General features: G+C 41.7%; 60 protein-coding genes (2 of these 60 only partly in view). 35 read left to right on the forward strand and 25 right to left on the reverse strand.

The genetic code is table 11. The features are described from left to right. The 3 genes in view from N475_RS01520 to N475_RS01530 are tightly spaced (at most 12 nt apart) and all read left to right on the forward strand, a layout consistent with a single transcriptional unit that may run on beyond the window. Positions 1-2320 carry the 3' portion of an intermembrane phospholipid transport YdbH family protein gene (locus N475_RS01520; RefSeq protein ID WP_063364567.1) on the forward strand. It extends 233 nt beyond the left edge of the window, so the window shows 2320 of its 2553 coding nt (coding positions 234-2553); the start codon falls outside the window, past its left edge; the stop codon is at positions 2318-2320. A gap of 12 nt (positions 2321-2332) precedes the next feature. Continuing rightward, entirely contained in the window at positions 2333-2512 is a 180-nt protein-coding gene (locus N475_RS01525) for a YnbE family lipoprotein (RefSeq protein WP_063359409.1), read from the forward strand. An 11-nt stretch (positions 2513-2523) separates the two neighbouring features. Continuing rightward, positions 2524-2844 (forward strand): YdbL family probable chaperone protein, encoded by a 321-nt coding sequence (locus N475_RS01530; RefSeq protein WP_063364568.1) that lies wholly within the window; start codon positions 2524-2526, stop codon positions 2842-2844. A 51-nt stretch (positions 2845-2895) separates the two neighbouring features. Here the strand turns inward: N475_RS01530 and N475_RS01535 are convergent, their stop codons facing one another. Continuing rightward, the gene (locus tag N475_RS01535) at positions 2896-3441 is read right to left on the reverse strand and encodes a DUF1415 domain-containing protein (RefSeq protein ID WP_063359407.1); all 546 of its coding nucleotides are present in this window, start codon (positions 3439-3441) and stop codon (positions 2896-2898) included. Then, positions 3442-4704, reverse strand: coding sequence for a lipid IV(A) 3-deoxy-D-manno-octulosonic acid transferase (waaA, locus tag N475_RS01540; RefSeq protein ID WP_063364569.1), 1263 nt, complete (start codon positions 4702-4704; stop codon positions 3442-3444). 145 nt (positions 4705-4849) lie between these two features. Between waaA and N475_RS01545 the strand changes: the two genes are divergently transcribed. From N475_RS01545 to hldE, 3 genes are all read left to right on the forward strand, one after another. Then, positions 4850-6286, forward strand: coding sequence for a capsule assembly Wzi family protein (locus tag N475_RS01545; protein ID WP_227008380.1), 1437 nt, complete (start codon positions 4850-4852; stop codon positions 6284-6286). 63 nt (positions 6287-6349) lie between these two features. Next, a complete protein-coding gene (locus tag N475_RS01550; protein ID WP_063359405.1) occupies positions 6350-6943 on the forward strand; it encodes a D-sedoheptulose-7-phosphate isomerase in 594 nt (197 codons plus the stop codon). Continuing rightward, positions 6940-8388 (forward strand): bifunctional D-glycero-beta-D-manno-heptose-7-phosphate kinase/D-glycero-beta-D-manno-heptose 1-phosphate adenylyltransferase HldE, encoded by a 1449-nt coding sequence (hldE, locus tag N475_RS01555; RefSeq protein ID WP_063359404.1) that lies wholly within the window; start codon positions 6940-6942, stop codon positions 8386-8388. Before N475_RS01550 ends, hldE begins: the two co-directional genes overlap by 4 nt. Here the strand turns inward: hldE and N475_RS01560 are convergent. Further along, a complete protein-coding gene (locus N475_RS01560; RefSeq protein ID WP_063359403.1) occupies positions 8385-9113 on the reverse strand; it encodes a 3-deoxy-D-manno-octulosonic acid kinase in 729 nt (242 codons plus the stop codon). The two genes, hldE and N475_RS01560, sit on opposite strands and share 4 nt — an antisense overlap. 129 nt (positions 9114-9242) lie before the next feature. Here N475_RS01560 and N475_RS01565 point away from each other — a divergent pair, with 129 nt between their 5' ends. From N475_RS01565 to glpG, 6 genes are all read left to right on the forward strand, one after another. Further along, positions 9243-10286 carry a glycosyltransferase family 9 protein gene (locus N475_RS01565; RefSeq protein ID WP_063359402.1) on the forward strand — a complete coding sequence of 348 codons (1044 nt, stop codon included), beginning with the start codon at positions 9243-9245 and terminating at the stop codon, positions 10284-10286. Continuing rightward, entirely contained in the window at positions 10283-10840 is a 558-nt protein-coding gene (gmhB, locus tag N475_RS01570) for a D-glycero-beta-D-manno-heptose 1,7-bisphosphate 7-phosphatase (protein ID WP_063359401.1), read from the forward strand. Before N475_RS01565 ends, gmhB begins: the two co-directional genes overlap by 4 nt. Before the next feature lie 308 nt (positions 10841-11148). Further along, complete coding sequence (locus tag N475_RS01575) at positions 11149-12345, forward strand: glycine C-acetyltransferase (RefSeq protein WP_063359400.1); 1197 nt, start codon at positions 11149-11151, stop codon at positions 12343-12345. A 46-nt stretch (positions 12346-12391) separates the two neighbouring features. Then, a complete protein-coding gene (gene tdh / locus N475_RS01580; protein ID WP_063359399.1) occupies positions 12392-13420 on the forward strand; it encodes an L-threonine 3-dehydrogenase in 1029 nt (342 codons plus the stop codon). A 91-nt stretch (positions 13421-13511) separates the two neighbouring features. Further along, entirely contained in the window at positions 13512-13829 is a 318-nt protein-coding gene (glpE, locus tag N475_RS01585) for a thiosulfate sulfurtransferase GlpE (RefSeq protein ID WP_063359398.1), read from the forward strand. Next, positions 13826-14647: a rhomboid family intramembrane serine protease GlpG gene (glpG, locus tag N475_RS01590; protein ID WP_063359397.1), complete on the forward strand. Its 822-nt coding sequence runs from the start codon at positions 13826-13828 to the stop codon at positions 14645-14647. Before glpE ends, glpG begins: the two co-directional genes overlap by 4 nt. Here the strand turns inward: glpG and N475_RS01595 are convergent. Further along, positions 14628-15023, reverse strand: coding sequence for a flagellar basal body-associated protein FliL (locus N475_RS01595; RefSeq protein WP_063359396.1), 396 nt, complete (start codon positions 15021-15023; stop codon positions 14628-14630). The two genes, glpG and N475_RS01595, sit on opposite strands and share 20 nt — an antisense overlap. Positions 15024-15176: 153 nt before the next feature. Between N475_RS01595 and N475_RS01600 the strand changes: the two genes are divergently transcribed. Together N475_RS01600 and ubiA are read left to right on the forward strand one after the other, a co-directional pair. Continuing rightward, positions 15177-15710: a chorismate--pyruvate lyase family protein gene (locus tag N475_RS01600; RefSeq protein ID WP_063359395.1), complete on the forward strand. Its 534-nt coding sequence runs from the start codon at positions 15177-15179 to the stop codon at positions 15708-15710. Then, complete coding sequence (gene ubiA / locus N475_RS01605) at positions 15711-16574, forward strand: 4-hydroxybenzoate octaprenyltransferase (RefSeq protein WP_063359394.1); 864 nt, start codon at positions 15711-15713, stop codon at positions 16572-16574. It begins immediately after the preceding gene. A 58-nt stretch (positions 16575-16632) separates the two neighbouring features. On the opposite strand, the gene N475_RS01610 is transcribed toward ubiA, so the two are convergent. From N475_RS01610 to N475_RS01620, 3 genes are all read right to left on the reverse strand, one after another. After that, the gene (locus N475_RS01610) at positions 16633-17541 is read right to left on the reverse strand and encodes a LysR family transcriptional regulator (RefSeq protein ID WP_063359393.1); all 909 of its coding nucleotides are present in this window, start codon (positions 17539-17541) and stop codon (positions 16633-16635) included. Positions 17542-17651: 110 nt separating this feature from the next. Continuing rightward, on the reverse strand, positions 17652-19178 hold the full coding sequence (locus N475_RS01615) for a DUF3369 domain-containing protein (RefSeq protein ID WP_063359392.1): 1527 nt from the start codon (positions 19176-19178) through the stop codon (positions 17652-17654). Between the two features lie 57 nt (positions 19179-19235). Then, complete coding sequence (locus N475_RS01620) at positions 19236-19634, reverse strand: DUF2721 domain-containing protein (RefSeq protein WP_063359391.1); 399 nt, start codon at positions 19632-19634, stop codon at positions 19236-19238. Between the two features lie 35 nt (positions 19635-19669). Between N475_RS01620 and N475_RS01625 the strand changes: the two genes are divergently transcribed. From N475_RS01625 to tsaD, 3 genes are read left to right on the forward strand one after another with little or no spacing between them, the layout of a single operon-like run. Beyond that, positions 19670-20029: a putative signal transducing protein gene (locus tag N475_RS01625; protein ID WP_227008381.1), complete on the forward strand. Its 360-nt coding sequence runs from the start codon at positions 19670-19672 to the stop codon at positions 20027-20029. Next, on the forward strand, positions 20013-20612 hold the full coding sequence (locus N475_RS01630) for a YjaG family protein (RefSeq protein ID WP_063359390.1): 600 nt from the start codon (positions 20013-20015) through the stop codon (positions 20610-20612). The genes N475_RS01625 and N475_RS01630 overlap by 17 nt, the downstream gene beginning before the upstream one ends. 32 nt (positions 20613-20644) lie before the next feature. Next, positions 20645-21661, forward strand: coding sequence for a tRNA (adenosine(37)-N6)-threonylcarbamoyltransferase complex transferase subunit TsaD (tsaD, locus tag N475_RS01635; protein ID WP_063364570.1), 1017 nt, complete (start codon positions 20645-20647; stop codon positions 21659-21661). Here tsaD and plsY read toward each other — a convergent pair. After that, the gene (gene plsY, locus N475_RS01640) at positions 21658-22257 is read right to left on the reverse strand and encodes a glycerol-3-phosphate 1-O-acyltransferase PlsY (protein WP_142046958.1); all 600 of its coding nucleotides are present in this window, start codon (positions 22255-22257) and stop codon (positions 21658-21660) included. The two genes, tsaD and plsY, sit on opposite strands and share 4 nt — an antisense overlap. Before the next feature lie 104 nt (positions 22258-22361). Between plsY and folB the strand changes: the two genes are divergently transcribed. Genes folB through N475_RS01655 form a run of 3 tightly spaced genes read left to right on the forward strand, consistent with a single transcriptional unit; the run spans position 22362 to position 24004 of the window. Further along, entirely contained in the window at positions 22362-22715 is a 354-nt protein-coding gene (gene folB / locus N475_RS01645; protein ID WP_063359387.1) for a dihydroneopterin aldolase, read from the forward strand. Further along, the gene (gene folK, locus N475_RS01650) at positions 22715-23194 is read left to right on the forward strand and encodes a 2-amino-4-hydroxy-6-hydroxymethyldihydropteridine diphosphokinase (RefSeq protein ID WP_063359386.1); all 480 of its coding nucleotides are present in this window, start codon (positions 22715-22717) and stop codon (positions 23192-23194) included. Before folB ends, folK begins: the two co-directional genes overlap by 1 nt. Positions 23195-23200: 6 nt before the next feature. After that, positions 23201-24004, forward strand: coding sequence for an undecaprenyl-diphosphate phosphatase (locus N475_RS01655; RefSeq protein WP_063359385.1), 804 nt, complete (start codon positions 23201-23203; stop codon positions 24002-24004). A gap of 45 nt (positions 24005-24049) precedes the next feature. Here the strand turns inward: N475_RS01655 and N475_RS01660 are convergent, their stop codons facing one another. Next, a complete protein-coding gene (locus N475_RS01660; protein WP_063359384.1) occupies positions 24050-24586 on the reverse strand; it encodes a GNAT family N-acetyltransferase in 537 nt (178 codons plus the stop codon). Positions 24587-24654: 68 nt separating this feature from the next. On the opposite strand from N475_RS01660, the gene N475_RS01665 reads away from it, so the two are divergent. The 5 genes from N475_RS01665 to N475_RS01685 all read left to right on the forward strand — a co-directional run bounded on the left by N475_RS01665 (position 24655) and on the right by N475_RS01685 (position 30657). Next, positions 24655-25326, forward strand: a complete 672-nt coding sequence (locus N475_RS01665) for a tRNA-uridine aminocarboxypropyltransferase (RefSeq protein WP_063359383.1) — start codon at positions 24655-24657, stop codon at positions 25324-25326. A gap of 712 nt (positions 25327-26038) precedes the next feature. Next, positions 26039-27043, forward strand: a complete 1005-nt coding sequence (locus N475_RS01670; RefSeq protein ID WP_063359382.1) for a Fe(3+) ABC transporter substrate-binding protein — start codon at positions 26039-26041, stop codon at positions 27041-27043. Then, entirely contained in the window at positions 27043-28674 is a 1632-nt protein-coding gene (locus tag N475_RS01675) for an ABC transporter permease (RefSeq protein ID WP_063359381.1), read from the forward strand. Before N475_RS01670 ends, N475_RS01675 begins: the two co-directional genes overlap by 1 nt. Beyond that, positions 28674-29705, forward strand: a complete 1032-nt coding sequence (locus N475_RS01680; RefSeq protein WP_063359380.1) for an ABC transporter ATP-binding protein — start codon at positions 28674-28676, stop codon at positions 29703-29705. Before N475_RS01675 ends, N475_RS01680 begins: the two co-directional genes overlap by 1 nt. Before the next feature lie 25 nt (positions 29706-29730). Continuing rightward, positions 29731-30657, forward strand: a complete 927-nt coding sequence (locus N475_RS01685) for a Dyp-type peroxidase (protein ID WP_063364571.1) — start codon at positions 29731-29733, stop codon at positions 30655-30657. Positions 30658-30660: 3 nt separating this feature from the next. On the opposite strand, the gene argR is transcribed toward N475_RS01685, so the two are convergent. Next, positions 30661-31128, reverse strand: coding sequence for a transcriptional regulator ArgR (gene argR, locus N475_RS01690; protein ID WP_063359378.1), 468 nt, complete (start codon positions 31126-31128; stop codon positions 30661-30663). 242 nt (positions 31129-31370) lie between these two features. On the opposite strand from argR, the gene mdh reads away from it, so the two are divergent. Then, on the forward strand, positions 31371-32306 hold the full coding sequence (mdh, locus tag N475_RS01695; protein ID WP_063359377.1) for a malate dehydrogenase: 936 nt from the start codon (positions 31371-31373) through the stop codon (positions 32304-32306). A 129-nt stretch (positions 32307-32435) separates the two neighbouring features. Here mdh and serA read toward each other — a convergent pair whose 3' ends face one another. The 5 genes from serA to N475_RS01720 form a co-directional block, all read right to left on the reverse strand. Next, positions 32436-33665 (reverse strand): phosphoglycerate dehydrogenase, encoded by a 1230-nt coding sequence (gene serA / locus N475_RS01700; protein ID WP_063359376.1) that lies wholly within the window; start codon positions 33663-33665, stop codon positions 32436-32438. A gap of 12 nt (positions 33666-33677) precedes the next feature. After that, positions 33678-34331, reverse strand: a complete 654-nt coding sequence (rpiA, locus tag N475_RS01705) for a ribose-5-phosphate isomerase RpiA (RefSeq protein ID WP_063359375.1) — start codon at positions 34329-34331, stop codon at positions 33678-33680. A gap of 97 nt (positions 34332-34428) precedes the next feature. Continuing rightward, positions 34429-35073, reverse strand: coding sequence for a 5-formyltetrahydrofolate cyclo-ligase (locus tag N475_RS01710; protein WP_063364572.1), 645 nt, complete (start codon positions 35071-35073; stop codon positions 34429-34431). Then, the gene (locus N475_RS01715) at positions 35073-35606 is read right to left on the reverse strand and encodes a hypothetical protein (RefSeq protein WP_063359373.1); all 534 of its coding nucleotides are present in this window, start codon (positions 35604-35606) and stop codon (positions 35073-35075) included. The genes N475_RS01710 and N475_RS01715 overlap by 1 nt, the downstream gene beginning before the upstream one ends. A gap of 269 nt (positions 35607-35875) precedes the next feature. Further along, positions 35876-37399, reverse strand: coding sequence for a S10 family peptidase (locus N475_RS01720; protein WP_063359372.1), 1524 nt, complete (start codon positions 37397-37399; stop codon positions 35876-35878). 247 nt (positions 37400-37646) lie between these two features. On the opposite strand from N475_RS01720, the gene N475_RS01725 reads away from it, so the two are divergent. The 4 genes from N475_RS01725 to mrcB all read left to right on the forward strand — a co-directional run bounded on the left by N475_RS01725 (position 37647) and on the right by mrcB (position 43065). Beyond that, positions 37647-38915 (forward strand): response regulator, encoded by a 1269-nt coding sequence (locus tag N475_RS01725; RefSeq protein ID WP_063364573.1) that lies wholly within the window; start codon positions 37647-37649, stop codon positions 38913-38915. A gap of 131 nt (positions 38916-39046) precedes the next feature. Next, positions 39047-39385, forward strand: a complete 339-nt coding sequence (locus tag N475_RS01730) for a P-II family nitrogen regulator (protein ID WP_063359370.1) — start codon at positions 39047-39049, stop codon at positions 39383-39385. A gap of 11 nt (positions 39386-39396) precedes the next feature. Next, on the forward strand, positions 39397-40626 hold the full coding sequence (locus N475_RS01735) for an ammonium transporter (RefSeq protein ID WP_063359369.1): 1230 nt from the start codon (positions 39397-39399) through the stop codon (positions 40624-40626). Positions 40627-40734: 108 nt separating this feature from the next. Continuing rightward, entirely contained in the window at positions 40735-43065 is a 2331-nt protein-coding gene (gene mrcB, locus N475_RS01740; RefSeq protein WP_063364574.1) for a penicillin-binding protein 1B, read from the forward strand. Here the strand turns inward: mrcB and N475_RS01745 are convergent. The 5 genes from N475_RS01745 to N475_RS01765 form a co-directional block, all read right to left on the reverse strand. Continuing rightward, positions 43062-44903, reverse strand: coding sequence for a methyl-accepting chemotaxis protein (locus N475_RS01745; protein ID WP_063364575.1), 1842 nt, complete (start codon positions 44901-44903; stop codon positions 43062-43064). The two genes, mrcB and N475_RS01745, sit on opposite strands and share 4 nt — an antisense overlap. A gap of 146 nt (positions 44904-45049) precedes the next feature. Next, complete coding sequence (hemL, locus tag N475_RS01750) at positions 45050-46336, reverse strand: glutamate-1-semialdehyde 2,1-aminomutase (protein WP_063359459.1); 1287 nt, start codon at positions 46334-46336, stop codon at positions 45050-45052. A 16-nt stretch (positions 46337-46352) separates the two neighbouring features. After that, positions 46353-47369 carry an aspartate carbamoyltransferase gene (locus N475_RS01755; protein WP_063359366.1) on the reverse strand — a complete coding sequence of 339 codons (1017 nt, stop codon included), beginning with the start codon at positions 47367-47369 and terminating at the stop codon, positions 46353-46355. 151 nt (positions 47370-47520) lie between these two features. Then, positions 47521-47955: a CopD family protein gene (locus N475_RS01760; protein ID WP_063359365.1), complete on the reverse strand. Its 435-nt coding sequence runs from the start codon at positions 47953-47955 to the stop codon at positions 47521-47523. A 19-nt stretch (positions 47956-47974) separates the two neighbouring features. Next, positions 47975-49657, reverse strand: a complete 1683-nt coding sequence (locus tag N475_RS01765; protein WP_063359364.1) for a chloride channel protein — start codon at positions 49655-49657, stop codon at positions 47975-47977. Positions 49658-49867: 210 nt separating this feature from the next. Between N475_RS01765 and erpA the strand changes: the two genes are divergently transcribed. After that, positions 49868-50206: an iron-sulfur cluster insertion protein ErpA gene (gene erpA / locus N475_RS01770; RefSeq protein ID WP_063359363.1), complete on the forward strand. Its 339-nt coding sequence runs from the start codon at positions 49868-49870 to the stop codon at positions 50204-50206. Positions 50207-50251: 45 nt separating this feature from the next. Here erpA and N475_RS25815 read toward each other — a convergent pair whose 3' ends face one another. After that, positions 50252-50428: a hypothetical protein gene (locus N475_RS25815; protein ID WP_169809457.1), complete on the reverse strand. Its 177-nt coding sequence runs from the start codon at positions 50426-50428 to the stop codon at positions 50252-50254. 356 nt (positions 50429-50784) lie between these two features. Here N475_RS25815 and N475_RS01775 point away from each other — a divergent pair, with 356 nt between their 5' ends. Next, positions 50785-51030: a helix-turn-helix domain-containing protein gene (locus N475_RS01775; protein WP_023399554.1), complete on the forward strand. Its 246-nt coding sequence runs from the start codon at positions 50785-50787 to the stop codon at positions 51028-51030. Positions 51031-51070: 40 nt separating this feature from the next. Here N475_RS01775 and N475_RS01780 read toward each other — a convergent pair whose 3' ends face one another. The 4 genes from N475_RS01780 to N475_RS01795 all read right to left on the reverse strand — a co-directional run bounded on the left by N475_RS01780 (position 51071) and on the right by N475_RS01795 (position 54820). Further along, a complete protein-coding gene (locus N475_RS01780; protein WP_063364576.1) occupies positions 51071-52450 on the reverse strand; it encodes an AmpG family muropeptide MFS transporter in 1380 nt (459 codons plus the stop codon). A gap of 8 nt (positions 52451-52458) precedes the next feature. Further along, on the reverse strand, positions 52459-53037 hold the full coding sequence (locus N475_RS01785; RefSeq protein WP_142051979.1) for a peptidylprolyl isomerase: 579 nt from the start codon (positions 53035-53037) through the stop codon (positions 52459-52461). Positions 53038-53098: 61 nt separating this feature from the next. Continuing rightward, positions 53099-53662, reverse strand: a complete 564-nt coding sequence (locus tag N475_RS01790; RefSeq protein ID WP_063359360.1) for a YajG family lipoprotein — start codon at positions 53660-53662, stop codon at positions 53099-53101. Between the two features lie 3 nt (positions 53663-53665). Beyond that, positions 53666-54820, reverse strand: a complete 1155-nt coding sequence (locus N475_RS01795) for a methyltransferase (protein WP_063359458.1) — start codon at positions 54818-54820, stop codon at positions 53666-53668. A gap of 39 nt (positions 54821-54859) precedes the next feature. Between N475_RS01795 and N475_RS01800 the strand changes: the two genes are divergently transcribed. From N475_RS01800 to fabV, 3 genes are all read left to right on the forward strand, one after another. Next, positions 54860-55441 carry an alpha-ketoglutarate-dependent dioxygenase AlkB family protein gene (locus N475_RS01800; RefSeq protein ID WP_063359359.1) on the forward strand — a complete coding sequence of 194 codons (582 nt, stop codon included), beginning with the start codon at positions 54860-54862 and terminating at the stop codon, positions 55439-55441. Positions 55442-55506: 65 nt separating this feature from the next. Beyond that, a complete protein-coding gene (locus N475_RS01805) occupies positions 55507-55821 on the forward strand; it encodes a BolA family protein (RefSeq protein WP_063359358.1) in 315 nt (104 codons plus the stop codon). Between the two features lie 140 nt (positions 55822-55961). Then, on the forward strand, positions 55962-56611 hold the 5' portion of the coding sequence (gene fabV / locus N475_RS01810; RefSeq protein ID WP_063359357.1) for an enoyl-ACP reductase FabV. Its footprint extends 541 nt past the window's final position; 650 of the gene's 1191 nt are visible here — the first part of the coding sequence; it begins with the start codon at positions 55962-55964; the stop codon falls past the right edge of the window.

Below are 56611 nucleotides of genomic sequence, written 5' to 3' on the forward strand. Positions count from 1 at the left end.
AATTGATATTAGTGCGTTGGCAGTTGAGCACAAGAAGATTCAAAAAAATATCGACAATAGTGAGTCGCAAAAGCTTAAATTACCAATAAATGAGCGTCGTCCACTGGTTAACATCAATCAATTGCGTGTAAGTTCTCATCTTTTAAAAAAGCCCCTAAATACTTCTGTCACCGAGATGAGGTTAAATCAGTTTGCATTAAGTGGCGATGTTATTGCCAAGCTTGAGTTATTCGCCGACAACTTGACTGTAGATTTTGACTTAACGAGCAATGTTCTGGCGCCTTATTTACCAGAGCCAATTAAAGCGCTATCGGGAAAGCTTCATTTATCTACAGATGGTATGAGTATTAATTATGATGCATATCTTAACTTCAGAGCCAATTACCAACAGGAAGCACGATGTGAAATAGAACTATTAGGCCGTGGAAACGTCACTGGCGATTGGGACTTAAACCAAGCTAAAGGCGATGTAAATGTGGCATCTTTACCCTTGGATATAAACCTGTCACATTGCAAAAGTTTTATAGGTCTTCAACAAGATTTGGCTGAGGTAAAACTGGGTGAAACCTGGTCAGTATTGAGCACACAAAATTTTCATATCAATAAGTCAGAAATTACCCTACCGAGTTTGAGGATAGCAGACTCCAGCAGTCAAACAGATATTCAGTTAGACACTTTGCAAGTGAATCTTGGCAATCAAACGGCTCAAGGAAGGCTAGAGTTGAATCATCATGGGCTAGGGGGCGGATTAATAGGTTTACAAGCTGCGTTTCGCTATGAAGCACCGGAGCTTGAATTCTCAGGTGACTGGATAGCCAGTAATCAACAGTTAAATTTGCCGAATAACATCGAATTCAGTGATGTGGTGAATCAGGGAGCATTTAAACTATCAGGGGAACAATCGCAATTATTGTTACTTGAATTGAGCTCTCAGCTGACAGTTGGTAAAGCGATTATTCACAATGTGCAGCTAGAAAATGCCGAGTTAAATATGAAAGCCGAATCGACAATCGATTCAACAAGAAACAGTGCAAATGAGCTTTGGCCAATCATTGTTGATAAATTTGACATGCAATTAGCAGCCGAGCGTTATCAACTGCAAACTTTATCGGGTAAGCATATCTTGCTTCGAGGGGAAGCAAAGCTGGATGCGCTTGGAGCGCTAACTGCTAAAACTGAGTTAGATCTGGGATCATTTAAGCACCATGAGGTAAGAGGCAAAGACATTAACCAGACAATGAGTCTATCTGGGCAAGTGACTAAAAAGGGTGTGACTGCGCAAGTTGATGGTGAAATGCATCTAGGATTAATTGCAAACCCTGCATTGTCTTTTAGGGATATCGTTTTGACAACATCGGGCACCATGCAAGACGCTGTAAAACTCCAGCATATTGCTCATATTGATGATTTTGAAATGAAAATTGCACATACGCTGGATGGTGAAATTAACCAAGTGGCTGTTGATGTACCAGAACAAAGCTTTTTGGCTTTGCAGCCTATTGTGAGGCAGCTATCGCCTCAAATACAATTGAGTGAAGGCATTATATCGGCTAAAGCAATAGGCGACTTAGCGACTCAGCACTACCAATTTACGTTAGATCTAGCAGATGCTGGAGTTTTGTATGACTCTCACTATCTCCATGGTATCAATTTTCCAATACAGGGAGAGTATGAGGAAGGCCGGTTGGCTCTAGCTGAGACAACGCTCAATGTAACCGAAATTCGCTCTGGCGCAGTTCTGACGGGATTGTCAGCTCAGCTTGTAACAAAGCAAGATTCACTGTCTTTGCAAGGTATACACGCCAATATTTTTGATGGTGAAATATCGGCCGAGGAATTGAATTTATCATCTGATGATCAGAGTATTTTAATTGAAGCACATAATTGGGATCTTGCGCTCATCTCTGAAGCGGGGAAAAGTGCCGGTGTTGAGCTTAGAGGCCGTATATCGGGTCAACTGCCTGTGCGCATCGAGCGAGGCGAAATAGAAATTACTAACGGCAAACTGCGAAATATTGATGTGGGCTTTTTAAGTATTGAAAACAATGAGTCTGTTGAGGCACTAAAATCTCATCAAGACAGTATAGATACTGCGTTTAGCTTGCTTGAAAATTTAGACATCGAAAAGCTATCCAGTGATGTTGCATTGTCGCCAGATGGGTGGCTAGATTTAGCTGTCGAAATTGCTGGTGTAAATGAGCAAGCAAAGCAACCCATAAACTTTAATTACACCCATAGCGAAAATATCTTTCAGTTGTTTAGGGCATTGCGTTTAAGTGATGAAATAACCAATGAAGTAGAGAAAGCGCTAAATAAATAGGAGCAAGAAAGCATGAAATGGATGCTAACCTTGATGTTGGTTGTATTGACGTCAGCATGCACGCATAAAGTGCAGGTAGAGACGAAAGAACCAATCACCATCAATTTAAATGTGAAAGTGGATCACGAGATCCGTGTAAAAGTAGACAAAGAGCTAGATGACTTATTTAGCGAAGACAGTGAATTATTCTAGGGAGCCAGAACATGAAAGCTAAAATGATTTTGACAACAATTGCTGCGGCATGCTTGAGCTTTTCAGTGATGGCAATGTCAATTAACGATGCAAAAACACAAGGTTTGGTAGGAGAAAATGCTGCTGGTTACCTTGGTGTGATCAAAGGCACTGCTGAAGTAAAGAAGCTGGTTGCTGAGATTAATAAAAAACGCAAAGCCAAATATCAACAATTAGCCAAGAAAAACAAGATTAGCTTGGCGCAAGTTGAAAAATTGGCTGCGGAAAAGACTTATAAAAAGACCTCTTCTGGCCACTACATTCAAGTTAATGGAAAGTGGGTAAAAAAATAGGGGAAGTGTAGCGCCAGTATGGCGCTTCATCTGCCTGTAAAATCAGTTTAGTTACTGATGAGGAGTACATTGCGACAATAGTTTTTGCCAAAAAGCTTCGCCTTTTCGTCTGGCTAGCCGGATATTATTGTCGGGAATAGACTCCGGGTCATCGTACTGCTCTAAAGCTAAAGCCATACTCTCTTCTCGGATAAGATGAAGGGTAGGAAAAGGAGCGCGATTGGTATAGTTGGCTGGGTCGTCCTCATCACTGTCAGCAAAGACATAATCAGGGTGAAAGTTGGCAATTTGGTATTTTCCTTCAAACCCTTGTGCGCAGAGCATCGCATTGGCAAGGTCGACTAAGTCAAGAAAATCATCAAAGTGTGCAAACCCGTCAGAAAATATGAGTAATGTTGTTTCCCGTTCAGGTGAAGCATCCAGTGCAAAGCACTCATTCAGCATATCCATTACAGCATCTTCATGAGATGTGGCTGAGCTCACCTGATAATGAATTGTTTGCTGCTCTACCTCTTTTCGTGCAAAAGGACAAAAGTTAAATTTGACAATGACTTTGCTGACCCAGTTCTGCATTGAGTTTACGATTTGCTCCGACATCTACTGCTCCAATAGTGAATCTATGACTTTTAGCGTGCGATCTATGGCCCCTTGATTTTTTGCCAAACAGGCATACGCACTTTCCCCCAGCTGTTGGGCAGCAGCAGGGTTACTAAAATACTGTGAAACCAGTTCTGCAAGGTGGCTTTGATCTTGGCAAATTTTTGCGCCTGCCATTGCCGTGAGTTCTGGATAAATATGTGAAAAGTTGTATGTACTTGGTCCACTGATAACACCCACAGCACTGGCCGCAGCCTCAAGAGGGTTGTGACCGCCTCGTTCAATTAAGCTCCCGCCAACAAACGCGATTTGAGCACTGCCGTACAAAAACTTGAGCTCGCCTAGCGTATCTGCCAATAGCACCTGAGAGTCTGGTGTGTAAACTTCGCTTCGACGACTATATTTTAACGAAGTATGCGCAAGATAGTCCGCAACGGGCTGAAATTGCTCTGGATGGCGTGGTGCAATTATTAGCAATGCATTGGGATGCGTTTTTAATATTGTTTTATGCGCAGCAATAACTTGTTCGTGTTCTTTGGGGTGTGTTGAGCCAGCAATCCAAATTGGCCGCTCGCCAATTTGTGAACGCAAAGCTGCAAGTTTATTTTTTTCACTGTCAGCAATTTGAATATCAAACTTAATAGAGCCAGTCGATTGCACGCGGCTTGCCTCAAGACCCAATGCTATAAAACGCGCTCCATCTTCTTCATTATGACTTGCAAGCTCATCGATATGTTTCATTAAGTTATGACTGAGAGCTGAAAATCGCTTGTAGCCCTCAAAAGATTTCTGTGACAAACGCGCATTGATCACAGTGACAGGGCAATGATGTTGCTTGGCATAGTAAAATAAGTTTGGCCATAGCTCGGTTTCCAACACGATTAATAGTTTGGGTTGAACGGTGTTGATAAATTTACGAACGGCAAAGGCTAGGTCTAGTGGTAAGTAGCAGACATTAACTGTGTCGCCAAACTGTTTGTGAACTTCAGCTCTGCCTGTGGGCGTGTTGCATGTGATCAAAAATCGCTCATTGGGGTAGTTTTCCTGCAGGCGCTTGATCAAAGGGGATGCCGCGAGCACCTCACCAACTGAAGCACAATGAATAACAAATCCATTGGGAGAGATTGCATCTGGAACTTGGCCAAATCTTTCAGCAAAATGAGCTCGATAACCTGCGTTTTTTTTCCCTCTGATTTGATATAGATAGAAGGCAATAAGTGGGCTGAGCAGTAACAATAATAATGAGTAAAAGAGTCTGGTCATGGTGAGTAGCGACTATTAAAAGGGTATTTTAACCCGCTTACGAAATAATGAAAATCACTATAACAATTTTACACATAACCGAGCGTGCTCAAAAGCAGTAAATTTGCTAATATGCTCGCCCTGTTGTGATTTCGAATGAATTAAAATGTTGTCTATTTCTAAAAGCATATGTTTTGCTGTTTCTCTTCTTGGGCTGAGCTCAACAATGGCCTTCGCAATGCCAACCGCCTACTTACCTATAGGCAAAGATAAGATACTTGAGTATCAAATTGAAAAAATGTTCACGCTGACTGCGATTACGCCAATGAGTAAGCCTTACCGTATCACCGAAATCAATCAGCATATTGTGAAACTTGGCAAGATTGACCCGGCATTGCAAGCAAGCATTCGTGCTCGTATTGCCCCCTACTTAGAACGAGATGCAATTACTCGACGTGGTGTCAAGCTACGCATCGATTCAGGGGATGAACAAAGGCTTGCCAATGACAGAGGTAATTACTCTAGTGAATACGCGGAATTATCACTTGATGGTATTTACCGTGGTAGCGATAACTCATTAATGCAGTTAGGTGCTGAGTATCGTGTGGAAACTGGAAAGCTTATTCAATACAACACCTTTTACGCACTAGGTGGAGAGAATTTGCAATTAAATCTAGGCTACAAGGAGCATTGGTTCTCGCCATTTAAGCATTCTGCTCAAGTATATTCTACCAATGCAAAAGCCCCTCTATCCGTTTCAGTTGGTTTGAATACACCTTTGCAAAATTGGTGGAATTTTGACTTTGAATTATTTTATGCAGAATTGGAACAAGTAGATAAAGGAATACATTATCAGGGCAAACTGCACGATGGCACGCCAAAACTTGCTGGTACGCACATTAGCATAGAGCCGTTAAAAAACTGGAAGCTGGGTATCAATCGAGTGATGCAGTTTGGTGGTGGTCCGCGCAAAGTTGACTTTAAAGATGTTTTTAAAGCTTATTTTGACCCTGCAGGCAGTGATAATAGTGGATTGACAGGTGGCACTGACAATGAATTGGGTGACCAGTGGGCAACAGTCACTACATCGTTTAAGACAAATTGGGTAACGCCAGTGGAGTGGTATATTGAGCATGGTGGAGAAGATACCCGTGAGCACAAGAATTACTTATTCGGCAATTCAGTAACGAGCTTTGGTGCGTATGTTCCAAGGTTAACTAAAGATATATCACTAAGATATGAATACTCGGATATCAGCGAGCTTTGGTACACACATCATATATATCCGCGTAAAGGCAATAGCATAGATGACTTTGTATTGGGTCACTTTGCAAGCAATCATCGCAATTTTAATCATGGTGTTGCGACGACCAGTCAAGTTTTAGAAGTAAACTATTTCGAAAGCTTAGATTCAATGTGGAGTATCAAATTAACCAGTGTTGAAAACCAGCCGAACGAAAATTTTGAATACAAAAAAATGAATGAAGTTAAGCTGTCAAACACTAGAAAAATTAGTAGTTACCAAGTAGAAACTAGCCTCACAGCGGGCAAAGATGTTTATGGCGAGAATTACACTTGGCTTTCAGTCAATGTATACTGGTAAAACACGGGTAATTATAAAAAGTTAGGTCCAGTATTTGGACTGGTTACAATATTAAGGATCACTATGTCTGTTAATGACCAAATAGCAAACAGCTACTTAGACAGCTTAAATCGCCATATGGCGCTGTTCTCTAAAATGGCGGACTATCACGATGAGTCTGTAGAGCTTCTTAGACAATGTCAAAAAACACTACAAGCTGGTGGAAAGGTAATTTGGTTCGGTAATGGTGGTAGTGCAGCAGATGCACAACATCTCGCTGCAGAGTTTGTCGTGCGTTATAAGTTAGAACGTGGTCCGTTGGCATCGATTGCTTTGACGACAGACACATCTATCTTAACGGCACACAGTAACGACTATCACTTTAATACAGTTTTCGAAAGACAAGTACAGGCACTTTGTAAGCCTGAAGATCTGGTTATTGGCCTAACAACGTCAGGCACCAGTGAAAATATAAACTTGGCGCTCGCTGCAGCCAATGAAATTGGTGCCTATACAGTTGCGTTAACTGGCCGAACAGGTGGTGTAGTTAAAGATATTGCTAAGTTACCTATCATTATTAATTTTGATGAAACCGCGAGAATTCAGGAAGCCCATATGTTTATAGGACATTGGCTTTGTGAAGCTGTGGATTTGTTGATTGCGGAGCAAAATAAATGAATCTGAGTGCCTTACAAAACCTTCACAGTGCAAATGTCTTAGTTGTAGGCGACGTGATGCTAGATCGATACTGGCACGGAGATACCGGCCGGATTTCACCAGAAGCCCCAGTGCCTGTGGTGAAGGTCAGCAGCTTGGAAGATAAAGCTGGTGGTGCAGCAAATGTTGCCAAAAACATCGCGCACTTAGATGGAAAAGTAGGGCTATTGGGTCTGATAGGGAAAGACGATAACGGAGAGAAATTAGTTAATATCCTTCAAGCTGAAAGTATTGATTCTCAATTGGTTACCGTGGACTCATTACCAACCATTGCCAAGATGCGCGTGATCAGTCGTCATCAGCAAGTAGTACGGCTTGACCTAGAAGAGCCATTTGAAAAAGAGCACAGTAGATTGTTAACAAAACAATTAGAGGCCGTAATAGACAATTACGACTTTATTTTGTTTTCTGATTACAACAAAGGTGCATTGGCTGATATTCAAGCAATGATTAAAATTGCTAAAGAAGCAGGCAAAACCGTATTAGTCGATCCTAAGATGAGTGATTTATCATTCTACAAAGGTGCAGACTTCATCACGCCAAATTTGAATGAGTTTAAGCTGGCAGGTGGTAATGCCACAACAGAGGAAGCTTTAACTGACAGCGCTCGTAAGCTGATTTTGGAATCAGGGGTCAAAGCGATGCTGCTCACTCGATCAGAGCAGGGGATGTCTCTAATTACTGAAACGGAAAAGTATGATTTCCCAGCGCAAGTTCTTGAGGTCAGTGATGTAACTGGTGCTGGCGATACCGTTATTGCAACTCTAACGACCATGCTTGGTGCGGGAATGAGTGCTAAGGATGCTGTCGAAATGGCCAATTTGGCTGCAGGTATTGTGGTTGGAAAGCTGGGGGCAGCAACGGTTTCACCTGAAGAGTTAAGCGCCAAACTGGGTCAATATTTGAGAGCGACGGGGGAGCACTACCAAACACCATTCGAAGATGTTTTGCAACATATCGAGTTTGCTAAACAAAATGGTGAAAAAATAGTGTTTACGAACGGCTGCTTTGATATTTTGCATGCTGGTCATGTACGTTATCTTGCGCAAGCAAAAGCGATGGGTGATAGACTCGTTGTCGGTTTGAACAATGATGATTCTATTGCACGTTTAAAAGGCGAGGATAGGCCAATTAATCCATTGAATGAGCGGGCGATGGTTTTGTCAGCATTGGCATCTGTGGATTGGGTAATTCCGTTTGGTAAAGTTGAAGAAAATGACACACCAGCAAACCTTATTGCGTCAATTAGCCCAGATATATTGGTGAAAGGCGGCGATTATAAAGTAGAAGAGATCGCCGGCGCTGATCATGTTTTGAGTCATGGTGGACAAGTAGAAGTGTTGTCATTCCTAGATGGCTGCTCCACTTCTAACGTCATCAAGAAAGCGCGTTTAACCAAAAGTTAGTTTGTACTTACGTTATTTTGGTAGGCATCCACTAAAGTTTGCCAATCTTCTTCTGTAAAAAAGAATGTCGGCCATTTGCCGGCTTCTTTTTTGAATGACCTTTTTAACCTATCTAAATTAGATTGCTGCCACTCTTTTTCAGGAGGGCGTATGTTACCTTTATCAAAGTCAATCAAATAGACCTTTCCTGCCTGATCAAACAATATGTTGTTTATATTCAAGTCGTCGTGATAAACGCCTTTGCGATGAAACTGAGCAATGGCAATGCCCACAGAGGTTAGCTCATGAATTGAAAGCGCTTGCTGTTGCAGCTTCTCACATAAGCTTTTAGCGCCAGTAATTGCCTCTGTCATGATATCGGCACGGTAAATACCAAATCTCACTTCGACATTGGCTGCAATAGGCTTTGGTACAGGCAAGTTAAGGGCGTCTAGCGCCGATAAAAGCTTAAACTCTTGAAAGACACGTGTATTCTCAAGACCAGTGTAAAGGTATTGATCGGACAGTAACTTACCAATCAAACCACCTCGCCAGTAATGTTTGAGTACAGCGACTTGATCGCCATGGTACTTTACAAACCAAGCAGCTGCACGACCTTGTTTACTGGTAACAATGGCATTTTGATCGCGCCAATACTGAACGTTAAACCACTTGTGGTGAATATCTAACTGAGAGTTTTCAGGCAACAATAAGTACTGATTATTTGTTTTTTCTACCTTGAGCATGTTTTACAGAGCAAAGGACAATATGCGGCAAGTTTAGCGACTTTTTGACAAGAGTAAAATGCACAAGTGTTGCAAATCAGAGCGATTAATTTAAGATCGGGCGTTCATAAAATTACTTGGTAGGGCTGCGTGTCTAATTCTCTCTCTTCTATTTGTATTTTAAGGTTGTCTGCAATTGGTGACGTATGCCATGCCGTGTCAGCTGTACAAGCGATTCAAAGGGCTCACCCTCAAGCTAAGATTACCTGGGTGATAGGCAAAGTAGAAGCTATGTTACTGGCCGATTTGCCTGGCGTTGAATTTGTTATTTTTGATAAAAAACGCGGTAAAGCGGCGTTTAAAGATCTTAAATCGCATTTTAAGGGTCGTAAATTTGATGTGTTGCTTCATATGCAAGTCGCATTTAGAGCAAATATTGCCGCTTTACAGATTCCAGCAAAGGTAAAGATTGGTTTTGATAAAGGACGTTCGAAAGAGCTTCATTCTCTATTTGTGAATCAACGCATCTTGCCTCAAGAGGCTCCTCATGTTTTAGAAGGCTTTCACAATTTCGCCCGTGCCATAGGCGCTGACGCTGAACAAGTGAGTTGGGAAATGCCTTATACTGAAGAGCACGAGTCCCAAGCCCAAGCGCTACTTAAGGGAATGAGTAAGATCTTTGTTATTTCTTCGGCTGCAAGTAAAAAAGAGCGCAACTGGTTACCAGAACGCTATGCTGCTTTAGCTGACTACGCAGCATCACAAGGGTTCAATGTGGTTATCACTGGCGGACCGACTGATATGGAGCGCGAGCTTAGCGGTGCCATTATTAGTCATGCAAATTGTGAAATCACTAACTTAGTAGGAAAAACTCAGTTAAAGACACTGTTGTGTGTGTTAAAACAAGCCAAGCTCGTATTGGCTCCTGATACAGGGCCTGCCCATATGGCGGTAACTGTGGGCACGCCAGTGATAGGTTTGTATGCACACTCCAACCCAAAGCGTACAGGACCGTATTTGTACCAACAGTATGTTGTTGAGGTGTATCATAAAAACTTGCTTGCTCAAAAGGGTAAAACAGCCGCAGAGCTGCCTTGGGGCACTCGCGTTAAAGGGGAAAACCTTATGGCCCAAATTGATGTTGACTCGGTTAAGTCTATGTTTGATACGGTAGTAGAACAAGAGCAGTTATGAAGCACAAAGCACTTTTTTTAGATAGAGATGGCGTAATAAACCACGATCATGCCTATGTGCATACCATTGATGAGTTTGAATTTATCGAGGGTGTGTTTGAAGCATGTCAGCAATTTAGTAGGCGAGGGTACAAAATTATTGTGGTGACAAACCAGTCAGGTATTGGAAGAGGTTACTATGATGAGCAACAATTCAGCCTTTTAAGTAAATGGATGTGCGAGCAATTTGCAACGCATCACGTAGAGATTGATGGCGTGTATTTTTGTCCTCATCACCCCAAAAAGGCTTTACCTAAGTACTTGCGAGCATGTGATTGCCGTAAGCCCGAGCCTGGTATGTTACTTCAAGCGATCAAAGACCATGACATTGATCCGGCGCAAAGCATCATGGTTGGTGACAAAGTATCTGATTTAGGCGCAGCAAAAGCGGCTGGGGTGACAACAAAAATATTGGTGAGATCAGGGCAGACATTTGATGAGGCCAGTACTGCTGAAGCTGACTTTGTATGCGATGCATTGTCCGATGTGCCCAATATTGTGTTTAAAAGCGCATAAATATTTACAGTTGGGTAAAACAAGATAATCACAATTCGTGCATTTAGCTGACGAACCTTTTAAAATATACTCAAGTTATGTAACGCATTCATACAAAAACTGAGCTTTGAGCTTGGGTATGACTTTTCATTTGGTGTGTATCCTATATTTGTAGATTTACTCTAAACTCTGACGTCTAACGAATGATGGAAAAACAAGAGTGGTTAACCTAATGGGTTAGCGACTATGTGATTCGTTATTCAGACAGTGTGTTTAGTACTTAGGCAAAGTAATGTATACACACTCCGTGCAACCAATGGAGACTCTACATGAGAGCAGCGGCATTTTACAGCCAACTTCAACAACAAATAGAAGAAGTAAAAGCTGAAGGTTTATATAAAAAAGAACGTATTATCACTTCACAGCAACAAGCTGAAATTGCGGTTTCAACAGGTGAAAGTGTAATCAATTTTTGTGCAAACAATTATTTAGGCTTAGCAAACCACCCAGAGCTGATTGAAGCTGCAAAACAGGGGCTTTCTGATCACGGTTTTGGCGTTGCCTCGGTACGTTTCATTTGTGGTACGCAAGATATTCACAAGACGTTGGAAGAAAAAATCAGCGCATTCCTAAAAACTGAAGATACGATTTTATACTCTTCATGCTTTGATGCGAATGCAGGCTTATTCGAAACAATTTTAGGCCCAGAAGATGCGATTATTTCAGATTCATTGAATCATGCCTCAATTATTGATGGGGTTCGTCTATGTAAAGCGAAACGCTTCCGTTACGCGAACAACGACATGGCAGATCTAGAGCAGCAGTTAATTGCAGCGACTGAAGCAGGTGCAAAGACTAAGCTGATTGCGACTGATGGCGTGTTTTCAATGGATGGTGTGATCTGTAACCTTAAAGCTGTGTGTGATCTTGCAGATAAGTATGACGCTTTGGTAATGGTTGACGATTCTCACGCTGTAGGTTTTGTTGGTGAGAATGGTGCTGGTACCCCAGAGTACTGTGGTGTTATGGACCGTGTTGACATCATTACTGGTACTTTGGGTAAAGCGTTAGGTGGTGCATCTGGTGGTTACACATCTGGTAAAAAAGAAATCGTTGAGTGGTTACGTCAACGTTCACGTCCATACTTATTCTCTAACTCATTAGCACCATCAATCGTTACGGCCTCTATTCGTGTATTAGATATGCTAAAAGACGGCAAAGAGCTGCGTGAAAAACTATGGGAGAATGCAGCGCATTTCCGTACAGAGATGGAAGCAGCAGGCTTTACATGTGCAGGTAAAGATCATGCAATTATTCCTGTAATGCTTGGCGATGCGAAAGTTGCGGCAGAGATGTCAGATAGACTACTTGCAGAAGGTATTTATGTAATTGGTTTCTCGTACCCTGTCGTTCCAAAGGGTCAAGCACGTATCCGTACACAAATCTCAGCTGCACATACTAAAGAGCAGTTAGATAAGGCTATCGCTGCATTTATCCGCATTGGTAAAGATTTAGGTGTGATTTAATAGCTAGGTGCCTTTTTTGGCACCTACTTTCTAACGAGTGAATATTATGAAAGCATTATCCAAGTTGAAAGCTGAAGAAGGGATCTGGATGACAGATGTGCCAAAACCAGAAATGGGGCACAATGACTTACTAATCAAGATCCGTAAAACAGCTATCTGTGGTACGGATGTCCATATTTACAAATGGGATGAGTGGTCGCAAAATACAATTCCTACGCCAATGGTTGTTGGCCATGAGTATGTCGGTGAAATTGTTGATATGGGACAAGAGGTGCGAGGATTCAGTGTTGGAGACCGCGTATCTGGTGAAGGTCATATTACGTGTGGGCACTGCCGTAACTGTCGCGCAGGACGCGTTCATTTATGTCGCAACACCGTAGGTGTTGGTGTCAATAGAGAAGGTTCATTCGCCGAGTACCTTGTTATCCCTGCATATAATGCATTTAAGATTCCTGATAATATTTCTGATGAATTAGCCTCTATTTTTGACCCATTTGGTAATGCAGTTCACACAGCACTATCATTCGATTTAGTTGGTGAAGACGTATTGATTACTGGTGCAGGACCAATTGGTATTATGGCTGCTGCAGTGGCTAAGCACGTTGGTGCCCGTCACGTTGTAATCACAGACGTTAATGAGTATCGCCTTGAATTAGCAAGAAAAATGGGCGCTACCAAGGCTGTAAATGTTGCTACAGAAAAGCTAGAAGATGTTATGCAAGAATTAGGCATGACCGAAGGTTTTGATGTTGGTTTAGAAATGTCTGGTGTGCCAGTTGCTTTCAATAGCATGCTCAATAACATGAACCATGGTGGCAAGATTGCTATGTTGGGTATTCCACCGAGCGATATGGCTGTCGATTGGAATCAAGTTATTTTCAAAGGCCTTGTTATCAAAGGTATTTATGGACGAGAAATGTTTGAAACTTGGTACAAGATGGCAAGCCTTATTCAATCTGGCTTAAACCTTGACCCTATCATTACGCATGAATTCCATGTGGATGATTTCCAAAAAGGTTTTGATACAATGATCTCTGGCCAATCGGGCAAAGTGATTTTAAACTGGACTGAATAAGCCAATTAAATATATTACACTCGTTGAGTGTTGTTGCGGTTAGCTAGGAGATGGTTGGCCGCAATTATAAAAGCTTTTTAAAGAGAGTAAGATGTCTTTTAAACATATCACTATTGAGCAAACCCATGAGATGATGTCTCGAGAAGATGTCGTGATTGCAGATATCCGAGATCCAAATTCTTTTGCAACGGGTCACATTCCTGGTTCTGAACATCTCTCAAATGAAAATCTTGCCCGATTTATGCAAGAAAAAGAGTTTGAGCAACCGATCATCATAGTGTGTTATCACGGAATTAGTTCTCAAAGTGCTGCAAATTATTTGGTCGAGCAGGGCTTTGAAGATGTTTACAGTATGGATGGTGGATTTACCCAATGGGAGCAGTCCCAACCAGACAGTATTGAAAGATGAAAATCTTAGGCTCCTTTTCTGACCCTCGGGCGGTTCAAGGAGTCGTTGACTACCTAAAGACTCACGGTATTCATAGCAAAGTGCACAGTCAAGATGGTCGTATTGTCACTGTGTGGGTTGAAGAGCAAGACTATCTGCAAGCCTCACCACATTGGCAGGAGTTCTTAGCGGACCCATATAACGATAAATACAGCCAAGCATCATGGCGAATCGGTTCGACCCACAACCCCAAAAAAGGTGAGCGTGCTAATCTTAGTCTATTTTCGCGCATTATCTGTCTCAATTGGTTTTTACAGTTAGTTGCTGTAATCTGTATTTTTCAGTTTGTTAGTTTCTTTATTTTTGATGCCAATAGTATTTTTAATGCGCTTAAATTTGATGTAAACAAACCCATTACTTGGTTCACACCAGCTGTTGTTCACTTTGGTGTAATTCATCTATTGTTTAATCTTAGCTGGTGGCTTTATCTTGGTAATCAAATTGTCACAAAAGCTGGGCTTTATGCGTTGTTGGCGGTGTTTTTATCGAGTGCGCTGATCAGCAATTGGGCACAGTTTTTAATGGTTGATGCTGAGTTTGGGGGCTTGAGCGGTGTTGTCTATGCTCAGTTAGGATTTTACTGGATATATTCAGTATTAAACCCTCATCAAACACCTATACTGTTAAAGCTCTGCATCGGGTTTATGTTGATTTGGATGGTACTAGGGTTTGCCGATGTGCTCTTCATTAGTATGGCCAATTGGGCACATCTATTTGGTTTATTGTCAGGGATAAGCGTAGCTTTCATTTACGCCCAAATCAGTGGTAAAGGTACTTAGTAAAAAGTACTTCTCTGATGATTTCCTGCCCAGTTTCTTCTTTTAGCAATGTCTTTAATTTGGCTGCACATCGTTGTCTGATCTCTTCTCGTCCAGTCAAAGACTTGATGGTTTCTTCCGGTTCCTTACTCAGGATCTGTACGATTGCATCTCGAAGCAGCGGAGTATGATGTTCCACAACGGCAATATTAGAAATATCGTCTAGCATGAGGTCGATAGTGACCCTAACATATCCTAACTTCTTATTAGATTGGCCGATATAATTGGTGATGATATCGGGTTCGAAACCGTAATAGCCTACAGTGGACTCAGCTTTTAGCTTAAAACTTAAGGTACTTACCAATAGTGCTATTAACAATAAATGAAAACGAACCATAATCGCCTAAAAAAGTAACCAAATATCAATAATAAGCTTAGTTTATACTTAAATCTAAAACATGAACAGCAGGCAATAAGATAATCACAAACTTTTTTGCGTTGCCAAGCTTTGGTATCATGACGGCGATTTAGTCCTTATTGAATAATTGAATTGCAAAAAAATCCTATTTCCCTAGATTATCAGTGGTGTGGCGTCAACCAACTGAAAGAAAGAGCACCGTTATGGCTGCACAATAGATTAGTTGAGCAGGGCTCTCTGACCGCATTACTCAAAAGCCAGTGTGAACATTTCAAAGTACAAGTGTTAGAAGAGAAGTTGATAACGCCACCAGAGAATATAGCAAAGTTACTAGGCACAGGCGTGAATAAGAGCTTATGTCGGGAAGTACTGTTGTTGTGCGATGATGCACCGCACGTTTACGCTCAGAGCTGGATTACAGATGAAGCTAATGAACTCGGCCTCAGTAATGTAGGAAATAAGCCCTTGGGAGAGAGGCTGTTTCAAGAGTCAGATTGGAGCCGCGGAGAGTTAGAAGTTTGCCATATCCAATGCGCAAAGAGCCAAGAGCAGCTTTCAGAGCTATTTTGTTCACCTTCAGAGCCTTTTTTTGCAAGGCGCAGTATATTCACTAATCAAAATGCTAAAGTTTTAGTATGCGAAATATTCAACAATGGAATTGAATAAATGAAAAGTGCAGTTTTGCAGCTATCGAATTACCCAGAGTACAAACAGCTTATGCGTTTGGATAAACCCATAGGTACATTTCTACTTTTATGGCCAACAATGTGGAGCTTGTGGTTAGCTTCAGAGGGCTCCCCTAGTTTGTTGCATATATTCGTATTTGCAATGGGGACTTTTCTTATGCGCAGTGCTGGCTGTGTAATTAATGATTTTGCAGATCGCAAAGTGGATGGAGCGGTAAAACGCACGGCTTTGCGACCATTAGCTAGGGGCGCAGTGTCATCAAAAGAAGCATTATGTTTGTTTTTTGTGTTGGTTTTACTCTCTTTTGGGCTGGTGCTTTTACTAAACTGGCAAACAATTTTGCTGTCTGTTGGTGGGGTGATTTTAGCCGCCATGTACCCTTTTATGAAGCGATATACACATTTACCACAAGTCGTATTGGGAGCTGCATTTAGTTGGGGTATACCTATGTCATTTATGGCAGAATCTGGTGAAGTACCGATGATTGCATGGTATCTATTTGTCGCAAACTTATTGTGGACCGTTGCTTACGATACAATGTATGCCATGGTAGATAGGGATGATGATCTAAAAATTGGGATCAAATCAACCGCGATTTTATTTGGAAAGTGGGACAGGCATATTATTGCATTATTAAACCTTGGCTTTATGGCAATAATGGCTTCTGTGGCCTTGATGTATAGTCTGGGAATATGGTTTTGGGTGGCGTTTGGCATTGCAGCTATGGTTTTACTGTACCTACAAAAAGAGATAGCTTCTCGGGACAGAGATACATGCTTTAAATCATTCTTAAATAACAACTATGTCGGTTTAGTATTGTTTGTTGGAATACTTTTGGGGTAACACTTGCCCACATCTAAGTTAATTTGATGTGGGCTTTGTGCGTCAAGTAGAAGAGAAATTAAGAATGCACTGGCGCACTATTCATTTGTAATTGACCCGCTGTTTTTTCAATGAGCTTAAGTAAGCTACTCACATGGGTATTACCACTGATCTGATGGTTTGTATTAATAACTAACTGCTCATGACTATCGTCTTTATTAGTTTTTAATAGTGCCAATTCAGGGTCTTGTGCAATTGTTTTAGAATGCTCAATGCTCGCAATTGCAAAACTTTGACTGCACTTCAAGCCATCTATAACTTGTGTGATATTACCTATTTTAACGCTAGTCGATTTATTAAGACCTTCTACAGCCTCATTTAGCATACTTTGTACTTGCTTTGATTGAGAAAAACAGCCGTACATTGGATACTGTGATAATTCCGCTCTACGAATGCAGTCTTGTGAGGCAAGAGGGTGCATCTTAGAAACGAATAAAATAAGCTGATCAGGTAAATGAATATCGCTGACTAAGCTGGTCGCAGAAGACAGGTAGACACTGATGTCAACTTCACCCAATTGAACCTTCCTGGTCAATTCATGCTCATCAAGAAGCTGCATCTCAATTTTAACATTTGGGTAGTCAGCCAAAAACTTACCACATGACATAGGAACAATTTCACTGGCTTTGGCAGTATACCCAACAACTAGCTTCTGTTGATCTCTACCAAATAAGCTCTGCTTAATTGTATTTTTGGTTACATCAAGCTCACTCAAAGTAGCCTTACAATAATTTAAAAACAGCTCTCCCTGTTCAGTTAATTTCACTGATCGTGTCGAGCGCTTTACGAGCTCACACCCAATTTCATCTTCCAGAGTTTGTATACTTCTGGTCAACGCAGAAGTACTGATCTGGGTTTGTTCGGCAGCTTGTCTAAAATGACGAAGGTTGCCAAGAGCAACAAATTGCTCAAGTTGTTCAAATCTCATTTGAAATTCCTTTTATTTCAACAAAAATGCAATCATAACGTTGATTTCCTAATACTAATACAGTTTAAGGAAACATCCAAGTGAATTTTTTACATTTCGCTTACAAAATTTTAGTCGGGATGGTTATCCCTGATTAAAATGAATTGTTCCAGATTATTTATAAACAAATCAACTAATTTGGGATCAAATTGCTTGGATTTTTGAGATTTAATCTCAGAAATGACTTTTTCCATTGGCCAAGCTGTCTTGTAGCATCTTTTACTTCCGAGAGCGTCGAAAACATCCGCTAACGCAGTAATTCTGCCGACTATATCGATATTTTCACCGCTGAGCCCTTGAGGGTATCCGCTTCCATCCCACTTTTCATGATGTTGATGGGCAATTGTTGCGCCACATTGTAAAATTTCATTCGTAGAATTTTTCAATATCTCGTACCCCAATTGAGCATGCGTCTGCATTAATTCCCATTCGTCACTAGTAAGTTTACCGGGTTTGTTTAGGATCACGTCGGGTATACCTATTTTTCCAATATCGTGCAATGGAGAAGCCATTTTTATTATTTCGGCTTTGTAGCTATTAATGCCGTATAGCTCAGCAAGTAATTTGCTGTACATCGCAACCCGCTTTACATGTGAGCCAGTTTCTTTCGAACGTTTTTCGACAGCTTCACCCAAAATATAGGAGAGTTCTCGCTGAGATTCTTTTACTGTTTCTCTGAGTTTTAAATTATCATGAGCGAGCGCAATATTGTTTGCAAAGAATTCTAACAGTTGGCAATCAGTGCTGCGCAAGGAACTTTTTTTGCTGACATAGAGCATGGTTTCCAGCCCACCTTTCGAGGTGAAATAGCCGACATATTCATTGCAAGACTTGCAAGAAGTTTTTCTGTTGTGTGTTTCAATAAATAAGTTCTTGACATTATTGGGGATTTTCTCAGAGCTGGGTTCAACGCCTTCCCCTGATGCTGCTAGTAATTTGAATTGTGAGCCTGAGTCAGTTTGCCTATTAGTAGCTGCAGCACAATATATCTCTGAGTCGGACAATCCGAGTACTTGTGCAACGTGGTCAAGGATGGTTGAGGCAAAATCATGGACATTGTCACATTCTAAGAAACTAGATGATGCTGCGATAATACGTTCCAGTCCCTTTTTATGTAACTCGATAGTTTGTAAATCCCGGTGCGAGCGCAGAGCGGAGTAGAGCAGCGTTTTGAGCTTAACCGCAGTAAGCTCAGTTTTGTTTTTGTAATCATTGATATCATAATCACGTATAACTGACTCTTCAGGTGCCTCTCCCGGTTGCCCTGTTCTTAGAATAAGCCGAATATCGTGATTGGCAATATCGTTTCGGATAAATTTTATGAGGTCCAATCCGGCATGGTTGTTTTCCATCACAACATCAATTAAACCAACTGATATTGAGTTATCACTTTCGAGGATTTCCATTGCTTGCTGTGCTGAGTAAGCATGATGAAATCGCAGTGACTTTTCTTCAAATCTAAAGTCTGAAAGTACTAACTTTGTTACTTGGTGGATGTCCTCTTCATCGTCAACGACGAGAACATCCCAGAAGGCGTCATCTTTAGGAATTTGCGCTTCTTCTCTTAGTTGTTCATTTGAAAAAAGAAAACCACTCACAAACGGCCCGCCTGTTACTGTTGTTATTGTCAGTATAGTCAGGCCAATGAGAGATGCTTACTCTTGCATCGGCTTTTTTTCAATATTGTTGAGTTCAATTTCTATCGCGTCACATGAAATATGGATTTCATATAGAGAGAGAATTAAGGAGGCTATTAAGCAACATAAGCTGGCACCGAATAAAATAATGCCTAGTAGATTGACTTCAATAAACAGTGCAAACATGGATAGCGTACAAAGTAAAAACGAAAACACACCCCAAGCTTGCATGAGCCTGATGAGTTTGATGCGCTTTTTCAAATTATTAATTTGTTGAACTACTAGCGAACGTAAAGTATCACCTTCTCTGGCGTTAAGTTCTCGAATCAGCTGGGCGAGCACTAAGAATCGATTGGTATAGGCAAGCAACAGTAAAGAGATGGCGGGAAAAAGTAGTCCCGGAGTTGTGAGAGTCATAGAGCTCTTCCAATTTACACACTACAATATTGTTTATGATAGCAAAATTAGATTTGGACGCTATGGAAAACGAATGGGATACTTGGTGTTGCTTGTTCAGTACAGATAATGTCATTGAGGCACACTTGGTTAATGGTTTGCTTAAGCAAGCTAGAATCATGACTAAACTTCAGGGTGAAGCGCTAAGTTCGTCACTTGGTGAACTCCCTTTTGCGAATAGCGCAATAAAGATCCTAGTACCCGCGATAAAGTTGCCCCTTGGTGAAGAAATATTGGTAAACTATCACCAGTCAAAATCAAATGAAGATTGGCAATGCCAAAACTGTAATGAGCACAATGGGGCTGCATTTCAAAGTTGTTGGCATTGTGGAAGTGAATATGAGCAAAGCAAATAACTTTCAGCGAATTAGAGAACTTAATTACTTACAAAAAGCAGCGCTGGCTGCTGCTATCTTAGAGCGCATGACTCCGAACTATGGGCTTTTCAGTGAAGCGACTGGATTTGGCGATGAGCAGGTTTTCAGAAATGCGTTGAATTTATGTTGGGAAAAACTACTTTTGCCAAAGAGCAAAATTAGTCTAGAAAAGCAAATTGAAAAAATTGAGCCAAATGTTCCTGAACTGGCTGATTTTGATATGTTTGGAACATATCCAGCAATTGATGTTTCGACAGCTCTGCTCGGGTTTATTCAAGGTTTAATGACCAAAGATGATGTTGAATTTGTAAATGTCGCCAAAATTTCTCAGGCTACCGTTGCTAGATACATCGAGTTTCTATTGATTTCGGAAGACGTGACGCCTGACAACAAGTTGGTTAGAGAACATCCTCTGATGCAATACGAAATAGAAGTGTTGGCAGAGTTAATTGATTTTGTCGAAGGTATGGGCAGAATCACTTCTGACTCAATCAAACAACTTAAAGCACAGGCCGTCAGTGACGGGCAAACTAATATTGGCTTGGCAATTGAGTCAGCTTAGTCGTAAATAAAGTAGAGTAGTGGAGAACAAGGTTGCGTATTTTAGGTATTGAATCTTCCTGTGATGAAACCGGTATTGCTATTTATGATGATGAACAAGGGCTCTTGGCTCATCAACTGTACAGCCAAGTAAAAGTACACGCTGATTATGGCGGTGTTGTGCCAGAATTAGCCTCTCGAGATCACGTTAGAAAAACGATTCCATTGATTGAAGCGGCATTTAAACAAGCTGGTTGTGGCCCTGAGTCTTTAGATGGTATTGGATATACTGCGGGACCAGGATTGGTTGGTGCGCTATTGGTGGGTACATCTATCGGTCGTTCACTTGCATTTGGGTGGAATATTCCTGCTGTTGCAGTGCACCATATGGAAGGTCATCTATTAGCACCTATGTTGGAAGAGGATAAACCTGAGTTTCCTTTTGTGGCGTTGCTAGTGTCTGGTGGACACACCATGATGGTCAAAGTAGCAGGTATTGGTGAGTATGAAATCCTTGGTGAGTCAGTAGATGATGCAGCAGGCGAAGCATTTGATAAAACAGCTAAACTACTGGGCTTGGATTACCCAGGAGGGCCATTATTAGCTAAACTGGCGATGCAAGGCACGCCGCAAAGGTTTGTATTCCCAAGACCAATGACAGATAGGCCAGGATTAGATTTTAGTTTTAGCGGACTTAAAACAGCAGCTGCAAACACCATTAAGAATGAAGGTACTGATGAGCAAACTAAGGCTGATATCGCCCACGCTTTTCAAACCGCAGTGATTGATACTTTAGCAATTAAGTGTAAGCGTGCGTTAAAGCAAACGGGTATTAAGCGTTTAGTGATTGCAGGTGGTGTAAGCGCAAATGTTGAACTGAGAGGTAAATTAGAGCGGATGATGCAAGGGATGCAAGGCCGTGTTTATTACCCAAGAACAGAGTTCTGTACAGATAATGGCGCAATGATTGCATTTGCAGGTATGCAACGCCTTAAAGCGGGTCAGGTCGCGCCATTAGATATGAAAACCCAACCGCGTTGGCCACTTGACAGCTTGCCGCCAGTATCTTAATTGGCGTTATCTTCTTTTTTCTTCCCAACTCTAGGCTCTTTGCCCTGCATGAGTCTAGAGATGTTTGCTCTGTGCCTAAAGATGATTAAAACCGTTAAAAAGCCAACTGGCAATGTATATTGAGGTTTTATCAGCCAAGTGTACAAAGGCGCTGCCGCAACAGTAACAATTGCTGCTAGAGAGGAGAAACGAAAGGCCCACAAAATAAGTAGCCACGTTAAAATTAACAACCCTGCCAGAGATAACCCAATAGGCAGCAGAGCACCAAATGCTGTGGCAACTGCTTTTCCGCCATTAAAATGAAAAAAGATTGGATATATGTGCCCAAGGCAGGCGGAAACTGCGACTGCACCTAGCCAAACTGGTTCTATATTGAGAAAGTAAGCTCCCCAAACTGGAATAGTGCCTTTTAACACGTCGAAGATTAGGACTAATGCTGCAGGAAGTTTTCCGCCTAGTCTAAGTACGTTTGTTGCGCCGGGGTTATTGGAACCCGAAAAGCGAGGATCTGGCAATGAAAATACCCTAGAGATTAAAATCGCCGAGGAAATTGATCCAAATAAATAAGCACAAACACACATTAAAATGACTAACACAAGCTTCCTTATTTTTTCTTGCTTTAATTTGGGCTATGATCGCGATTCTTTTTACACGGCTAAATTTATAGAGCCGACCTGTTTTAGTCATGCTAGGAGTATACATGGACAAGGTCTATATCTCGCAATTGCACGTCGAGACCATAATAGGAGTTTACGACTTTGAGAAAGAAAGTAAACAAAGCCTTTATTTTGATATTGAAATGTCTACAGATATTACCCAAGCTGCTAAGACGGATGACATCAATTTAACTGTTGATTATGCCAACGTCAGTGAGCGTGTAATTGCGCTCTCCACATCGATACAAGTTGAATTACTTGAGACGTTATTGGAGCGTTTGGCAGAAATGATTCTCAACGAGTTTGCCGTCAGCGACGTGAAAATAAAAGTCAGCAAACCCGCGGCAGTGTCTCAGGCGCAAACGGTGGGTATTGAGATCTTTCGGACAAAAAACTAATGGCAGAAATTTACATCAGTATAGGCTCTAATATAGAAAGAGAGCGACATTTTCAAAATGGTTTGAGAGCGTTAATTGAGCGCTTTCCTGATTATAGACATTCTAACGTGTACGAAAGTGAGCCAGTTGGATTTAGCGGTAGAAATTTTTTTAATTCAGTCTTTGCGGCCACCACGTCACTAAATGTGGAACAAGTTTGTCAGATACTAAAACAAATTGAACATGATAATGGCCGTACGAGAGGGGATAAAAAGTTCAGCCCTAGAACTCTAGACTTAGATCTTCTTATGTATGACGACCTGATTTGTGAATTGCCCGCACAATTGCCTAGAGATGAAATCACCAAAAATGCATTTGTTTTATTACCCCTGTCTGAGGTGGCAGCGCAGGTAAAGCACCCTGTGGTTGGCGAGACAATACAAACTATTTGGCAAAATTATCATAACCCCTCTCAAAAACTATGGAAAGTGGAGCTGTAAAGTAAAATGAGCATTATTGAAATAATTGTACTTGCCTTAATTCAGGGGCTGACTGAGTTCTTACCCATATCTAGTTCTGCTCACTTGATCCTTCCTTCGCAAGTATTGGGTTGGCAAGATCAAGGGTTGGCATTTGATGTCGCAGTTCATGTTGGCACATTATTCGCGGTGGTAATTTACTTTCGTAAAGAAGTATCGGAGATCCTAACCGCTTGGTTTAAATCTTTTGGCAGCCAAGGAACAACAGAAGACAGTAAGCTAGGTTGGTTTATCCTATTAGCAACACTACCATCTCTTATTATCGGTTATTTTGCGAAAGATTTTGTAGAAGAGTTTTCTCGTAATGCTTGGATTATTGCTGGAACGACAATCGGTTTTGGTTTGTTGTTGTGGTATGCAGACAAAACTGCAAAGCAAGTTAAGACAATTTATCAAGTGAACTGGCTAATGGCATTGTGTATTGGTTTATCTCAAGTTATTGCAATGATTCTACCTGGTACTTCACGTTCAGGCATTACCATGACGGTGGGCTTAATGATGGGGCTGAATAAACAAAGTGCAGCTAGATTTTCCTTTTTGATGTCTATTCCCGTTATTGCCGCGGCAGGTAGTTATTTAACTTACAAATTGTTATCAGAAGGTACAGAGTTCAATGCCATGGATATTGTAACAGGTGCAGTGCTCTCATTTTTTGCAGCCTATGCGTGTATTCACTTTTTCTTAAAAGTAATAGAAAAAATGGGCATGTTACCATTTGTTATTTATCGCTTAGCGCTTGGCGGGTTCTTGGTTATATTCCTTTCAATGTAACTAAAACAGGCTGCTAGAGTAACTATGCTCTAGCAGCTGGCATTTCTATAATTGCTTTTCATATACAACAACTTGAGCATCACCCAAAGGATCTCGGTGTAACTTTGTTTCTTTGTATAGCAGACCGACTTTTTCCATAATTTTAATTGAACCTAAATTATCATGTAATGCTACGGCCGTGAGAGTATTGCACACTTGGTTACTTATCAGTGCTTCGCAAACTTGTTGCGCTGCCTCGGATGCAAAGCCTTTCCCCCAATGAGACTGCATAAATCGCCAACCAATTTCTAAGTTATTGTCATCCCTTTGCTCAGTAAAAAAGTCCATAGGTCGCACTAAAACCCAACCAATAAAGACTTTTTGTGGTTCTAAAAAACACCCCCACAGCCCCCAACCTTTTTCTGCGTAGGTGAATTGTTTGAGTCTGGGTATAAAAATATTATCAATATCTGCTTGTGAGTTTGGTTTACCGCCATTTATATAGCGCATAACTTCAGGGTCTTGATCCAATGCAAATAGTAAATTTCGGTCTTCAGGTGTTAGCAAGCGGTAAGTTAATCTAGAAGAAGCACTGATTTTCATAGTATTCCTTTTATCCTTTTATTGTGAGACTTGGTACAATACCCCGTCGTTTATTTTCGGAGGTTATTTTGAGCAACTCTGTATTGGCTCTTCGTGCACAACAAATTGCTGAATCTAAAAGAGAGTTTAAAGCTAGAGGGTCTAAACTCACCCGTTGTGAGACCTGCTTGCTGGCAGAGTCACTTTGTATCTGTGACGGAGTGAAGCAAGCAAGCTGTGACAGTGCAGTTTGTCTACTAATGTACCACAATGAAAGCTTTAAGCCATCTAACACTGGGCGTCTAATCGCGGATATTGTTCCTGACAATTACGCTTTTAGATGGGATAGAACAGAGCCAGATGACGCATTGCTATCATTGCTGTCAAATGAAGCATATCAGCCTATTATTGTTTTTCCTGAAGACAATGTTGAGCCACAGCGAGTAATTAAAAGTGTTTCCCGAGAATTTGGTAAGCGACCGTTATATATCTTTTTAGATGGCACTTGGCGTGAAGCAAAGAAAATGTTCAGAAAGAGTCCATATTTAGACACATTGCCAGTCCTTTCTATCTCTCCGCAAAGCTTGTCCAATTATAAACTGAGAGTAGCTCCTCACGAGCATCAATTAGGGACTGCCGAAGTAGCCTGTGTCGTCTTAGCTGAAAATGGCGAGCCGCAAGCCGCTGAATATCTTACGCAGCACTTTATTGATTTTCGAGATGCCTATTTAAAAGGTAAAAGAAGTAAGCTAAACGGTTGAGTCAATGCCAACGAAGATAGCGCGACTCTTTCGAGCCGCGCTTGACGGAATCTTCTAAATAGCATCCTGCTATGTTGATTTGATCAACTCCTTACACATTTCCATACAGCCCGCTTGGTGTTTTGGTTCTGCGCGCTCTTATGCTTCCTGCATGTTTCCACTTGGGTCTTCCAAAACCCCGTCCATTATCGCTTCAGCCATTCCATATGCTGATATCCATTGCGTTATTCCTTAATTGGGCAATCCGTAACCCTTCCTAAATCCCTAACATCCTAACTTCCTGTATTTCAACTTCCTTACTTTAATGCTCGCTTCCTGCAAACACATCATAATCCAAGTTCCATACTCCATGTGGGGATCCAGTTCCTTGCTTTGCCAATCACATCCTTTTTCCCTGCTTTGCCTCTCCCCTAGAGACAAATTAAGTATATGCCTAGACATAAACTTTGAACATTAAGTTGCGGTTCACCGAAAACAGACTATGTTCTATATTTGCAATAAAAATTATTAAATAACAAAGAGTTCCTTTAAATAAGGCGATTAAATTAGTGCTATCTTCATAGATATCCACTAGCAGAGTGAGAGATATCTCACATAAAAATTGTCTTAAAGCGACAATAATGCCTATGACACCTAAATTAGTGGGCTGTAATTTATCTATAATCGCGTTAGAATTACTTGATAATAATAATTGTTTGGATTTGGAGCACTCATGAAACGAGCTATTGTCACGTTACTGACCGCTGTGACTTGTTTACCCGCATTTGCAGCAGACGAAGTAAATATCTATTCTTTCCGCCAACCATTTTTGATTCAGCCAATTCTGGATGACTTTACGAAGCAAACCGGTATAAAAACTAAGGTGGTTTTTGCAAAAAAAGGGCTGATAGAGCGCGTAAAAAGAGAAGGTAAACACTCTCGTGCAGATTTGGTTCTTACGTCTAATTTCAGTGCGATGATCCAATTAGAAGACTTAGGTCTTACGCAAAAAATCGACAGCAAAACTGTCGAAGCAAATATTCCAGAATCATTTCGAGATCCTGAAGGCCAATGGGTTGCTCTGACTAAGCGCGTTCGTAATGTGTACTCATCAAAATCTCGTTTAGGCAAACTTGACTCATTAAGCTACGAAGAGTTAGCTGATCCTAAGTTTAAAGGTAAGATCTGTACTCGTTCGGGTAAACACCCGTACAACCTAGGGTTAGTGGCATCAATGATTGCACATCATGGTGAAGCTGAAACAAAAGAATGGTTGGTTGGTGTTAAAAATAACTTAGCACGTAAACCACAAGGTAATGATCGTGCTCAAGTAAAAGCAGTGAAAGAAGGCCTATGTGATGTGGCGTTAGGCAACAGTTACTACTTTGGCAAGATGATGACTGATGCAAAACAAAAATCATGGGCTGACTCTGTTTATATTAACTTCCCAAATCAGAAGAACCGTGGTTCACACTTAAATGTATCAGGTGTGGTACTAACAAAGTACGCAAAAAATAAAGAAAATGCCTTGAAACTCATAGAGTTTATGTCGGACAATAAGGCACAGAATATGTATGCATCGACGAATATGGAGTACCCTGTTAAGCCGGGCGTCGAATTATCTAAAATGGTAGCTTCTTGGGGAGCGTTTAAGGAAGACAGCTTGCCACTTGCTGAGATAAGTAAATACCGTCCGTTAGCGTTAAAGCTAATTGATGAGGTAAAATTTGACCTTTAATGCAATTAAAAACTAATCTGTCGAACTGGCAGCTAACAGCGTGGGTGATAGGCATATGCCTGTCGACCCCGCTCGCATTTCTTATTTTCGAGTCTCTACAAGGAGAGTCTGAAGTATTCTCCCACCTCTGGAATACTGTACTTTGGGATTACATTAGTAACACGGTTTGGCTCATTGCAGGGGTATTAGTCTTAAGTGCATTAATTGCACTACCTTTGGGTTGGCTCACAGCCTATTGCCACTTTCCTGGAAAGCGAGTATTCGAATGGGCGTTGATGCTCCCACTGGCCATGCCCACCTATATTATCGCGTACGTATACACAGACCTATTGGATTATGCTGGGCCTGTACAGATCAAGTTGCGAGAGTGGTTCAATTGGACCAGCCCAGATGATTACTGGTTTTTTGATATTCGCACGTTGCCTGGGGCAATCGTGATGATAGCGCTCGTATTATATCCCTATCTATATTTAATTTTTAAAACTGCATTACGCGAACAGTCATTTAAACTAGTTCAAGCTAGCCAGTTAATGGGCCTATCACCATTTCAAAGCTTTTTGAAAGTAAGTTTGCCATTGTCTCGAGGTGCGATAGTCGCGGCCCTAGCATTGATAAGCATGGAAACAATGGCGGACTTTGCAACTGTGCACTATTTTGCTGTTAGTACATTGACTACCGCAGTTTATGATACATGGCTGGGATATTATTCTCTGACCGCAGCAGCAAAAATTTCAGGCATTATGCTGCTATTTTTATTCGTAGCGCTTACTTTGGAAAAGATGAGCCGAAAAAGCAAAGTAGTGCACGAGCGTCAAAGTTCAGTAAATGATACTTGCCTATATGAGTTGAACGGCAAATCTGGTTGGATAGCTACACTGTTTTGTAGCTTGATATTGGTTGTGGCGTTTTTTGTGCCAGTAGGCATCTTATTCAGTTATGCAATCGATTATTTTGATCAAGCATGGAATGATGAGTTTTTTACTTATGCTTGGCAGAGTTTAAAAATCAGCTTTTATGTGAGTTTTATCGCTATTTTGTTCAGCATATTGGTGGTGTTTTATCAGCGGATCGGTGAACAAAAGTCAAAAAGCTTACCGGGCAAAGTTTCCAGCATGGGCTATGCCTTGCCAGGCACAGTTTTGGCGATTGCGGTATTACTGCCATTGACTCTGTTTGACGACTACTTAAACCGCTGGTTTAGTGGGACGGGTTTTGAACCCGGTTTATTGCTGAGTGGGACTATATTTGCGATGGTTTTTGCCTATGTTGTGCGGTTTTATGCGATAGCACACGGCGCGGTTGAAGCTAGCTTTGTGAGAATTAGCCCAAGTATTGATATGGCCAGTGCGTCATTGGGCAAAAACAAATTTCAAACCCTCAGTAGGGTGCATATACCATTGCTCAAGCGGGGTATTTTGACCGCGGGCTTGCTGGTATTCATTGAGTGTATGAAAGAGCTTCCTGCAGCGTTATTGCTTCGACCATTTAATTTTGAAACGCTGGCGACGCACGTTTTCCAGTTCGTGAGCGACGAACAGTTAGAGCTCGCTTCTATTTCGGCTTTATTCATCGTGTTGGTTGGGTTAATCCCACTGTATTTAGTAAATCGCTCAATGGAGCAACAAAAGTAATGTACAGCTTATCTATCGAATCTTTGCAGTATAGTTATGACGGTCAAGCCGTAATCGATGACCTTGACTTACACGTTAAAGAGAATGAGATTGTTTGCCTGCTAGGATCGAGTGGGTGCGGTAAAACAACGACATTGAAAGCAATTGCAGGGCTGCTAAAGCCACAGAGTGGCACTATTCATATTGGGTCTAAGTGTGTAAATGGGACTGATACATTCATACCTCCTCAAAACAGAAATGTTGGTATGATGTTTCAAGACTATGCATTGTTCCCTCATTTAACAGTGTTCCAAAATGTAGCTTTTGGTCTAAGTAAGTTGAGCCGAGCCGACAAGCAAAAGCGCGTAGATGAGATGCTGGAGCTTGTGCATTTAAGTGAATTTGGCAATCGCTACCCCCATGAGTTATCAGGTGGTCAGCAGCAACGCGTGGCTATTGCGAGAGCACTGGCGTATAAACCAAATCTTTTACTCCTTGATGAGCCTTTTTCAAATATTGATGCGCAAGTTCGTTTTCAGTTGATAAGCGATATCCGCAGTATTATCAAGGATCAAAAAGTATCTGCGATTTTTGTTAGCCATTCAAAAGATGAGGCTTTTGCTTTTTCGGATCGCTTAGCAATTATGCACCAAGGTAAAATAGCGCAGTTGGGGTGTCCAACTGAGTTGTTTCAAACACCAAAAAACAAAGTGGTTGCAGAGTTTCTTGGGCAAGGTATCTATCTTGATGCCAAACCGTCAGGCAATGATAGTTTTCAAACTAAATTTGGTCTGGTTAACTCACTCACAAAGCAGCCTTTACCCAGTGAGCATGGCAAGATTTTTGTCAGACCTAGTAATATTGAGTTGTTCAATGCTGATTCGGGTGAAATTAAAGTAAACCAAGAACGTTTTGTAGGTACAGAGTATCTTTATGCGGTAGAGCTACAGGGACAACAGCTTGAAATTGCAAAGCCAGCAGACAATCCTCTGGATTTGTCTAAACCTATCTCTTTAAAAATTAAGCCTCATGCGGTAAATTTCTTTTCTTAAGAATCGATAATATTAGGGAAAGGCGATGGCTCAGCCGCAATCTGGAGTTTGTGCAGAAGCAAATTTGCACGGTTTACACTTGTTCTTCAATGTACTTGAAGGCCAAGATGAGGCTGTTCGGGTGGCTCTTGCGCAAGTGGGTCGACTCCAAGATGAACTGAGTGATCGTTTTTCTGAATCAATGCTAAGCAGCTTTGTGGCTATTGGCGCGCAATACTGGCCACACATTTATCCTGAGTTTATACCGCCAGAATTGAAAAGCTTTCCACATATTAAGTCTTCAGATCACCTTATTCATAGTCAGCCTTTTGATTTGTTGTATGTTATTCGTTCGGACAGGGAAGATGTTAATCATCTCTTTGCACAAAGTGTTATTCACATGCTTTCTGGGAGCGTAGAATTAGTGGCCCATGTACGTGGCTTTCGCTTTTTGGATGGGAGGAACTTTAACGGGTTTATATATGGCAGTGAAACGCCCCATGGAAGGTTCAAGCGTCAGGTGGCACTGGTTGATAACCCTGATGGACTAGATCATCAAGGTAGCTACATTCATATTCAGCGAGTTAAGTTTGACTTATCACGTTGGCAGCAGCTTCCTATTGAGGAACAAGAAGCACTAATGGGCCGCACTCGCCTAGATAATAATTTAATAGAACCCAAAGTCGCATTTAGCCATGCAAGCAGGGTTGAGCTAAAGGGGGCCAATGGAATGGTTTTATTGCTCGATCAAAGTATGCCTTTTGGTGATGTATTTGAGCAAGGTAGCATTAATTTGAACTGTTCAGCTCATGGAAATGCTTTTGAGACGGTTTTGATGAGTCGCTTTGGGCTGTTATCAGGTCAAGATTGTTATGACCCTCTTTTGGACTATTCAGAGGCGGATATGGGCGCAGCATTCTTTGCGCCATCTTTACAGTTTTTAAGTAAGATGGCGCAGTCAATGGAAAGTTAGTACCTACACATTGTCAAAAAGCGTTTTTACTTTTTCCAGTGTTGCGTCTATTTCAGAAATTTGCGCTGGCGCAATAAAAATTGTGTCATCACCGGCAATTGTACCAAGTACGCCATCAGCACTACCTAATGAGTCTAGCAGTCGAGCAATCAGCTGTGCAGCGCCTGGGCTGGTACGAATAATGATCATCATTTCATTGTGCATAATATCAATGACTAGTTGGCGCAGTGGGCTTTTGGCGGTCGGAACTCCCATTTCGGCAGGAAGACAATACACCATTTCCTGCTTGGCGTTACGCGTACGTACAGCACCAAACTTGCTTAGCATGCGCGAAACTTTACTTTGGCTAATATTATCAAAGCCTTGGTCCTTGAGTGCATCAACGATTTCGCCTTGAGAACCAAAATTTTCTTCTCTTAATAAGGCTTTGAAGGCTCTTACTAAAGCCTCTTGTTTCTCTTGCACTTGCATATACATCTCTTCTTTCTAGTTTGGTAATTCAATTCTACACAAATCGAGACCTTTACCCAAATTTTCACGACAGAGTAATTTTCATGTCCTAACGTAAAGTCATTTTGCTTAACAGTTTCCCGTTGTTTACAACTATAGTCGAAAAAATCTCGAAAATAACGCGGATAAATTTGTCTTTACCCGCGCTTTTCATTATCTTTACAGCACACAAAATTCCTACCTTCAATATATGGAGAATTATAATGAAAGTTGCTGTATTAGGTGCCGCTGGTGGTATCGGTCAAGCGTTATCACTTTTGCTTAAAAACGGTCTACCTGCCGGCTCTGAGCTAGCACTATATGATGTTGCACCTGTTGTTCCTGGTGTTGCAGTTGATCTTTCTCACATCCCAACTGCTGTTAAAGTAGCAGGCTACGGTAAAGACGATTTAGATCCTGCTCTAGCTGGTGCTGACATCGTATTGATCCCTGCTGGTATGCCACGTAAGCCTGGTATGGACCGTGCAGATCTGTTCAATGTAAATGCGAGCATTGTTAGAACTCTAGCTGAAGGTATCGTTAAAAACTGCCCTAAAGCGTTTGTTGGTGTTATCACAAACCCTGTAAACGGCACTGTTCCAATCGTACGTGAAGTATTCAAAAAAGCTGGTACTTACGACGCTGCGCGTGTTTTCGGTGTAACAACTCTTGATGTTATCCGTGCTGAAACTTTCATTGCTGAACTAAAAGGTCTTGATGTTTCAGAAGTTAAAGTTCCAGTTATTGGTGGCCACTCTGGTACAACAATTCTTCCACTACTTTCACAAGTAGCGGGCGTTGAGTTCTCCGACGAAGAAGTAGCTTCATTGACTAAGCGTATTCAAAATGCTGGTACTGAAGTTGTTGAAGCGAAAGCGGGTGGCGGATCAGCGACGCTTTCTATGGGTGCTGCGGCAGCTCGTTTCTGCTTCTCACTAGTGAAAGGTCTTCAAGGTGAAGAAAACGTACTAGAGTACGCTTATGTTGAAGGTAACACAGGTGATGCAGAGTTCTTTGCACAGCCAATTCGTTTAGGCAAAAACGGCGTTGAAGAGCTACTACCATACGGTGAGCTAAGCGCGTTTGAGCAAAAAGCAAAAGACGATATGCTTGCGACACTTGAAAAAGACATCAAAGAAGGTGTTGATTTCATGGCATAATGCCAGTATGAAATACACAAATAAAAAAGCAGCTAGTTAGCTGCTTTTTTGTTGTCTAAACGTTACTAGACACTGCATTAAAAAGCCGACTATATGTCGGCTTTTTGCTATGTGTGAATATACAAAGCGTTAATGTAGGATTCTCGCCCTGATTGTACCTTCAACAGCACTTAATTCTTTTAAAGCAACTTCGGAATGGTCACTATCAACATCAATAACTACATAGCCGATACAGTCATCTGTTTGTAAGTACTGTGCAGCGATATTAATACCATGCTGTGCAAACGCTTGGTTAATCTGTGTCAAAACACCAGGCCTGTTTTCGTGTACGTGAAGCAGGCGGCTGCGATTAGATAATTCAGGAAGTGACACTTCCGGAAAGTTTACAGCTGTGACAGTTGAACCATTGTCTGAATATTTAGTGAGTTTACCCGCTACTTCGATGCCGATGTTTTCTTGCGCTTCTTGTGTTGAGCCACCTACATGCGGAGTCAGAATAACATTATCAAACTCTCTTAGTGGAGATACAAACTCTTCATCATTTGACTTTGGCTCGATGGGGAAAACATCAATTGCAGCACCTGCTAGCTTTTCATGTTGGAGAGCTTCTGCAAGTGCGTCGATATCTACCACGGTACCTCGAGATGCATTTATTAAGATTGCACCTTGTTTCATAACCTCAATTTCAGCCATACCAATTAAGTTTTTAGTTTGGGGGGTTTCTGGCACATGAAGACTAATCACATCTGCACGCTGTAATAGTTGAGTAAGATTTTGCACTTGTTGCGCATTACCCAAGGTTAGTTTGTCTTCAATATCGTAAAATTCTACTTTCATGCCAATATTTTCAGCCATGATACCGAGCTGTGTGCCAATGTGTCCGTAACCAATGATACCCAGCGTCTTGCCTCGAGCTTCGTAAGAGCCAACCGCAGATTTATACCACTCACCTCTATGTGCCATAGCATTGCGCTTGGGGATCCCTCTGAACAGCAATAATATTTCACCAAGCACCAGCTCTGCTACTGAACGAGTATTTGAGAAAGGCGCGTTAAATACGGCAATGCCTCTACGTTTGGCTGCATCTAAGTCAACTTGGTTAGTACCAATACAAAAACAGCCAACAGCAACCAGTTTTTCAGCTGCATTGAGCACGTTTTCTGATAGATGAGTACGTGAACGGATCCCGATGAAATGAACCTGGCGGATCCGTTCGATTAATTCACTTTCAGGTAACGATGTCTTGAGGTACTCAATATTGCTATACCCGTTGCGTTTTAGCGTTTCAACGGCGCTTTGGTGTACGCCCTCTAACAATAAAATTCTAATTTTATCTTTTGACAAAGATACCTTACTCATGACTCATTCCTGTTACCTAGTTTGTGGACCTTGCGGAGTCCCAGTAATAACAGTGTTGGCACCGCGATGAGCGAAAAGCCCGTTAGTAACAACACCTACGATTTGATTTATTTGTTCTTCAAGTGCTTCTGGGTCCGTAATATTAAGCCCATGCACATCTAAAATGACGTTGCCATTGTCCGTAATAACGCCTTGTCTATAAACTGGGTCACCGCCCAGCTTTAGTAACTCTCGTGCAACGTAGCTACGTGCCATTGGGATTACTTCCACTGGAAGCGGGAACGAGCCTAGCGTCTCAACATGCTTGCTTTCATCAACAATACAGACAAACTTTTCAGCTACAGCCGCGACAATTTTCTCACGTGTTAATGCTGCTCCACCGCCTTTAATCATATGTCCTTGAGCGTTAATCTCATCGGCACCGTCAACATAGACATCTAGCTGAGCAACATCATTTAATTCATATACTTCAATACCAAGCGTTTTAAGCTTTTCAGTTGAAGCTTCTGAGCTTGATACTGCGCCTTTGATCTCATCTTTAATGCTACCCAGTGCATCTATAAAATGATTTACGGTTGAGCCGGTACCAACTCCCACAATGGTATTCTCTTTGACATGCTCAAGTGCGGCCCAAGCTGCTGCTTTTTTCATTTCATCTTGTGTCATAACGTAATCACTTTTTTGTATTTAATTAAGTTGGGATTATACGCTTAAACACTTAAATTGCATGTCAATATAGGTTGTCGGAAGTACTATTTTTCACTCAAATATCAGAGTTAGCCTCATTGCCTTGCCACCGATATAGGTTTGTTGGCGTTAAAATTGCCGGCAATGGAACATCCCATGCTTCGATAGGCAGCTGACTGACTTTTTGACAGTCATGTGCGAGTCCGATTAATTGTGGCTTAGACCATCCATTTGCATAATAACTAGCCAATGTTCTATCGTAGTAGCCACCACCCATACCCAGTCGATTTCCTTTGCCATCAAATGCAACCAAAGGCATCAATAAAATGTCGAGTTGAGAAACGGGGCAAATTTCACTGCAATTCAATTCAGGTTCTAAGATAGCATAGCGATTCTCTCTCATGGTTGAGTTTTCTTCATACTTCTGAAAGAGTAAATGAGTGCCGCTAAAAGGGTGTATTACAGGTAGGAATACATCGTGATTTTTTCTCCAAAGTGATTGAATTAAAAGGTTTGTTCTAACTTCTCCATCATTGGGTAAATAGATGCCGATTGCAGTCTTTTTGGGTAGGTTTATTTTTTGAGTAAAATTCATGCACAAGTCGGATTCAGCTTGTGATTGAAAATTTTCATCTAGCTCTTTCCTGCGTTTTCGGACCTCAACGCGAATTTCTTTTCTAATATGAGCTTTATTTGAGTTGGAACATGAATTTTTTTCCATTAGAACTGAACCATCTCGGGGAAAGCGAGGCTAAAGCCTAAGACTATTAGCAACACAATTAAGATTGAAAGTAATGTGTATAAGAGTTTTTTTGATTTGGGCTTGGTCTCAGTATCTAAGTCCAACTCATCGAACAAGTCGTCACTTTGCCATTGATCCTGTTCTTTATCATCGTCGTTTTTTTGCTGGCCATCAATTCGTTGCTCAAGCTCTTCAAGCTTTTCTTCGATGCGAATTAGACTGCTAGTAATGTAATCTAAAGCTTCAAAGACACGCTCATTGGCGGCATTGTTGGGTTGGCTGACAGACGTTTGCACTTCTAGAACTTTGCTTTGGAAGCCATAAATAGCAAGCAACTTTACCTGCTTTAGGCATTTGCTTTTATCAGTGCTACCAAAGAGCGGCTTACCTTGGGTAAAAGATTCTACTTTCTGTTTTGATACCCCTAATTTTGCAGCAAGTCTTTCAATGGCATTTTGACTGTCAGTGTCCGCATCAAAGCCAACGAAGGCCACACGATATTGATCACTCATATTGATCCCTTGTTTGTTCTAATATGTTGAGTATACCCAAAAAATCAGTACAAGCGTTGAATAAATCCAGATGCAATTTATCCAGTGATTCAAGAACAATTTATTTTCGTTCAATTGACTGGCTGAGCCTCAAACCCAAATTTCATAGCGAATGTTGGTGCCGCAACTGCCGGTTCATATCAATGTCTATTAGAGACAAATAAAGAAACACTGAAAATAATAAAGCCAGACTGAGGTTGCCTGGCTCTATTTGGTTGGAACTGAGTTGATTAGTACTTAGCTGAAGTATTAGGTGCAGGTAAAGCCGCTTTAATAAAATCTCTCAAGTCATTATTAGAAAGTTTGAGGTCCTCATGGCGAAGATACATCATATGACCCGAGCGGTATCCCTTAAAACTAAGTCGCTCTTTCATTTTCCCACTTGGGTCTAAATGCCATAAATTGTATTTTCCATCAAAGTAGTTGGTAGCACCGTCATAATAGCCCGACTGTACCATGACATGTAGATAGGGGTTTTGCGCCATTGCCAGACGCAGTTGCTCGCCTACATTATTATTAGTTCTATCCCAAGGTCGAACAGGACCAAACATGTTGTATTTTAGGTCTGTTTTATAGTCGAGCTCTTGTCGAAAATAATGATTGATAGCTGGTGTAAACGAGTGAAGCCATGACGTGAGTTCAGGCCAATAATCTGGTCTCTCGCCCGCTGCGCGTTTATCAATACCAAGATAACGAGAGTCTAATCTGCCCAAAGTAAGCTCTTGATCACGCAACAGCTCTTTCCAAAAAGCGGATGTTGGAATATCTAAATTGTTTTGCGCAACAAATTTCTCAGACAAGCCGCTGTATCTAGCTACTTTTTTTATCACAGATAGTTTTTCGGCTTCACTGATCATGGCGCCTTTAGCCAGCGCTGGCAAGTATCTGTCAAGCGTGTATTGTTCTACCTCTTCAAGTACCTCAAGTAAATCCTTAGTTTGTAGATCTGGGTGTAACGCTTTGTGATACCAAGCTGTAGCGGCATAGTACGGGAGTCTATTTGCGACATCCACCGGGCCTTCGCGTTTAATACCAATATTAGTCGGAGACACAAGTACGACACCATTGAGGTACATCCATTGGTTATTTTGAAGCTCATGGGCAAGACCTGCAACGCGGGTAGTTCCATAGCTTTCTCCAATCAAAAATTTGGGAGACAGTGAACGGCCATTTCTATTGATAAAGGTGTTAAGCCATGATGCCAAGTATTTTATGTCTGCATTTACACCAAAAAATTGCTCTTGCTGACTTTTTTTACTGGGCATCTTTCCATCTTGATTTGGTAATACGCGTGAATATCCAGTATTGACTGGATTGACGAACACGATATCAGTGGTATCAAGTACAGAATATGGATTGTCTTTTAAGCCGTATGGTTGGCGTGGGTAACCCTCGTCGTCTATTTTAAGTACACGAGGCCCTGTGTATGCGATATGCATCCAAACAGACGCAGAGCCTGGGCCCCCATTAAAAGATATTAGTAGTGGTCTCTTTGCCACATCCTTCACTTTGTCTTTTTTATAATAAGTATAATGAAGCGCAGCTGTGGGGTTACCCTCATTGTCCCATAAAGGTTGCATACCTGTGGTGACGGTATAGTTTAAACGCTCGCCGTTTATCGTTGCTTTGTGTTTGGTGACGACAGAGCTGTCAATATCGAAACTCTGTTTCTCTGGTTTTAAACTGTTAGCAGTACTCGATACACTGATGCAAATGAGTAGTAAACCTGATAATATTTTGGGTACAGCCGTCATGCGATTCCTTAATATTCTTTTTAAGCGTTTATTTAAGGCTTTTCTGTTGCGTTTTTCAAAGTTAATGAGACTAAACCGCAATATTTGCAGTTCATTACAATTTGTTCACGATTTAAGGCCACTGCTTGTTTTTTTTGTCATAAAATTCGCGTATATTTCATCCTTATGTCTGTAGTATGAAAGTATTTAGCTCTGTTAAATTCTTGTTTAGCTGCTTCTCCAGTTGTAGTCATTAGAGATTTTTTCCATGCAAAGAGTATTAATTGTCGAGGATAGTAAGGTCGTTCAGCAGATCTTACGTCATTTGGCAGCACAACACTTAAACGTAGAATTAGATTTTGCCTGGTCTCTCAAGGAAAGTAAGGCGCTACTTAAAAGCAACCGTTACACTTTAGCCTTGGTGGATCTCACCTTACCCGATGCCATGGATGCTGAAGTTGTTCAACTTACCTTAAGCCAAAATGTACCAACGGTGGTACTTACGTCCAAAATTGATGAATACAGTCGTCAGCAAATGCTTGAAATGGGCGTTGTTGATTATGTAATAAAAGACAATCGAGATTCCTATTTATACGCAATTAAATTGGTATCAAGGTTACTTCGCAATCAGGGTTGTAAAGCTCTGATTGCTGACGACTCTATGATAAGCCGTGCGGTTATGCGCCAAATGTTAGAAAAGCAGTTGTTTACTGTTTTTGAAGCACAGGATGGTGAGCAAGCACTTACTATGCTTAAGTCTGATCATGAAATAAAACTGTTGCTTACAGATTACGCAATGCCGACGATGGATGGCTTTGAACTGGTTAAAGCTGTACGTAATTTTAGAGGTCGCGATGATTTGGTCATTGTTGGTTTGTCAGGAGCCGGCACGCATGGATTATCAGCAAAGTTTATTAAATATGGCGCTAACGACTTTTTGATGAAGCCTTTTATGAACGAAGAGTTTCATTGTCGTGTTATGCAAACAATGGAACAGCTGAATTTGATTGCTGAGATTAAAGATTATGCCCATCGAGATTACTTAACGGGGCTTTATAATCGTCGATATTTCTGTCAGCACATGGACAAATCACTCAAGAACGGGCCAATTTCAAGTTGCTTAGCATTACTTGACTTAGATTTGTTTAAAGAAATTAATGATAAATACGGGCATTTGGGTGGAGACAGTGTGCTAACTCAGGTGGCTGAACTACTGAACCAATCTTTTGGTGACTGCTTGGTGTCACGAGTGGGTGGTGAAGAGTTTGCGGTACTTTTACCTGGCGAAAGTATTGATGAAGCACGCGCTATTTTCGACAATTTTAGAAGCCGATTTGCTGACAACATCTTTTATATTGAAGGCGAAGCGCTAAATTGTACTTTAAGTATCGGTATTGCAAAGTGCGAATATGCGACGTTAAGTGAAGTAATGCGTCACGCAGACCAAGCATTGTATCGCGCTAAAGCTCAGGGTCGTAACTGTGCAATGGCAGCCTGCACCAAATCACATCAAGTTACAGAAAAGTGCACCACATAAGTGCACTTTCTCTTCACTATTAAATCCTAAATTCCTTACCTCACTGAAAAATATAACTTTATTATTTTGGCACAAACGTTGGATTGATCCCTTCATCATCAACAGGAATAAGACTCCTTTGGAGGCCAACAATGAAAATGATAAGCGCAATTATCAAACCATTTAAACTGGACGAAGTTAGAGAAGCACTTGGTGATCTGGGTATAGAGGGTATGACCGTGGTCGATGTCAAAGGCTTTGGCAGACAAAGAGGGCATACAGAGCTATATCGAGGAGCTGAGTATCAAGTTGACTTCATTCCCAAAATCAAACTGGAAATAGCCACTCACAGTGAAAACTGTCAGCGTGTGGTTGATACGTTAGCAAAAGCTGCCAATACAGGAAAAATAGGTGATGGCAAAATATTTGTGTACGACCTAGAACAGATCGTTCGGATCCGCACAGGTGAACTAGACGAAGAAGCTATTTAAGGGGACCGACGATGGACAATGCAATAATAGAACTACAATTCTCGCTCAATACTTTCTACTTTTTGATTTCTGGTGTTTTAGTGATGTGGATGGCCGCGGGTTTCGCTATGTTGGAAGCTGGCTTGGTGAGATCAAAAAATACCACAGAAATTTTAACAAAAAATATCGCGTTATACGCCATTGCATGCACGATGTATTTACTTATCGGTTATAACATCATGTATGTGGGAAACAGTGAGGGTGGCTTCGTACCAAGTTTTGGCGCGCTTATAGGTGAAGCAGCAGCAGATGCCGACCATGCGCTAGAGTCTGATTTTTTCTTCCAAGTTGTTTTTGTTGCTACTGCGATGTCTATTGTTTCAGGAGCAGTTGCTGAGCGTATGAAACTATGGGCTTTTTTACTATTCACCGTCGTTTTGACTGGGGTGATTTATCCAATTGAGGGTTATTGGACTTGGGGCGCAGGGTTTTTGTCAGAACTGGGGTTTGTGGACTTTGCTGGCTCAGCAATTGTTCATGGGGCCGGTGCCGCAGCGGCGCTCGCAGGTGTACTACTATTAGGTGCAAGGAAAGGAAAGTACGGTAAACATGGAGAGATTTATCCTATACCAGGCTCTAATTTACCGCTAGCGACATTGGGCACGTTCATTCTTTGGATGGGGTGGTTTGGCTTTAATGGTGGCTCGCAATTATTCTTGGCTGACAAAGAGAACGCCGTGGCTGTGAGTCAAATCATGTTAAATACGAATGCCGCAGCTGCCGCAGGAGCCATTGCAGCTTTGATTGTGTGTAAAGTCATGTGGGGCAAAGCAGATCTAACCATGATTCTTAATGGGGCATTGGCTGGCTTAGTGACCATTACCGCAGAACCAGCTTCACCAACGCCGCTACTAGCTTGTATTCTAGGGGCTTTAGGTGGCAGCTTAGTTGTATTCAGTATCATTGGCTTAGATAAGTTGAAGATTGATGATCCTGTAGGTGCAATATCAGTCCACGGTGTGTGCGGTTCTCTTGGTGTGATGATGGTGCCCTTTTCCAATAGTGATGCAAGTTTTGTCACACAGCTGACAGGCTTACTGGCAATATTGGGCTTTGTATTTGTCACTTCTTATTTGGTTTGGGCAGCGCTCAAAGCAACGATGGGGATAAGAGTGAGTGAAGAAGAGGAGCTAAGCGGTATGGACCAGCATGACTGTGGTGTAGATGCGTACCCTGAGTTTGTGACAATTCGTAATCACTAATTGAAAACAATCGAAAAAGCGAGCTTTAGCTCGCTTTTTTAGTTTCAGTGGCGGTTAATCTAAGTTAATCTAGCATCATTGAAAATACAGTGAATATTGCATAGGTACATGTCAGATAAAAAACGTACTACTGGTGCCAAGTCAAAGCCTAAAAAAACAACTCGAAAATCATCTAAATCGAAAACTTCGTCACCTTCTTTTAAACAACGTCTTAGCCTGTTTAAAACCAAACTCTTAAGCACACTTTGGTCACTTTTTTGGAAAGGTGGGCTTGCGGTTTGTTGTGCGGTAGCACTGTACGTTATTTACCTTGATTCAAAAGTAAGCAAACAGTTTGAAGGAAATAAGTGGCAACTACCTGTACAAGTCTATGCACGCGCAATGACATTCCATCCCGATCAATACCTGTCAGAGCAAGAGGTAATATGGGAGTTAGAGCGCTTAAATTATTCACGTGTCAACCGCATCAAACGTACTGGGCAGTATTTAGTGCAAGGGCGCACCATTACTGTATATCGTCGTGCGTTTGAGTTTTATGAAGGTGAAGAACAGGCTTCTGAGTTTACCTTGAATTTTGCAGGAAAGAAGCTTGCGAGTATCGTAAACAATGGTGGTAGGAGAATTCCCACGGCACGTCTAGAGCCTGTGCAAATTGCGCGGATAGGAAATGAAACTAACCAAGATCGTGAATTTGTGCCTTTGGACAAATTTCCCAATGTTTTAAAACAAGCTCTGTTAGTGGTTGAAGATCGTAACTTTTACGAGCACCATGGTGTTTCCCTATGGTCGATAATGCGAGCGCTTTACAGCAATATTAGAGCTGGGCGTACTGTCCAAGGAGGAAGCACATTAACTCAGCAATTGGCCAAGAATTTCTACCTCACAAGAGAGCGATCTCTAATACGCAAAGTAAACGAAGCGTTTATCGCACTTATATTGGATTATCGATACAGCAAAGATGAGATCCTAGAAGCTTATCTAAATGAAGTTTATTTGGGGCAGGCTTATAACCAAGGCGTCCATGGTATGGGGCTGGCTTCCGAATTTTACTTTGCTAAGCCAGTTGATGAATTAGAGTTTGATCAGGTTGCATTACTGGTGGCAATGGTAAAAGGTCCGTCATTTTACAACCCAAGGCGCTATCCTGAAAGAACAATGGAGCGTCGAGACTTAGTTTTAAGGTTAATGGCCGAAAATGGCATTATAACTACCACGGAATATCGTAGTGCATTGAAGCGTCAAATCGAGATTCAGCCTTTAAAAGAGAGCATGTTACAGTCTTATCCAGGTTACTTAGAGCTGGTGAATCGAGAGTTGAAAAACCTAGTTCCAAATGAAGATGTTGTGCATGCAGGAGTGAGAATATTCACTTACTTTGAATTGCAAAAGCAAAGTGCGATGGAAGAAGCTATCACATCAGGCTTACCCTATTTGGAAAGGCGCTTTAACACTTCAGGCTTAGAAGTCGCTATGCTATCTGTCAACACACAGAGATCTGGGGTTTCTGCTTTGGTAGCGGGTAGACAAATGCGTTTTTCTGGTTTTAATCGCGTACTGGATACCAAGCGTAGTGTCGGTTCATTAGTCAAGCCTGCTATTTATTTAACTGCGCTGCAGCAGGACTACAATTTAGGCACATTGGTGGATGATTCGCCGTTGCAGGTTACCAACGCTGCCGGAAAAACGTGGGCCCCCGAAAACTTTGATCACAAATTTAGAGGGCAAGTACCTCTGTATAGAGCTTTTAGTGAAAGCTTAAATATTCCAGCGGTAAACTTGGGTCTGGATGTGGGCGTTCATGAAGTAGCAAATACAATTACAGAGTTAGGTGTTGAAGGAGACATTCCTACTTATCCTTCGATGTTATTAGGCGCTGTTGAACTGTCTAGCTTTGATGTCGCGCAAATGTACACCACTATGGCTGCAAATGGTCGTTATAGCGAGTTGACCAGTATTTCTGCTATCACCGATGCGACAGGCCGGATGCTATACAAACATCGGCCTGAACAAACTCAACGTTTTGACCCAGCTTCAGTTTATATGACCAAGTATGGATTGAAACGAGTGACCAAAAGTGGCACAGGAAAACGTCTGAACAAACATTTTCCGGCAATCCAGTTAGCAGGGAAAACAGGCACCAGTAATGATTTAAGAGACAGTTGGTTCGCTGGGTTTGACCACAATACAGTGACAGTGACCTGGATCGGACGTGATGATAACAAACCTGCAAAATTAACTGGAGGAAGGGGGGCACTGGAATTGTATATTCGTTACCTCAAACCACTTAATCCACAAGCGATTGCAGATGACAGACCAGAGGGGATTCGGTGGGCATTTGTAAATAAGCAAACGGGTAAACAGGCGGCCCCACACTGTGGACCAACAATCCAGCTTCCTCTGAGAGCTGAATTGTTTGATCCGAAACCAAAGTGCAATTAAGTTCTAAATTGACTCATGGCCGACTTTAAATGGGCGGCCATATTACTTAGCTGGTGGGCATCGTCTTGTGTTGCTTCTGCGGAGCCCAACGTATGTTCTGCGAGTGAGCTGATTTCACTGGACTCTGATAGTGCTTGCTGAGTTGCCTGAGTTTGCTGTTGCACAAGCTCTCTAATAACATGACCTTGCTGGTCTATATCAGTCATACTCTGCTCAGCGGCACTTAAAATTGCATTTGTTTCGGTGGCGGCAGTCACACCCCGTTCCATTTTTTCCACACTACTGAGCATTTTTTGTTGGGTGTCATTCGATGCGTTTTGCAGCGACTTGATAATTGAGTGGATCTCTTCAGTTTGTTGCTGAGTGCGCTTAGCCAAAGTTCGAACTTCGTCGGCGACAACTGCAAATCCACGGCCCTGCTCACCTGCACGCGCAGCTTCGATGGCAGCATTGAGCGCGAGCAAATTTGTTTGCTCCGCGATCTCGCTGATCCCGAGGCTTACTTTGCTGATATTTTGGCTATCTTGAGCAAGCTTATCAAGCGCTTGTCTACTCTCTTCAAACTCTTGCTGCAGCACTGTCATATGCTGAGCTAATTCAGTTGTATTAATGCTACCTTGCTTCACTTGTTCAGCGGCAGTACTGGCTAGTTCAGTAGCATGTTGAGCCGAGCTTTCAACTGCATCAGCAGCATTTGCCATATCGGATAACGCAGTGTGGATCCCTGTAATCTTGATCTGTTGTTGCTCTACATCGTGACGTGTATCTTGGCTAATGTGACTGAGTTTATCAGTTGCATTGTGCAAATCACTTGAGGTGGTGTGTACATCTCCCAAAAGCTCGGTAAAAGCATCTAACACTCGATTATACTGCGCCACAATGTCATTTAACTCGTCGTCTCCATGAGATTGCGCTTTGGCTCGTAAGTCACCTTGTGCAGCGCGTTGCGCAGATTCAGAAAACTCAGAAATCGTATCAACTACAGCAAAATAAAAACCGAGCATTAAGTACAATGCCACTATCAAGCTTAAAATAGAAGCTGTAGCGACGACGTTTCTTATCATCTGTTCTTGCTCGAGCTTTTCTTGCAGAAGGCTTTTCAAAGTAGGTAATGCGATCTCGACTAAAGTTCTGGTTTTTCTTTGTACATCTTGATGAGCGCTGGTAAAAGCTGCAGCGCTGAGCTCAATTTCATCTGGCTCTAGAAGCTTAGTACGAACGGCTAATTGATAACTGTCTAATGCGCGATTGAGGGCATCAATCTTTTCAGATAGTTGGGCTTTTACCTGACTGTTTTCGAGTGTTGCAATTTCAAGTTTATCAAGTAATTGGCTTTTAACTATTGGCAGTGCTTTATTGAGGTTAGACAAGGCGATAAATGAGTCGGGTGTGAACCTACCCCTAGCTATGATCGCATTGGCTTGCTCGGCAATATTGTTGACTTGATAAACCAGTTTAGGAAGTGACTCAACAAGTGAGCGATTCAAATAAGAACGGCTCAGATCGTTATCAATTGCTAATTTAGATGCGATTGACACTTGCTCTAAAGGCGAATTTGATGCCTTACTGTTAACCATTAGACCACTGCGTTTCAGTAGTTGCTGATTTTCGCTTTGGCGGTTGTTAATTATGTTTTCGAGCAGTTTAGGGTATAGATTCAAACCTTGTTGCTGCTGCTTACTCACCTCTATTGAATGGGTTAATGTGGAGTTGAGAAAAAACAAGCTTAATGCCAGAGGCAGAATAAGGATACCGAAGACTAAACTGATTTTTGTTTTGTACTTTAACTGCGCCATAAACGCAATGGCGGGGCTACAAACTGATCTGAGTCCTGTCATAATTTAATTCTTTGTTATTGAGTCACGAGATAAAGACCTTGTTAATACAAAGAATAGTTCAAAGAAATCAGATTTTTTTTTGAAGATGAAAAAAAAGCCCATTATGGGCTTTTTATTTTCCGAATTATGGAAAACTTTTATTGTTGCTATGCAACTAAATTGGCAAAAGCTCGATCTGCTGCCTGAATTGTATCTTCGATATCTTGATCACTATGCATTGTGCTTACAAAACCAGCTTCAAATGCTGACGGCGCAAGATATACGCCTTCTTCAAGCATCAAATGGAAGAAGCGTTTAAACCTTTCCAAATCACACTCAGTTGCTTGCTGGTAGCTGTCTACACGCTTAGCATCAGTAAAGAAGAAGCCAAACATCCCGCCTGCGTAATTGGTTGTAAGTGGAATGTTATGCTTGTCAGCTGCAGCTTGAAAACCAGCACACAGCGCTTTAGATTTTGATTCTAGGGATTCATGTAAGCCTGGTGCTGATAATAGCTCTAGCGCTTTAAGCCCAGCTGCCATAGCAATTGGGTTACCAGATAACGTGCCTGCTTGATAAACAGGCCCCACTGGTGCGATAAAGTCCATGATCTCTTTTTTACCACCAAAAGCACCGACAGGCATCCCACCGCCGATAACTTTACCCAAGCAGGTTAAGTCAGGCTCAATCTTGTAGTATTGCTGCGCACCACCAAGAGCAACCCTGAAACCAGTCATAACTTCATCAAAAATAAGGACTGATTTGTTGTCGGTACACACTGAGCGCAGACCTTCTAAGAATCCTGCAACTGGTGGAATACAGTTCATGTTACCTGCAACAGGCTCAACAATAACGCATGCAATTTGATCCCTGTACTGCTCAAAAATTGCTTTTACTTCGTCTAAATTGTTAAAGGACACTGTCAGGGTGTGTTTTGCAAAGTCAGCTGGAATACCAGGTGAGTTTGGCACGCCCATTGTTAGCGCACCTGAACCCGCTTTCACTAATAGAGAGTCAGCATGACCATGATAACAACCCTCAAATTTAAGAATTTTATCTCTACCTGTAAAGCCACGAGCTAAGCGGATTGCACTCATGGTTGCTTCTGTACCAGAGCTCACCATGCGCACTTTTTCGATAGATGGAACAAGCTCTTTAACTTTTTCAGCCATCAGGATTTCCGTCTCAGTTGGGGCGCCGTAACTTAAACCATTTTCAACGGCATCCAACACTGCTTGCTTAATTTGTGGGTGGTTGTGGCCAAGGATCATCGGCCCCCATGAGCCAACATAGTCGATATAGCGATTATTATCGGCATCATAAGTAAAGGGGCCTTGTGCTTTTGTAATAAACAAAGGAGTGCCACCCACACCGTTAAACGCTCGAACAGGAGAGTTTACACCACCTGGAATGGAACTTTGTGCACGTTCAAATAAATCTTGGCTAATTGTCATAATGTGTCCTTTTTGATTAACTTTGGCGCTTTCTGCTGAACCAAGGTACATTGGTTTCGTATTGTTGTACTTTGTTTTCGACACCTAATGTCAGTGCGAAAAGAGCCATACGGATAAGTACACCATTTTGTACTTGTCTAAAGATGGCCAAGTTATCATTGCTATTTAAATCGTTATCTAATTCGTTTGCGTCGCTTCGGCTGTCACGCGGTAATGGGTGCATTAGTACAGACTCAGGCTTACAGTGTGCGTCATAAATTGCTTGACTGATCCTAAACCCACCGCGATATTTGTTGGCCTCTTCTTGTGAAGGAAAGCGCTCTTCTTGAATACGTGTTTGGTAAACGATATCTGCGGCTAAGTTGCCTTCCATCTTTGATACCAGCTCAATTTTATGGCCCGCGTTAGTCACAGCGTCTAACACATAGTCTGGCATTTGCAAGCCGTCTGGTGCGACCATTGAGAACTTGATGTTTTTATAGTGGCATAGCAGCTTAGAGAGAGAATGTACGGTACGACCATATTTCAAGTCTCCTACTAGCGCGATATGCATGCCATCGACACCGCGACCAAATCGGCTCAGTTCACGGTCAATAGTCAGTAAATCTAGTAGTGCTTGAGTAGGGTGCTCGTTGGGGCCATCGCCACCATTGAGTACAGGAACATCAGAACCTGTGGCAAACTCAGCGACACTGCCTGCATCAGGGTGGCGCATAGCAACGGCATCAGCATAAGCAGAGATTACACGCGCTGTATCATACAGTGACTCACCTTTTGCCAATGCAGAGCTTTGCATGCCGGTTGTTTCTCTTACCAGTCCACCTAATAGGTTGAATGCAGTACCAAAGCTGACACGTGTGCGGGTACTTGGTTCGAAAAATAGGTTTGCAAGTACTGCGCCCTCTAACACTTGGGTACGTTTATGCTTTTTGGCATAAGGCTCCATGCGTTTGGCGACTTCAAAAATAAGTTCTATTGCTTCTCTATCTAGTTGATTGACAGAAAGGATGTTTTCACCTTGGAAACTTAACATGCGGCGATTCCTAATCACAGATTGACAACAGGAGGCAAGGCTGCGCTCCTAACCGAGATAACCTTGGTAACTCTAGGTTACTGGAACGACATAATAGCATAGTTCCTAGCTATCTGGTGAGTATGACGGCACTGTGTCCGTCATATTTACGCTAAAAAAATGGTTTTAATACTGCCAACAGAATAATTGGTAACAATAGGAAAACAGGGAATTCATTGTAGTAGCGATAGAAACGCGTACTACGAATGTTTCTGTCGTGTTTGAAGTCGGCTAATAACTTAAAACAGTATGCGTGATAAATGTATAAAATGATTACAAAAACAAGCTTGTAATGAAGCCACAAGTTATATTTGAACCACTCTCTACCATATTCAACAATCGTAAGTACGCCAAAAACAGTTGTTAAGATTGCAAAAGGCGTTACGAAATACAGCAAACGACGCTCCATAATTTTGAGCATGGCCTTACAGGCTTTTTCTTCCGTCATTGTGTGGTATATGAATAACCGAGGTAAGTAAAAAATACCAGCAAACCAAGCTACCATAAAAAAGATGTGCAAGGCTTTGTAAATCAACAGCGCGCTCATAATGCCCCTTATGCATGTATTAAAGTAAACTATTTCTCATTGTTAGTATGTGTCTTAATTTGTCCCATCGAACGACCCCCATAATTTGCAGGCTGTCTTTTTGATTGTACACATATACAGCGCCAGAGCGCTTATCTTTAAGTAACTCAAATGCTTCAGCTAGCGTTGCTTGAGTACTTAGACCCTGTAAAGGGACATACTTAATTGTGGCACTGTCATCTGAGATCAAAGTTAAGTCGTACTCAGCTAACTGATAGCCTGTCTCTTCGTCATAAACAATCAGCGGCGTTTGGCTATCAACCGCGGACAGGGTTTCTTTTATTTGCTCTTTATCGTTTGAATAAAGAAGTTTGAAGTCTTCTTCCATCTCTTCAACAATCCCCACTTTTTGCAATGCTTCCTTGGCTGGCGACACTTGATAAGGCAACCCTTGAAAATCGAGCTGTTGCAAAAATATAGAGCGATTACCAAATACTTGTAGAGCGGTGACATATGCGGTTGAAATAATGAGCATCGCGGGTACAACAATTTGTGGATTTGAGGTTAATTCCATCACCGCAGTTAAGGCAGCCAAAGGTGCATGTAATGTTGCGGCCAATAACCCCGCCATGCCTAATACGCCATAGGTACCGGCAACAGCGGTATCTGGAGAAATAAACTGGGCAAAAAATGCCATAAGAGTACCCATTATAACCCCTAAGCCAATGACTGGGCCGATCAGCCCTCCGGGTATACCTAGGCCAATGGCAAATAAAGTTGCTAAGAGTTTAGCGATAAATATAGTGGTCAATAACTGTAAGTTATCAGGTGTTTCTACCGCGAGTTTTATTGCGCTCATACCCGAGCCCATAGCTTCAGGCACAAGGTAACCAATCAAGCCTGCAATGAGCCCAGCCAACAAGAGTCGTGGGAACATACTGATAGGTTTGAATGTTTTGATAATTAACATTAGGTTTTGATTGAAGGCAAATGCGATGGCGCCAAGAGCAAAACCACAGACTATCAAATAGGGGTAGTGCCAAAAACTCAGCATTTCGATTTGAATAAGCGAAAGCTCAGAAACATTGCCAAAAACAACTTGGGTTGCTAACGCGCCGGTCACAGCAGCAAGCATAATGGGTACAAAAATATGAATTTTATATTCTCGCAGAACGACTTCCATGACAAAAATAACCGCGGCTAAGGGGGTATTAAATGATGCAGCAATACCAGCTGCGACACCACACCCCGCTAATGTACGCGCCGCATTATGAGGTAAATGTAACCTTTCAGTGAGGACACTGGCACCAGTGGCTCCCATGTGCACAGATGGGCCTTCTCGGCCAACAGAGAAGCCACAAATTAGCGCAATGCCGCCACCGAAAAATTGATTTACAGAATTCCAAATTGGCATATGCCCGTAATGGTGCTTGATGCGGTTTATAACAAATGGAATGCCAAGGCGATAATGTTTAAATCCAGTCAAACTTGCAAACAGTGCGATAATTAAGGCTGCGCCAACGGGTAGCAATAGCCTTTGATGTTGTGCGAGCGTGGTAAAGTCGTCATGACTGTCTAAAAAGAATGATTGGACCAACTCTATCATGAGGCGAAATAAGATGATCAATATCGCAGCGATTAGGCCAGCACACACGCCAAGCAAGCACAGTTGTGCTGAAGTCTTCGGTTTTGCTAGGCGGCGCCTCACTTGATCAAGAGTCATATTTTATCGCTGTGTTTAGGTATATACCTGTATTTTATCAAAAGATAATCGCTAAGTCCCTGACATAAGTCTAGTTATGAGGTCAAAATATTTCGGATATCATGTTTACAGTTCTGCCATTACATAAAGTTCAACAGAGCGTCAGATACTTGATTAAAATAGTCGGGTATTAGATAATTCCGCTAATTATTGTACAAGGGTCGAATGCACATGTCAGAAGAGTTACCTATTAAATTTAGCGATGCGGCAGCAGCTCGCGTTAAAGAGCTGATTTCTGAAGAAGAAAATCCGGAATTAAAGCTTCGCGTATATGTAACTGGTGGAGGATGCTCAGGTTTCCAGTATGGATTCACATTTGATGAAAAAGTAAATCCTGGTGATTTGGAAATTGAAAAAAATGGTGTGGTCATGGTAGTTGACCCAATGAGTATTCAGTACCTAGTGGATGGAATCGTTGATTATACTGAGGGGCTGGAAGGGGCACGTTTCTTCGTAAATAACCCTAACGCGACAACTACATGCGGTTGTGGTGCGAGCTTCAGCGTATAGTAGAATTGAATAATCAGTGAAAAGCCATGCCAATGCATGGCTTTTTTATGCCGGGTTAGTGACATGGATCATTAGCACGAAAAACCCTAAAACAAACGCCGAAAAGGCGAGAATATAAATAAATCCGCGTTTTCCCTGTTTGATGGGCACCCCATTTACCTTCAAAAAGTAATACCAACCAAAACAAAGAATGAGTGGCAGTAAAAATAAGATTCGAATCATTTTTGCACCCTAATTTTTCGATTAAATTTAAGGTTAGCTCTAAATAACTAATTTTAAAAGAAAAATAAATTATTTCAAATACTGGTACAAGATATAAAATTTTTGTTAAAGTGTACCCTGTACCTTACATGAAAAAAATGAATATAATTTTTCAAAAATTTATTAGGATTTAGCGCTAAGATAGTCTATACCTAATTGGGTACACAGGAACAAGGCCTGTTGGCAAAACAGGAAATACGCAAGACCCATAGGGTCTGTAGCGAGTATTTTTTCTTATATACGAAGTGCAGTTGAGTGAGACGGGCAAATTTCACAAAGCTGCTTAAGGTAAATCATCAAGTAGGAGATGTTTATTTATGATGGGTAAAACGGTTTCTTCAGAAGAAAACGGAAAGTTAACAAAATGGTTGAAATCAAAGCGTCATGAGAAAGGCCATACAATGCGTAGCCTTGCTCAAGTTTTAGGTACGCCGCATTCATTTATTGGCAAAATTGAGAACCAAGAACGTCGTTTAGATGTAATCGAATTCTTGCGTTACTGTGAGGCACTTGAGGTAGACCCATACGAAGGCCTTTCACTAATCAATAAAGAAGAGCTATAAATCCAGGCGGATTGAAAAGCAAGGTGCAAGGAAATGCACCTTAATTTTGTTGATGATAAGACGCTTCGATCTTATACAGCTTATGTCGAATAAAGTAGAGAAATAGCAGGGAAGGCAGCACCATTAAAGCCGTTATCACAAAGAAAACAGCCCAGTCTCCATCTAACCAATCATCAATTACCACCCCACTATAACTTGATAGTAGTGTTCGACTTAAACTCCCCAGTGAAGCGAGCAAGGCATAGTGAGTAGCGCTGAAGGTTCTGTCACACAACATCGAGATAAATGCAACTAAGGCAACGAGCGACCAGGCCTGAGTGAATCCATCTATTACGATTGCAAGTGCATACAAGTGCTCCTTTGGCCCAGCAACTGCGATCCAAGAGAACATTAAATTTGATGCGGCCATTGCGAGTCCACTGATAAATAGGCCTTTGACTATGCCATATTTGTGGTTGAATATGCTGCCTAAAAATGCGAATACTATGGTGATTAAGCCGGTACCAAGCTTGGAATATTGTGCAATTTGAGTGTTGCTAAAGCCTATCTCTTTATAAAACACAATAGACATGCGAGCCAAGAAAGCTTCACCGATTTTAAATAAAAATATAAAGGTGAGCAGAGCAAGTGCGGTGCTGACACCATTATTTTTGAAGAAGCTAACAAAGGGAGCGACGACTGTCACACCTAACCAGGCTAGCAACTTATTGACTCGGGAGTTGCCTAGAGATGACAGTTTGTCTTCATAGGCTTGTTGGATCTGAGCTTGTGCAGTATCTCGGTGTGACTCAGGCTCTTTGGCAAACAGTGTTACTATGACCAATAAACACATGATCCCTGAAAGCACTAAATATACATCTGGCCACTCAACATAGGGTAAATCTGCAGCAAAAAATGGAATTGCGCCAAGCAACGCATAACCAGTCCACCAGCCTGAAGTGGCCATCGCTGCGGCTGCTGTGGACTTTTCACTTTCAGCTTGTGGCAGGATATCAATACGGTAGCCGTCAATTGCAATGTCGTGAGTTGCCGCAAAAAGCGCAATCAAAAAGCATAATAAAGCCGCATGAAATAATTGATTCTGTAAGTCAATAAAAGCCAAGCCAACCGCACTGACGGTAATGACTGTTTGTCCTAAAAGTATCCAGCTTCGCCTTTGCCCTAGCTTTGAGCCTATAAAGGGCAGTGCTAAGCGATCTACGAGTGGCGACCACAAAAAGTTGATTGTGTAAGCACTGAATACAATACCAAATAAGCCAATTAGACTTCGACTTAATCCTTCGTCTTTAAGCCATGCCGACATGACTGACCCAATAAGAACCCAAGGAAAGCCTTGACTCATACCAAAAGCAAATACAGTCAATAATCGCTTATCTTTATAATAACTTAAATACTTAGCAATACTTGTTGTGGTCGCCATAGTATGTGTCAAAACTCTTCAGCAGGTAAAATATCAATGCTGTGAATGATAACGGCTGTTTTAGGAATAAAGCTGTATCCCAACTTTTTATTGTAGCCAGTTTCAACTTGCATGATTTTATCTAGCGTCTCGTACCCGTCTGTGACATTGCCAAATACCGCAAAGCCCCAACCCCTTCCAGGATTTAAATGGTCGTTATCATCCATATTGAAAAAGAACTGTCTCGTACCTGAATGAGGTTTGTTGTCTTGATAAGCCATTGCAACAGAGTACATATCGTTTTTCATGCCATTGCCACTTTCATTAAAGATGGGCTTTCTTTCAAACATACCGTCATAGTCTTTGTCGTATCCACCGCCTTGAATAACAAAGTCTTTCTCATTGGCTTCGTCACGTTCAACACGATGAAAAACAGAACCTTTATAGTCGTCATTTACTACATAGGTGAGAAAGTTATTTACGGTGATTGGCGATCTTGAGCGATCTAGCTCTACAGTAATTTTGCCAAGTGATGTGTTGATTTGTACTTTTGGAAATAGGTTATCTTTTTGTACAAATCGTCCTTCTTTATTGCCAGCAATGGTCATAGTGCTCGCAAGGAAAGTAAATATGAGTATCGCGCTACGGATCATCTGTGTCCCTTATACTTTATTGTGAGATGAATTGAACAAGCTCTTGATCTTTTATCATATGTGCCACCAGCTGTTGGGCAAGCACATTTAGTTGGCCTTCTACTTTGGCTTGATCGTGTTTCAGCGAGCCTGTCAGCTTTCTATTACCTGTAAAAGATTTAACAAATGTGCTTTTGCCTTTAGTGACCGTAACCACAAATTCCGCTTGTGCATTGCTTTCATGTTTTGTATAAGTTTCAGAAACGAGCGCTAAAAACTGCTTGATTTGCACTGTAACTTGCACATTTGCGTTGCGTACGACATCTGCGCCATTGGTTGTAAATGCATCATTGATCAACGCTGATAGAGTCACCGGCAAGTTTGCATCTGGTAAATACACCGCAGGCTCTCTGTCGAGCACTTTAACCGTGAACTTAGAGGTTCTGAGGTCTTCCACTTTTACAGACACAGGTTGATTAATGCTTGTTACTTGTCCCGCAGAGTAACTTGGGCTAAGGATCACTGCCTTTGGTGAACTAGCACACCCTGATAGCAGAGTCACTAGACCTACGACAGCCAGTGATTTAACAATATTAGCCATAGATTAGCTCCTTTTTATTACACTTAATACAGTAAATTTCTTGTTATTGCCAAGTACCTTACAGTTCCCGAATAGACGCTGCAACTTGTCTTGGTAGTCTAAATGTCGATTGCCGATAATTCTGAGCTCTCCGCCATTTCGAAGTGTATGTTTGGCCTGTAAGAACATTTGCCAAGCAATGTGATCCGTGATGGCTTGTGCTTGATGAAATGGGGGATTGCAAAGCACTAAATCGGCACTGTTGGGAGCAAAATCAGTGAGGCAATCATTGTGTATAAATTGGCAATCAGTCAAGCGTGTTGGTAAATTATGGCTAACATTTTGCTGGGCACTGGCGACTGCCATTGCTGATTCATCCACGAAAGTGACCTTGCTATTAGGCATTCGGTTCAATACCTGTAGCCCAATTACGCCATTGCCACAGCCCAGATCGATGACCTTCAGCGGCTTCTTACCCGCAGGTAGGTAATTTAGAAAAAACCTTGCACCGATATCAAGGGAATCTCTTGAGAAGACATTCGCGTGATTAAAAAGCGTAAAGTCTGTATTTTCTAGAGCCCATGAAGCAGGGAATTTACTTGCGACTGGTTTTGCAGTGGTGTTAGAAAAAATCAAACGAGATTTTTTAACTGCGAGACTGGTTTTTGGCTCTGATAAAAAATGATTGAATGATTTTAGTGTCGAAGTATGTATCTCTTTTGCTTTGCCCGCTGCGATGACAGGAATATCTGCTGGCAGATGACTAAGTAGAGAGAGTTGATATTGCAAGAATCCCGCATTTTTGGGAATTTTAATAAGTACCAAGTCAATTTCTGTTGGTAAGTTTGCCAAGCTGTCCAAAAATGTGACGTGCTCACTTGGCAGCTGATTTTCAATCAAGTTGTGTTGACAGGCTGCCTTACTAACAAAAGAATCACTTACGAAAAAAAGAGAAGGTAAGACTTGTTCTTTGGCGTATATGATACTGGTCGCACAACAGAGTGCCCCAAAGCTATCGTTAAGAATTAAGACGCTCTGTGCGTTAGGATATTCTGATGTTATATGATCAAGAAGGTATTCGTCTGCGGCATCCCATGCTTGTAGACTGCGATTTTTTTGTTCAAGAGGAAATCGATGTAATATGAACGGATGGTTTGCGAGTACCGCTTCGGTTGTCATAGTTCTATTTTTTTCACTAAATTGTGGGTGCATAATAACATGTCAAAGCTGAACAAAGAATGTTTGCCTGAAGGCTTTCACTATTTTCCTAAGGGCATTTCGTTTGATAAAAGTTTAGCGTTATATGAACATTTACGTACACAATTACCTTGGCAACAGCCAGAAATACGTGTTTATGGAAAAATGCACAAAATCCCTCGCTTGCAATGCTTTGTTGCTGATCAGAGTGTCAATTACGGCTATTCGGGCAAGCAGCTCGACAATTGCGGATGGTTACCTGTTTTAAGTGCGATTAGAACACGTTTGCAACGGCAATATGGTCAATCTTTTAATGCACTTTTGCTCAATTGGTATCGAAATGGGCAAGATACGATGGGGTGGCACAGTGATGATGAACAGGAGTTGGGTCATGAGCCAATGATTGTATCCGTTTCTTTGGGAGCATCAAGATTATTTAAGATACGTAACAAAGTGACACGGGAAACCAACTCAATACTGTTAGAGACCGGTAGCTTTTTGGTGATGTCTGGACGCAGTCAGAATGACTTTGAACACAGTTTGCCCAAGCAAGCAAAAGTGTCTCAAGGTCGAATAAACCTTACATTTAGAACAGTTGGTTAATTTAGCCTATCCGCGTATAGTATATGGCAATTTATAAGAACAACTGTGAAAAGGGCACTATTTAGATGTCAATGCAGCAACAAATCCATGCAAAACTTGCCGACGCCATTGCGTGTACGCACCTTGATGTTATTAATGAAAGTCATATGCACAGTCGTGGCACTGAATCACATTTCAAAGTCATCGTCGTCAGCGAAGAATTTGCTGGGTTGCGGCTTTTACCGAGGCATAGACGTATAAATGAAGTGTTAAAGCTCGAGTTGGCAAATGATATTCATGCATTAGCAATTCATGCATACACCCCCGAGGAGTTTGACGAAACAGCGCACCAAGTGCCAGCGTCTCCCAACTGTTTAGGTGGCTCAAAGTTTGATAAATAGCTGATCAGACCTGTATTTGGACGATCAGACATTACACTATAGGCAATTTTTGGCACCCTCTTTGACAAGCTTCATGACTTTAAGTGGTAGAGATGTGCCTTAACTAATTGAAACATATTCAAAATTTAGTAGGAAACAAAATGGTAATTAAGCCGAAGATCCGTGGTTTTATCTGTACCAATGCTCATCCAGCTGGTTGTGCTGCGCATGTTGAAGAGCAAATTGCATACGTAAAGCAGCAAGGTGAATTACAAAATGGACCAAAGAATGTACTGGTTATCGGCGCGTCAACTGGTTATGGTTTAGCTACACGTATTACTGCTGCGTTCGGCTCTGGCGCAAAAACACTGGGCATCTTCTTCGAAAAAGAAGGGACAGAAAAGAAAACAGCTTCAGCAGGTTGGTACAATACTGCGGCTTTCCAAAATGCGGCTGACAAAGCTGGATTATGGTCGAAGAACATCAATGGCGACGCGTTCTCAAATGAACTAAAAGAAAAAGCAGTTGAGACCATCAAAGCAGAGATGGGCAAGGTTGACTTAGTTATCTACAGCTTAGCTTCTCCTCGTCGTACAGATCCAAAGACGGGTGAAACACACAGCTCTGTGCTTAAGCCGATCGGCGAAGCAATTACCACTAAAAACTTAAATACTTCAAAGCGCGTTATTGACGAAGTAAGCGTTGAAGCTGCAAATGAAGATGAAATCGCCAATACGGTAAAAGTGATGGGCGGTGAAGATTGGGAGCTTTGGTTAGAAGCGCTAAAAGAAGCTGATGTATTGGCTGACAA

It is taken from the genome of Pseudoalteromonas luteoviolacea DSM 6061 (assembly GCF_001625655.1).
GTDB classification, from domain to species: Bacteria; Pseudomonadota; Gammaproteobacteria; order Enterobacterales; family Alteromonadaceae; genus Pseudoalteromonas; species Pseudoalteromonas luteoviolacea.

What these genes read in the sequence shown, in the direction of transcription:
- N475_RS01525 (WP_063359409.1), top strand. Translation starts at nt 2,333, where the DNA reads ATGAAATGGATGCTAACCTTGATGTTGGTTGTATTGACGTCAGCATGC.
- N475_RS01530 (WP_063364568.1), top strand. Translation starts at nt 2,524, where the DNA reads ATGAAAGCTAAAATGATTTTGACAACAATTGCTGCGGCATGCTTGAGC.
- N475_RS01535 (WP_063359407.1), bottom strand. Translation starts at nt 3,441, where the DNA reads ATGTCGGAGCAAATCGTAAACTCAATGCAGAACTGGGTCAGCAAAGTC.
- waaA (WP_063364569.1), bottom strand. Translation starts at nt 4,704, where the DNA reads ATGACCAGACTCTTTTACTCATTATTATTGTTACTGCTCAGCCCACTT.
- N475_RS01545 (WP_227008380.1), top strand. Translation starts at nt 4,850, where the DNA reads ATGTTGTCTATTTCTAAAAGCATATGTTTTGCTGTTTCTCTTCTTGGG.
- N475_RS01550 (WP_063359405.1), top strand. Translation starts at nt 6,350, where the DNA reads ATGTCTGTTAATGACCAAATAGCAAACAGCTACTTAGACAGCTTAAAT.
- hldE (WP_063359404.1), top strand. Translation starts at nt 6,940, where the DNA reads ATGAATCTGAGTGCCTTACAAAACCTTCACAGTGCAAATGTCTTAGTT.
- N475_RS01560 (WP_063359403.1), bottom strand. Translation starts at nt 9,113, where the DNA reads ATGCTCAAGGTAGAAAAAACAAATAATCAGTACTTATTGTTGCCTGAA.
- gmhB (WP_063359401.1), top strand. Translation starts at nt 10,283, where the DNA reads ATGAAGCACAAAGCACTTTTTTTAGATAGAGATGGCGTAATAAACCAC.
- N475_RS01575 (WP_063359400.1), top strand. Translation starts at nt 11,149, where the DNA reads ATGAGAGCAGCGGCATTTTACAGCCAACTTCAACAACAAATAGAAGAA.
- tdh (WP_063359399.1), top strand. Translation starts at nt 12,392, where the DNA reads ATGAAAGCATTATCCAAGTTGAAAGCTGAAGAAGGGATCTGGATGACA.
- glpE (WP_063359398.1), top strand. Translation starts at nt 13,512, where the DNA reads ATGTCTTTTAAACATATCACTATTGAGCAAACCCATGAGATGATGTCT.
- glpG (WP_063359397.1), top strand. Translation starts at nt 13,826, where the DNA reads ATGAAAATCTTAGGCTCCTTTTCTGACCCTCGGGCGGTTCAAGGAGTC.
- N475_RS01595 (WP_063359396.1), bottom strand. Translation starts at nt 15,023, where the DNA reads ATGGTTCGTTTTCATTTATTGTTAATAGCACTATTGGTAAGTACCTTA.
- ubiA (WP_063359394.1), top strand. Translation starts at nt 15,711, where the DNA reads ATGAAAAGTGCAGTTTTGCAGCTATCGAATTACCCAGAGTACAAACAG.
- N475_RS01610 (WP_063359393.1), bottom strand. Translation starts at nt 17,541, where the DNA reads ATGAGATTTGAACAACTTGAGCAATTTGTTGCTCTTGGCAACCTTCGT.
- N475_RS01620 (WP_063359391.1), bottom strand. Translation starts at nt 19,634, where the DNA reads ATGACTCTCACAACTCCGGGACTACTTTTTCCCGCCATCTCTTTACTG.
- N475_RS01625 (WP_227008381.1), top strand. Translation starts at nt 19,670, where the DNA reads ATGATAGCAAAATTAGATTTGGACGCTATGGAAAACGAATGGGATACT.
- N475_RS01630 (WP_063359390.1), top strand. Translation starts at nt 20,013, where the DNA reads ATGAGCAAAGCAAATAACTTTCAGCGAATTAGAGAACTTAATTACTTA.
- folB (WP_063359387.1), top strand. Translation starts at nt 22,362, where the DNA reads ATGGACAAGGTCTATATCTCGCAATTGCACGTCGAGACCATAATAGGA.
- folK (WP_063359386.1), top strand. Translation starts at nt 22,715, where the DNA reads ATGGCAGAAATTTACATCAGTATAGGCTCTAATATAGAAAGAGAGCGA.
- N475_RS01655 (WP_063359385.1), top strand. Translation starts at nt 23,201, where the DNA reads ATGAGCATTATTGAAATAATTGTACTTGCCTTAATTCAGGGGCTGACT.
- N475_RS01660 (WP_063359384.1), bottom strand. Translation starts at nt 24,586, where the DNA reads ATGAAAATCAGTGCTTCTTCTAGATTAACTTACCGCTTGCTAACACCT.
- N475_RS01670 (WP_063359382.1), top strand. Translation starts at nt 26,039, where the DNA reads ATGAAACGAGCTATTGTCACGTTACTGACCGCTGTGACTTGTTTACCC.
- N475_RS01675 (WP_063359381.1), top strand. Translation starts at nt 27,043, where the DNA reads ATGCAATTAAAAACTAATCTGTCGAACTGGCAGCTAACAGCGTGGGTG.
- N475_RS01680 (WP_063359380.1), top strand. Translation starts at nt 28,674, where the DNA reads ATGTACAGCTTATCTATCGAATCTTTGCAGTATAGTTATGACGGTCAA.
- N475_RS01685 (WP_063364571.1), top strand. Translation starts at nt 29,731, where the DNA reads ATGGCTCAGCCGCAATCTGGAGTTTGTGCAGAAGCAAATTTGCACGGT.
- argR (WP_063359378.1), bottom strand. Translation starts at nt 31,128, where the DNA reads ATGCAAGTGCAAGAGAAACAAGAGGCTTTAGTAAGAGCCTTCAAAGCC.
- mdh (WP_063359377.1), top strand. Translation starts at nt 31,371, where the DNA reads ATGAAAGTTGCTGTATTAGGTGCCGCTGGTGGTATCGGTCAAGCGTTA.
- serA (WP_063359376.1), bottom strand. Translation starts at nt 33,665, where the DNA reads ATGAGTAAGGTATCTTTGTCAAAAGATAAAATTAGAATTTTATTGTTA.
- rpiA (WP_063359375.1), bottom strand. Translation starts at nt 34,331, where the DNA reads ATGACACAAGATGAAATGAAAAAAGCAGCAGCTTGGGCCGCACTTGAG.
- N475_RS01710 (WP_063364572.1), bottom strand. Translation starts at nt 35,073, where the DNA reads ATGGAAAAAAATTCATGTTCCAACTCAAATAAAGCTCATATTAGAAAA.
- N475_RS01715 (WP_063359373.1), bottom strand. Translation starts at nt 35,606, where the DNA reads ATGAGTGATCAATATCGTGTGGCCTTCGTTGGCTTTGATGCGGACACT.
- N475_RS01720 (WP_063359372.1), bottom strand. Translation starts at nt 37,399, where the DNA reads ATGACGGCTGTACCCAAAATATTATCAGGTTTACTACTCATTTGCATC.
- N475_RS01725 (WP_063364573.1), top strand. Translation starts at nt 37,647, where the DNA reads ATGCAAAGAGTATTAATTGTCGAGGATAGTAAGGTCGTTCAGCAGATC.
- N475_RS01730 (WP_063359370.1), top strand. Translation starts at nt 39,047, where the DNA reads ATGAAAATGATAAGCGCAATTATCAAACCATTTAAACTGGACGAAGTT.
- N475_RS01735 (WP_063359369.1), top strand. Translation starts at nt 39,397, where the DNA reads ATGGACAATGCAATAATAGAACTACAATTCTCGCTCAATACTTTCTAC.
- mrcB (WP_063364574.1), top strand. Translation starts at nt 40,735, where the DNA reads ATGTCAGATAAAAAACGTACTACTGGTGCCAAGTCAAAGCCTAAAAAA.
- N475_RS01745 (WP_063364575.1), bottom strand. Translation starts at nt 44,903, where the DNA reads ATGACAGGACTCAGATCAGTTTGTAGCCCCGCCATTGCGTTTATGGCG.
- hemL (WP_063359459.1), bottom strand. Translation starts at nt 46,336, where the DNA reads ATGACAATTAGCCAAGATTTATTTGAACGTGCACAAAGTTCCATTCCA.
- N475_RS01755 (WP_063359366.1), bottom strand. Translation starts at nt 47,369, where the DNA reads ATGTTAAGTTTCCAAGGTGAAAACATCCTTTCTGTCAATCAACTAGAT.
- N475_RS01760 (WP_063359365.1), bottom strand. Translation starts at nt 47,955, where the DNA reads ATGAGCGCGCTGTTGATTTACAAAGCCTTGCACATCTTTTTTATGGTA.
- N475_RS01765 (WP_063359364.1), bottom strand. Translation starts at nt 49,657, where the DNA reads ATGACTCTTGATCAAGTGAGGCGCCGCCTAGCAAAACCGAAGACTTCA.
- erpA (WP_063359363.1), top strand. Translation starts at nt 49,868, where the DNA reads ATGTCAGAAGAGTTACCTATTAAATTTAGCGATGCGGCAGCAGCTCGC.
- N475_RS25815 (WP_169809457.1), bottom strand. Translation starts at nt 50,428, where the DNA reads ATGATTCGAATCTTATTTTTACTGCCACTCATTCTTTGTTTTGGTTGG.
- N475_RS01775 (WP_023399554.1), top strand. Translation starts at nt 50,785, where the DNA reads ATGATGGGTAAAACGGTTTCTTCAGAAGAAAACGGAAAGTTAACAAAA.
- N475_RS01780 (WP_063364576.1), bottom strand. Translation starts at nt 52,450, where the DNA reads ATGGCGACCACAACAAGTATTGCTAAGTATTTAAGTTATTATAAAGAT.
- N475_RS01785 (WP_142051979.1), bottom strand. Translation starts at nt 53,037, where the DNA reads ATGACCATTGCTGGCAATAAAGAAGGACGATTTGTACAAAAAGATAAC.
- N475_RS01790 (WP_063359360.1), bottom strand. Translation starts at nt 53,662, where the DNA reads ATGGCTAATATTGTTAAATCACTGGCTGTCGTAGGTCTAGTGACTCTG.
- N475_RS01795 (WP_063359458.1), bottom strand. Translation starts at nt 54,820, where the DNA reads ATGACAACCGAAGCGGTACTCGCAAACCATCCGTTCATATTACATCGA.
- N475_RS01800 (WP_063359359.1), top strand. Translation starts at nt 54,860, where the DNA reads ATGTCAAAGCTGAACAAAGAATGTTTGCCTGAAGGCTTTCACTATTTT.
- N475_RS01805 (WP_063359358.1), top strand. Translation starts at nt 55,507, where the DNA reads ATGTCAATGCAGCAACAAATCCATGCAAAACTTGCCGACGCCATTGCG.